57 protein-coding genes (1 of these 57 cut by a window edge) are annotated in these 56,722 nt (G+C 58.2%); 36 read left to right on the top strand and 21 right to left on the bottom strand.

The features are described from left to right. Window positions 1-601, top strand: partial view of a 5-guanidino-2-oxopentanoate decarboxylase gene (locus ACTG3T_RS12820; protein ID WP_439102673.1) — the 3' end only. The gene continues 1,034 nt to the left of window position 1, outside the view; only the last 601 of its 1,635 coding nucleotides appear in the window; its start codon lies beyond the left edge, outside the window; it ends in the stop codon at window positions 599-601. Between the two features lie 29 nt (window positions 602-630). Beyond that, on the top strand, window positions 631-987 hold the full coding sequence (locus ACTG3T_RS12815; protein ID WP_439102672.1) for a hypothetical protein: 357 nt from the start codon (window positions 631-633) through the stop codon (window positions 985-987). On the opposite strand, the gene ACTG3T_RS12810 is transcribed toward ACTG3T_RS12815, so the two are convergent. Continuing rightward, window positions 953-1,801 (bottom strand): trypsin-like serine peptidase, encoded by an 849-nt coding sequence (locus ACTG3T_RS12810; protein ID WP_439102671.1) that lies wholly within the window; start codon window positions 1,799-1,801, stop codon window positions 953-955. The genes ACTG3T_RS12815 and ACTG3T_RS12810 overlap by 35 nt on opposite strands. Window positions 1,802-1,912: 111 nt before the next feature. Between ACTG3T_RS12810 and ACTG3T_RS12805 the strand changes: the two genes are divergently transcribed. Then, window positions 1,913-2,614 (top strand): OmpW/AlkL family protein, encoded by a 702-nt coding sequence (locus ACTG3T_RS12805; protein ID WP_439102670.1) that lies wholly within the window; start codon window positions 1,913-1,915, stop codon window positions 2,612-2,614. Window positions 2,615-2,766: 152 nt separating this feature from the next. After that, on the top strand, window positions 2,767-2,982 hold the full coding sequence (locus ACTG3T_RS12800; protein ID WP_439102669.1) for a hypothetical protein: 216 nt from the start codon (window positions 2,767-2,769) through the stop codon (window positions 2,980-2,982). Here the strand turns inward: ACTG3T_RS12800 and ACTG3T_RS12795 are convergent. The 13 genes from ACTG3T_RS12795 to ACTG3T_RS12735 form a co-directional block, all read right to left on the bottom strand. Beyond that, window positions 2,979-3,719 carry a sulfite exporter TauE/SafE family protein gene (locus tag ACTG3T_RS12795; protein ID WP_439102668.1) on the bottom strand — a complete coding sequence of 247 codons (741 nt, stop codon included), beginning with the start codon at window positions 3,717-3,719 and terminating at the stop codon, window positions 2,979-2,981. The two genes, ACTG3T_RS12800 and ACTG3T_RS12795, sit on opposite strands and share 4 nt — an antisense overlap. Beyond that, a complete protein-coding gene (gene ccoS / locus ACTG3T_RS12790; RefSeq protein ID WP_439102667.1) occupies window positions 3,712-3,906 on the bottom strand; it encodes a cbb3-type cytochrome oxidase assembly protein CcoS in 195 nt (64 codons plus the stop codon). Before ccoS ends, ACTG3T_RS12795 begins: the two co-directional genes overlap by 8 nt. Before the next feature lies 1 nt (window position 3,907). Continuing rightward, a complete protein-coding gene (locus ACTG3T_RS12785; RefSeq protein ID WP_439102666.1) occupies window positions 3,908-6,355 on the bottom strand; it encodes a heavy metal translocating P-type ATPase in 2,448 nt (815 codons plus the stop codon). Window positions 6,356-6,396: 41 nt separating this feature from the next. Continuing rightward, complete coding sequence (locus tag ACTG3T_RS12780; protein ID WP_439102665.1) at window positions 6,397-6,912, bottom strand: FixH family protein; 516 nt, start codon at window positions 6,910-6,912, stop codon at window positions 6,397-6,399. A gap of 45 nt (window positions 6,913-6,957) precedes the next feature. Next, window positions 6,958-8,367: a cytochrome c oxidase accessory protein CcoG gene (ccoG, locus tag ACTG3T_RS12775; protein ID WP_439102664.1), complete on the bottom strand. Its 1,410-nt coding sequence runs from the start codon at window positions 8,365-8,367 to the stop codon at window positions 6,958-6,960. A 128-nt stretch (window positions 8,368-8,495) separates the two neighbouring features. Beyond that, window positions 8,496-9,371, bottom strand: coding sequence for a cytochrome-c oxidase, cbb3-type subunit III (ccoP, locus tag ACTG3T_RS12770; RefSeq protein ID WP_439102663.1), 876 nt, complete (start codon window positions 9,369-9,371; stop codon window positions 8,496-8,498). Continuing rightward, window positions 9,368-9,544, bottom strand: coding sequence for a cbb3-type cytochrome oxidase subunit 3 (locus ACTG3T_RS12765; RefSeq protein WP_439102662.1), 177 nt, complete (start codon window positions 9,542-9,544; stop codon window positions 9,368-9,370). Before ACTG3T_RS12765 ends, ccoP begins: the two co-directional genes overlap by 4 nt. Before the next feature lie 4 nt (window positions 9,545-9,548). After that, window positions 9,549-10,160 carry a cytochrome-c oxidase, cbb3-type subunit II gene (gene ccoO, locus ACTG3T_RS12760; protein ID WP_439102661.1) on the bottom strand — a complete coding sequence of 204 codons (612 nt, stop codon included), beginning with the start codon at window positions 10,158-10,160 and terminating at the stop codon, window positions 9,549-9,551. An 11-nt stretch (window positions 10,161-10,171) separates the two neighbouring features. Continuing rightward, window positions 10,172-11,608, bottom strand: coding sequence for a cytochrome-c oxidase, cbb3-type subunit I (gene ccoN, locus ACTG3T_RS12755; RefSeq protein WP_439102660.1), 1,437 nt, complete (start codon window positions 11,606-11,608; stop codon window positions 10,172-10,174). 119 nt (window positions 11,609-11,727) lie between these two features. Beyond that, window positions 11,728-12,336, bottom strand: a complete 609-nt coding sequence (locus ACTG3T_RS12750; protein WP_439102659.1) for a Yip1 family protein — start codon at window positions 12,334-12,336, stop codon at window positions 11,728-11,730. Window positions 12,337-12,515: 179 nt separating this feature from the next. Further along, complete coding sequence (gene fnr, locus ACTG3T_RS12745) at window positions 12,516-13,268, bottom strand: fumarate/nitrate reduction transcriptional regulator Fnr (RefSeq protein ID WP_439102658.1); 753 nt, start codon at window positions 13,266-13,268, stop codon at window positions 12,516-12,518. A gap of 85 nt (window positions 13,269-13,353) precedes the next feature. Then, complete coding sequence (gene hemN, locus ACTG3T_RS12740) at window positions 13,354-14,784, bottom strand: oxygen-independent coproporphyrinogen III oxidase (protein ID WP_439102657.1); 1,431 nt, start codon at window positions 14,782-14,784, stop codon at window positions 13,354-13,356. Window positions 14,785-14,887: 103 nt separating this feature from the next. Further along, window positions 14,888-18,862, bottom strand: coding sequence for a DUF1631 family protein (locus ACTG3T_RS12735; protein ID WP_439102656.1), 3,975 nt, complete (start codon window positions 18,860-18,862; stop codon window positions 14,888-14,890). Between the two features lie 212 nt (window positions 18,863-19,074). Between ACTG3T_RS12735 and ung the strand changes: the two genes are divergently transcribed. Continuing rightward, window positions 19,075-19,755, top strand: coding sequence for a uracil-DNA glycosylase (ung, locus tag ACTG3T_RS12730; RefSeq protein ID WP_439102655.1), 681 nt, complete (start codon window positions 19,075-19,077; stop codon window positions 19,753-19,755). A 52-nt stretch (window positions 19,756-19,807) separates the two neighbouring features. On the opposite strand, the gene ygfZ is transcribed toward ung, so the two are convergent. Next, a complete protein-coding gene (ygfZ, locus tag ACTG3T_RS12725; RefSeq protein ID WP_439102654.1) occupies window positions 19,808-20,863 on the bottom strand; it encodes a CAF17-like 4Fe-4S cluster assembly/insertion protein YgfZ in 1,056 nt (351 codons plus the stop codon). On the opposite strand from ygfZ, the gene ACTG3T_RS12720 reads away from it, so the two are divergent. After that, window positions 20,862-21,122, top strand: a complete 261-nt coding sequence (locus ACTG3T_RS12720; protein WP_439102653.1) for a succinate dehydrogenase assembly factor 2 — start codon at window positions 20,862-20,864, stop codon at window positions 21,120-21,122. The two genes, ygfZ and ACTG3T_RS12720, sit on opposite strands and share 2 nt — an antisense overlap. Then, window positions 21,091-21,549 (top strand): hypothetical protein, encoded by a 459-nt coding sequence (locus tag ACTG3T_RS12715; RefSeq protein WP_439102652.1) that lies wholly within the window; start codon window positions 21,091-21,093, stop codon window positions 21,547-21,549. The genes ACTG3T_RS12720 and ACTG3T_RS12715 overlap by 32 nt, the downstream gene beginning before the upstream one ends. A gap of 21 nt (window positions 21,550-21,570) precedes the next feature. Here the strand turns inward: ACTG3T_RS12715 and nadB are convergent, their stop codons facing one another. After that, window positions 21,571-23,169, bottom strand: coding sequence for an L-aspartate oxidase (gene nadB / locus ACTG3T_RS12710; RefSeq protein ID WP_439102651.1), 1,599 nt, complete (start codon window positions 23,167-23,169; stop codon window positions 21,571-21,573). 222 nt (window positions 23,170-23,391) lie between these two features. On the opposite strand from nadB, the gene rpoE reads away from it, so the two are divergent. From rpoE to adk, 15 genes are all read left to right on the top strand, one after another. Then, entirely contained in the window at window positions 23,392-23,973 is a 582-nt protein-coding gene (gene rpoE / locus ACTG3T_RS12705; protein WP_439102650.1) for an RNA polymerase sigma factor RpoE, read from the top strand. A 39-nt stretch (window positions 23,974-24,012) separates the two neighbouring features. Further along, window positions 24,013-24,624 carry a sigma-E factor negative regulatory protein gene (locus tag ACTG3T_RS12700; protein WP_439102649.1) on the top strand — a complete coding sequence of 204 codons (612 nt, stop codon included), beginning with the start codon at window positions 24,013-24,015 and terminating at the stop codon, window positions 24,622-24,624. Then, a complete protein-coding gene (locus ACTG3T_RS12695) occupies window positions 24,614-25,621 on the top strand; it encodes a MucB/RseB C-terminal domain-containing protein (RefSeq protein ID WP_439102648.1) in 1,008 nt (335 codons plus the stop codon). The genes ACTG3T_RS12700 and ACTG3T_RS12695 overlap by 11 nt, the downstream gene beginning before the upstream one ends. A gap of 36 nt (window positions 25,622-25,657) precedes the next feature. Further along, complete coding sequence (locus ACTG3T_RS12690; protein ID WP_439102647.1) at window positions 25,658-26,125, top strand: SoxR reducing system RseC family protein; 468 nt, start codon at window positions 25,658-25,660, stop codon at window positions 26,123-26,125. 73 nt (window positions 26,126-26,198) lie between these two features. Continuing rightward, window positions 26,199-27,620, top strand: coding sequence for a Do family serine endopeptidase (locus ACTG3T_RS12685; RefSeq protein WP_439102646.1), 1,422 nt, complete (start codon window positions 26,199-26,201; stop codon window positions 27,618-27,620). A gap of 143 nt (window positions 27,621-27,763) precedes the next feature. Then, on the top strand, window positions 27,764-29,560 hold the full coding sequence (gene lepA, locus ACTG3T_RS12680; protein ID WP_439102645.1) for a translation elongation factor 4: 1,797 nt from the start codon (window positions 27,764-27,766) through the stop codon (window positions 29,558-29,560). A gap of 33 nt (window positions 29,561-29,593) precedes the next feature. After that, on the top strand, window positions 29,594-30,433 hold the full coding sequence (gene lepB, locus ACTG3T_RS12675) for a signal peptidase I (RefSeq protein WP_439102644.1): 840 nt from the start codon (window positions 29,594-29,596) through the stop codon (window positions 30,431-30,433). 36 nt (window positions 30,434-30,469) lie between these two features. Continuing rightward, entirely contained in the window at window positions 30,470-30,859 is a 390-nt protein-coding gene (locus tag ACTG3T_RS12670) for a DUF4845 domain-containing protein (protein WP_439102643.1), read from the top strand. Beyond that, window positions 30,859-31,533: a ribonuclease III gene (rnc, locus tag ACTG3T_RS12665; protein WP_439102642.1), complete on the top strand. Its 675-nt coding sequence runs from the start codon at window positions 30,859-30,861 to the stop codon at window positions 31,531-31,533. The genes ACTG3T_RS12670 and rnc overlap by 1 nt, the downstream gene beginning before the upstream one ends. Continuing rightward, window positions 31,530-32,429, top strand: coding sequence for a GTPase Era (gene era / locus ACTG3T_RS12660; RefSeq protein ID WP_439102641.1), 900 nt, complete (start codon window positions 31,530-31,532; stop codon window positions 32,427-32,429). Before rnc ends, era begins: the two co-directional genes overlap by 4 nt. A 21-nt stretch (window positions 32,430-32,450) precedes the next feature. Beyond that, window positions 32,451-33,230 carry a DNA repair protein RecO gene (gene recO, locus ACTG3T_RS12655; RefSeq protein ID WP_439102640.1) on the top strand — a complete coding sequence of 260 codons (780 nt, stop codon included), beginning with the start codon at window positions 32,451-32,453 and terminating at the stop codon, window positions 33,228-33,230. A gap of 55 nt (window positions 33,231-33,285) precedes the next feature. Continuing rightward, window positions 33,286-34,182 carry a cysteine synthase CysM gene (cysM, locus tag ACTG3T_RS12650; RefSeq protein WP_439102639.1) on the top strand — a complete coding sequence of 299 codons (897 nt, stop codon included), beginning with the start codon at window positions 33,286-33,288 and terminating at the stop codon, window positions 34,180-34,182. A gap of 4 nt (window positions 34,183-34,186) precedes the next feature. After that, window positions 34,187-36,421, top strand: coding sequence for a GTP diphosphokinase (relA, locus tag ACTG3T_RS12645; RefSeq protein ID WP_439102638.1), 2,235 nt, complete (start codon window positions 34,187-34,189; stop codon window positions 36,419-36,421). 42 nt (window positions 36,422-36,463) lie between these two features. Continuing rightward, window positions 36,464-37,297: a nucleoside triphosphate pyrophosphohydrolase gene (gene mazG / locus ACTG3T_RS12640; protein WP_439102637.1), complete on the top strand. Its 834-nt coding sequence runs from the start codon at window positions 36,464-36,466 to the stop codon at window positions 37,295-37,297. Between the two features lie 121 nt (window positions 37,298-37,418). Further along, complete coding sequence (gene adk, locus ACTG3T_RS12635) at window positions 37,419-38,066, top strand: adenylate kinase (RefSeq protein ID WP_439102636.1); 648 nt, start codon at window positions 37,419-37,421, stop codon at window positions 38,064-38,066. 10 nt (window positions 38,067-38,076) lie between these two features. On the opposite strand, the gene ACTG3T_RS12630 is transcribed toward adk, so the two are convergent. After that, on the bottom strand, window positions 38,077-38,730 hold the full coding sequence (locus tag ACTG3T_RS12630) for a molybdenum cofactor guanylyltransferase (protein WP_439102635.1): 654 nt from the start codon (window positions 38,728-38,730) through the stop codon (window positions 38,077-38,079). Window positions 38,731-38,747: 17 nt separating this feature from the next. On the opposite strand from ACTG3T_RS12630, the gene tsaB reads away from it, so the two are divergent. From tsaB to trpS, 5 genes are read left to right on the top strand one after another with little or no spacing between them, the layout of a single operon-like run. Further along, window positions 38,748-39,467 (top strand): tRNA (adenosine(37)-N6)-threonylcarbamoyltransferase complex dimerization subunit type 1 TsaB, encoded by a 720-nt coding sequence (gene tsaB / locus ACTG3T_RS12625; protein WP_439102634.1) that lies wholly within the window; start codon window positions 38,748-38,750, stop codon window positions 39,465-39,467. Next, entirely contained in the window at window positions 39,464-40,264 is an 801-nt protein-coding gene (locus ACTG3T_RS12620) for an undecaprenyl-diphosphate phosphatase (protein WP_439102633.1), read from the top strand. The genes tsaB and ACTG3T_RS12620 overlap by 4 nt, the downstream gene beginning before the upstream one ends. Window positions 40,265-40,284: 20 nt before the next feature. Beyond that, window positions 40,285-41,181, top strand: coding sequence for an NAD(P)-dependent oxidoreductase (locus tag ACTG3T_RS12615; protein WP_439102632.1), 897 nt, complete (start codon window positions 40,285-40,287; stop codon window positions 41,179-41,181). Next, window positions 41,181-42,476 carry a M18 family aminopeptidase gene (locus ACTG3T_RS12610; protein WP_439102631.1) on the top strand — a complete coding sequence of 432 codons (1,296 nt, stop codon included), beginning with the start codon at window positions 41,181-41,183 and terminating at the stop codon, window positions 42,474-42,476. Before ACTG3T_RS12615 ends, ACTG3T_RS12610 begins: the two co-directional genes overlap by 1 nt. A gap of 49 nt (window positions 42,477-42,525) precedes the next feature. After that, entirely contained in the window at window positions 42,526-43,533 is a 1,008-nt protein-coding gene (trpS, locus tag ACTG3T_RS12605) for a tryptophan--tRNA ligase (RefSeq protein ID WP_439102630.1), read from the top strand. An 8-nt stretch (window positions 43,534-43,541) separates the two neighbouring features. Here the strand turns inward: trpS and ACTG3T_RS12600 are convergent, their stop codons facing one another. Next, the gene (locus ACTG3T_RS12600) at window positions 43,542-45,632 is read right to left on the bottom strand and encodes a TonB-dependent receptor (protein ID WP_439102629.1); all 2,091 of its coding nucleotides are present in this window, start codon (window positions 45,630-45,632) and stop codon (window positions 43,542-43,544) included. 189 nt (window positions 45,633-45,821) lie between these two features. Between ACTG3T_RS12600 and udk the strand changes: the two genes are divergently transcribed. From udk to ACTG3T_RS12560, 8 genes are all read left to right on the top strand, one after another. Beyond that, entirely contained in the window at window positions 45,822-46,493 is a 672-nt protein-coding gene (udk, locus tag ACTG3T_RS12595; protein WP_439102628.1) for a uridine kinase, read from the top strand. Next, window positions 46,490-47,722 carry a NupC/NupG family nucleoside CNT transporter gene (locus ACTG3T_RS12590; RefSeq protein WP_439102627.1) on the top strand — a complete coding sequence of 411 codons (1,233 nt, stop codon included), beginning with the start codon at window positions 46,490-46,492 and terminating at the stop codon, window positions 47,720-47,722. Before udk ends, ACTG3T_RS12590 begins: the two co-directional genes overlap by 4 nt. A 79-nt stretch (window positions 47,723-47,801) precedes the next feature. Continuing rightward, window positions 47,802-48,899 carry a phosphoribosylaminoimidazolesuccinocarboxamide synthase gene (gene purC / locus ACTG3T_RS12585; RefSeq protein WP_439102626.1) on the top strand — a complete coding sequence of 366 codons (1,098 nt, stop codon included), beginning with the start codon at window positions 47,802-47,804 and terminating at the stop codon, window positions 48,897-48,899. 3 nt (window positions 48,900-48,902) lie between these two features. Continuing rightward, window positions 48,903-49,655 carry a sulfite exporter TauE/SafE family protein gene (locus ACTG3T_RS12580; RefSeq protein WP_439102625.1) on the top strand — a complete coding sequence of 251 codons (753 nt, stop codon included), beginning with the start codon at window positions 48,903-48,905 and terminating at the stop codon, window positions 49,653-49,655. A gap of 102 nt (window positions 49,656-49,757) precedes the next feature. Further along, complete coding sequence (locus ACTG3T_RS12575) at window positions 49,758-50,177, top strand: TIGR01244 family sulfur transferase (protein ID WP_439102624.1); 420 nt, start codon at window positions 49,758-49,760, stop codon at window positions 50,175-50,177. Window positions 50,178-50,238: 61 nt separating this feature from the next. After that, entirely contained in the window at window positions 50,239-51,570 is a 1,332-nt protein-coding gene (locus ACTG3T_RS12570; protein ID WP_439102623.1) for an amidohydrolase, read from the top strand. Further along, a complete protein-coding gene (locus tag ACTG3T_RS12565) occupies window positions 51,567-52,286 on the top strand; it encodes an NUDIX hydrolase (protein WP_439102622.1) in 720 nt (239 codons plus the stop codon). Before ACTG3T_RS12570 ends, ACTG3T_RS12565 begins: the two co-directional genes overlap by 4 nt. A 4-nt stretch (window positions 52,287-52,290) precedes the next feature. Then, entirely contained in the window at window positions 52,291-52,992 is a 702-nt protein-coding gene (locus ACTG3T_RS12560; protein ID WP_439102621.1) for a cytochrome b/b6 domain-containing protein, read from the top strand. A gap of 104 nt (window positions 52,993-53,096) precedes the next feature. On the opposite strand, the gene ACTG3T_RS12555 is transcribed toward ACTG3T_RS12560, so the two are convergent. From ACTG3T_RS12555 to ACTG3T_RS12545, 3 genes are all read right to left on the bottom strand, one after another. Next, window positions 53,097-53,597, bottom strand: coding sequence for a c-type cytochrome (locus ACTG3T_RS12555; RefSeq protein ID WP_439102620.1), 501 nt, complete (start codon window positions 53,595-53,597; stop codon window positions 53,097-53,099). A gap of 100 nt (window positions 53,598-53,697) precedes the next feature. Then, complete coding sequence (locus ACTG3T_RS12550; protein ID WP_439102691.1) at window positions 53,698-54,687, bottom strand: NmrA family NAD(P)-binding protein; 990 nt, start codon at window positions 54,685-54,687, stop codon at window positions 53,698-53,700. Between the two features lie 3 nt (window positions 54,688-54,690). Beyond that, on the bottom strand, window positions 54,691-55,839 hold the full coding sequence (locus tag ACTG3T_RS12545; protein ID WP_439102619.1) for an acyl-CoA dehydrogenase family protein: 1,149 nt from the start codon (window positions 55,837-55,839) through the stop codon (window positions 54,691-54,693). A 178-nt stretch (window positions 55,840-56,017) separates the two neighbouring features. On the opposite strand from ACTG3T_RS12545, the gene ACTG3T_RS12540 reads away from it, so the two are divergent. Further along, the coding region (locus ACTG3T_RS12540) for an aldehyde dehydrogenase family protein (RefSeq protein WP_439102618.1) at window positions 56,018-56,722 on the top strand (705 nt) is incomplete at its 3' end.

Below are 56,722 nucleotides of genomic sequence, written 5' to 3'. Positions count from 1 at the left end.
CGTCGCCGCCACCCGGGCAGCAATGGTGACAGAGCAGCATTGGAATACGGAGATACAGGCGTTTTTTGACAACCTTCAGGCGTCTCTTCCGGGGCTCTGCCTCGTGGGTGACAGCACGCTGCCCACCTACTACGCCGTGTGGCAATACGAGGCCAGCGCAGAGCGCCGGTACTTTCATTCCGCCACGGGCGGCGGCACTCTCGGTTATGCATTACCTGCTGCTATGGGGGCTCGTAGGGCACTGCCTGACGACGTGCCGGTTGTTGCGCTTATGGGCGACGGTGCCGCGCAGTTTACCTTCATGGAGCTTGCGTCCGCGGTGCAGGAGAAGCTGCCGGTGATCCTGCTGCTTTGGAACAACAACGGCTACCGGGAGATACGCGAAGGGATGCTGGCTGACGACATCAAACCCATTGGCGTGGATATCGACGCCCCGGATTTTGTTGCCGCCGCCGGCGCCCTGGGTTGCTTCGCTCAAAGGGTGGAGACCCCGGGCGCTCTAAAGGATGCCCTCAAGGCTGCGTTGGAGGGCCAGAGACCCGCTGTTCTGGAGTTGCCCGAGGCCTCTTTTCTCAGTGGCCCTGTGGATAGCTGGTATTAATACCCGCGCTCTCTTGACGGAGGTTGATCATGTTCAGGAATGACGATGGTGATGAGGACGAGCGTGTGGCCACCTCAGCTGCCCTGCGACACGTGCTTGTCTTTCAGCTCAAACTGGCCGCCGATGCGCTTCGGGATTTTTTATTGAGTCCCCTTAGCCTCATCGCTTTTATTATTGACGCTGTCACCAGACCCAAGGTCGAACACAGTCTTTATCTTCGCCTCATGCTTCTGGGCCGGCGTTCAGACCGGATGATCAACCTGTTTGACGACCACGCCGACAGTGGAGAACTCACCATTGATCGTGCCGTGGATGAAGTGGAGGAAATGCTCCGGCCAACGCAGGCCGATGTTAAGGAAGACGACCGCGCTCCAGGTGAGCGCTAATTCTGGCGCGAAATCGCTTCAGGGGAACATAGATACTTTGTGACTCCCCATCGCCGCGAGATATGACGCCCAGATAGCGGATCTTTTGTCCGGCTTGAAATACCGCCCCACCGGAGGCGCCCTTTTGCAGGACGCAATTGCTTTTTGTGTCCCGGTCATCCCTGCCAGTGATGCGACAGTTGCGCGCGGTCTCCAGCACTTTCCTTTGGCTGGAGGCGCGGCGCGGATATCCCGCCATGAGCAAGGTGTCTGCGGCTTCTTTTTCCTCCATTTCCTCCCGTTCCTCCATAGCAAGGACCGCGGGATGGGGCAGGGGAGCATTAAGACTCAGAAGGGCCCAGTCGCTGTACATGCTGCCACCACTGGTAATGAGGTTGGCGGTACGGATCTCTCCCATGGCCGTCTCGAAGGTCAGCGCCTTGCTCGTATCGCGATAAAACTCCATGCAGTGCCATGCGCTGACGATGAACCTTGAGCTTTTGGATCGTTCATCGTCCGTGATCAACGTCGCCGAGCAGTCTTCATCGTAGTGCCTGGCATAACCGTTCTCAAAGCGCTGCCCGGGCACATGGAGCTGTCCGACGCTCGCGAGCGCGGTGCCGTAGCGCTCAGAGGCGTTCACGAAGTCGGCCCGCAGAACCGCTGTGACGATGAAGAGCACGGCGGCCAGAGTGAGGTGAAGTTTGATCAGCAGTGTCTCGGTGATAAAGGGTGCAAGGATGAGTTTCTTTCGGGGGTACTCTCGAGGGTACTCCCGGGTGTTCTGAGCGTTCTCCAGACGCTCGGAAAATCGCAGGTTTTGATAACTATACACCGCAAGTCACGAAACTTGACCGATATCAATGCTTGGCGTTACGAGCGCTCTTATGATGCATGCATAGGGTGCCCCAAGGGCATTTATTTTAGGGAAAGGAGTGACATCATTATGAAGAAACAGCTTGTTCTCGCCGTTGCGGCCGGGTTGGGTATTGCTTGTATGGGCGCACAGGCCTACGAGCAGGGCGACATTATTATCCGCGGCGGTGTTGCTACGGTGGCCCCTTCGGGTGACAGTGATCCCATCGAGCTTCCAACGGATCCCGTGACGGTGTTACCGGGCGGTGTAGATGTTGATAACGGTACTGCCATCAGCCTCATGGGAGTCTGGATGATGTCCGATAACTGGGGTGTGGAGCTTCTTGCGGCCACGCCTTTTGAGCATGACATCGACCTGGCGGACTTACCGGTAGCAGCAGGCTCCACCAAGCACTTACCCCCCACAGTGAGCATTCAGTGGTATCCCCGTGGTGGCATGGATGGCTGGCAGCCCTACCTGGGTCTGGGTGTGAACTACACGACGTTCTTTAATGAAAAAGTTGATGGTGAACTTGGTGCGGTTTTGGGTGATCTATTGGACGTGACTTCCGCACAACTGTCTCTCGAAGACTCTGTCGGACTTGCTGCTCAAGCGGGTGTCGACATCCCTCTGAACGACAAGTGGGCGCTGAACCTAGGCGTCTGGTACATCGATATTGGTACGACGGCGGACATCGACGTTACTACCGGTGGTGGTGCCAATGCCAGGGTGAGTTTTGATGTTGATATCGATCCCTGGGTTTACAACGTCGGTGTCGCCTACAAATTTTAAAGCTTTTAATGAGGTGGCGCTCTTAGCGTCATCCCCCTGTGATTCCCCGCTCACGAGCGGGGTTTTTTTTGCCTGACCGCCCGGGAAACCGACGCGCATTTCATGATAGCGTCAAGTTTTGTGTTCACCCGCGGGGAGGGCTGGGAGTTGCCATGAACCTTGCTTTACTGGGACTGACAATATTCGTGGTGGTGCTGGTCCTTGGCACCACGTTCTGGCTGATTGGGTTGCTGGTGCCGCTTCATAAAAAACAAAAGATGCGCAAGGCCGAAGCACTCCGGCAGCAGGCGGTACAAAGGGAGACGCAGAGCAAAGAACAGAGTAAAGAACAGGGGCGCCCCCCGGCGCAAAAGGAACCCCAGGGCTAGTGCTGTGAATGATCCATGGGCGGCCGGTGTGCGGGGACGCCGTCTTGCTGCTCCTGCGGATCGGCGGCAATGGGACGGTTCAGGTGGCTCCCATGGTTAAAAGTCATCATTAGTGACCACAGGCCCGACACAATCAGAAATACCGCGATAATGAGCTTGAGGCCTCGACGTCGAAGGAGGGCCTGAATTCTCGCCGCCCCAAAACTGGTGGTGAGCATCGCGGGAAGCGTTCCTACACCGAAGGCCAGCATCAGGAGCCCGGAGCGTGCCATATCCTGTGCTGTCGCAGACCAGGCCAGGGCGCTGTAAATCAGGCCGCAGGGCATCAGACCCCAGCACAAACCCAGCAGATAGCCCTGAGACCAGTGCCGCACGGGGAGCAGCTGTGACGACAGTTTTTGCACGGGTCTCCAGAGTTTCGCACCCACGCTCTCGAGTTTGGACATACCGCGCCACCAGTCGGCAATGGACAGTCCCATGCCGATGAGCAACAGGGCTGCCAGATAGCGGAGCACCATGGTCCACTGGGCCAGGTTAATGCTCCCGGCGATGGCGCCAAGGAGGGCTCCGAGAAGGGCGTAACTGCTCAGACGCCCTGCGTGATAGGCAAAGGTCGTGGCAGGACCGCCCTTGCCCCCGAGGTTGATGGCGGCGGCGATACCGCCGCACATACCAAGACAGTGTCCTGCTCCCGCAAGACCGATACCCAGGGCGGCCAGCATATCGTTGCTAATCATTGTTTTTGTCGCCGCCGTGGTCGTTGCTGCCCGGCGCGCCGCCTTCGCTGTCTTCATCAGCGAGAATTCGCCAGCCTTCCTTGTCCAGGTCATCGTACTGGCCACTGTCGATCGCCCAGAGCAGAAGGCGAACGACAAGGATGGCAAAGACAATTGCGACGGGAATGAGTAGGTACAGGCTTTCCATACTAGACGTCTCTCTGGGCCGATGCGCGACGCAGCCTGGTGGCGTTGCCCACGACCAGCAGGGAGCTTAAGGACATACCCACGGCCGCAGCCCAGGGAGGCACCCAGCCCATGGCTGCCAGGGGAATGCCCATGGCGTTGTAACCCAGTGCCCAACAGAAATTCTGAATAATGATCCGCCGTGTGCGCCGCGCGGCTTGCACAAGTTGGGTTATTTGCGTGAGATCACCACTCATGATGACAAAGTCAGCCTGAGCTTTCGCAAGGTCGGTGGCGCCGGCAACGGCGATGGACACGTCCGCACGTTTCAGAACCGGCGCATCGTTAAGACCATCACCCACCATAAGCACGGTGGCCCCCGTGTCCTGCAGTGTGGTCAGTCGCGCAAGTTTGTCCTCGGGCGATAAACCGGTGGCTATCCGCTCAAACTCCAGGGTAGCACCCAGCTGTGTCGCGCGCTGAGAGGCATCGCCGGTCAGTAGCTCGGTGGCGACGCCTGCGCTCCTCAGATTCTGGAGCACGGAATATGCTTCCTCATGAATGTCATCGGTCAGCCCCAGCCAGGCTATGGGCTGATCTTTTTCGCACAGCGCGACCCAGTACAGCGCTTCCTCGGGTTCGGCGGGAAGCTCCGGCGCAATCTCCCGGCAGAATCGCAAGGAACCCAGGCGTAGCGGTCGTCCCTCATAGCTGCCCTCCAGCCCCTTTCCGGCCCGGTAGCTCACCGCCTGCACATTACTCTGGGTATCCATGGCGCTAAATGCGCTTGCCAGGGGGTGATTGGAGTGGCGCTGCATGGCAGCAGCTATGGACCTGATGGTGTTTTCATCCCACTGCTCGCTCAGGGAGTTCACTCTCGTCAGTGCAAAAGCACCGTTCGTGAGAGTGCCGGTCTTATCAAACAGAGCAACATCGAGCTTCGCCAGAGATTCCAGGGCATTTTCGCCGTTAACAATCACAGCTCTGCGGCGGAGGAAGCGGGTGGCATTGGCGAGGCTCGCCGGGGTCGCCAGGGACAGTGCGCAGGGGCAGCTGATCACCAGTACTGAGAGGGCGATCCACAATGCTCTATCCGGATCAATTGCCCACCAGGCTAATGCGGTAAGGGATGCGATGATCAAAACCGCAGCGATGAACTGTGAAGCAATGCGATCAGCAAGCGTGGCGATTGCGGGTTTGCCCTGTTGCGCCTGATCAATGGAACGTTGCAGAGCGGCCAGGCGGGTATCTGCATAGCTACCCGTAGCCTTAAGCTCCAGCGATTCCTCAAGATTCACGGTGCCTGCATAAATTCTGTCGCCAACGCCTATGGGGCGGGGCAGGGCTTCGCCGCTGAAACTGTCTTCGCGTACGCTGCCGGCTCCCCGCTCAACGATGCCATCAATGGGTAGGGTGTCGCCGGCGCGGACCAATACGCGCGCTCCCGCTGACAGCGTGCGCCGGGGGACGGTCATCCACTGCTCATTTTTCCAGATTTGCACTGCATCGGGGAGCGTCTGCTCCGCGTCCTGCCAGTCCATGGCATCCCGGTAGCGGAGACGTTTTTCCAGAAACCTTGCAAGGAGCAGCAGAAACGTGAACATCACAACGGAATCAAAATACACATCTCCCGAGCCACTTAAGGTGGCAAAGGCGCTGGCGCAGTAAGCCAGGCCGATGGCAAGAGCTACCGGCAGGTCCATGACCAACGCCCCGAATTGCAGATGACGCCAGGCACTCTCGAAGAATCCCCTGGCGGAGTAGGCCACCACGAAGCTCGTTACGAGCAGGCTGAACAAGCGCATGAGTTGCTGATAGTCCGCACTGATGCCCTGAATGTCGCCCGCGTGGAGTGCAACGGCGAACATACCCACTTGCATCATGCCGATACCGGCCACAGCCAGCCGCCGGAGATCGGTACGGTATTCCTCTCTGGCCTGGTCCTGCCGGAGACTGCTTTGCCAAGGTTGCACCCGATAGCCGAGACTCGCAACCCGGCTAAACAGCTCGCTCATGGACAGCTGGGCTGTGTCGAAGGCGACGTCCAGACGGTTCTGCCCGAGATTCAACGTTGCCCGCTGCACACCGGGGAGCCGCAGGAGGGTCGTTTCAATAAGCCAGGTACAGGCCGCGCAGCTTACGCCGCCAATAAGCAACCTCGCATTGCTGATTCCTGATGCGTCCCTGCTGGAGAACTGTGCAGCGAGGGCAGGGTCATCATAGATATCGAATTCGGGCCTTCGGGAAGCCAGGTCTGGAGAGGGGCGGTCATTGAACGCTGTGCGCTGATCATAAAACTGCTCCAGTCCGCTTTCGGCGATCATGCTCGCCACCGCACGGCAGCCCGGGCAACACATGTTGCGGGCCTCCCCGGCGATATCGATGCGAAAGTCAGCACCCAGGGGCACGTCCTCGCCGCAGTGAAAGCAGGTCACGGTGCTGGCTGCCTCGAGGGGCTGGGCGCTATTCAAGATCGCTCGGCCCCTGTTTTCAGTAAAAGCTGAGACATCGCTCAGGGCAAGCTGTTGCCAGTAACGGCTATGAAGTCTGTGGCACTGAGGGACCCGTCGACGCGCCAGGCGTTGTCCGGGGCCTCCAGTATCCAATGCCAGTTCGGCGAAAGATCAGCGGGGATGTCGCTCTGGTATAGACCGGGAGCGACCGCAGCCAGGGCGACCTTAAAGTCGCGGTCTGCCTCCAGTGGATGGGAGAAGCGCAAATTGAGATCCCCGGGTGCTATGGCACCGACCAGACGCACCTGCGCCCGACGGCCGAGCACCTTGATCTCTGCGGCGATACCAAGCTCCTCGGCAGCGGCCTGCTTACCCAGCTCTTTGTTAATAGCCAGACCGTCTTTGTAATACTCGTCCACTACAAGATCGTCCGAGTAGCGATTGGCGATGTAGAGCGTGCTTAGCCCTGCAATCACCACGGATCCCGGCAGTGCGATTAGAAACCAGGGCCAGAACTGGCGGTACCAGGGTTCCGTATCTTCACGCCGGGGCGTATGTTTATTGCCCTTAGTCATGTCTGTAAGTCCCGTTGCTGCAGGGGTGATGAGATAAGTTTGCCACTATAGCGGTTTCATGAATCGCGATTCAGTGCTCGCCCGCAGGGAGGGCATATCCTCGGCAACAACTTCAAAGGTAAAGCTTGTACTGGGGGCGCTTAGGTCGGCCGATTTGGCTGCCACCCGCAAGGTCACCTCTCGATCCTCGCTGGCATCCAGGGAATAGCGCGTACTGCCTTTAATTGTAGCCCCCTCGAGACCGTCCAGACTGAGGAGATACTCATGGGGTGAGCCGTCCATGTTCACGATGTGCAACCGATAGATGTTCTCGACGCCACCGTTCGCTGTCTCCACGTAAAGGTTGTTTCGATCCCTTATCACCGTCAGTTCCAGCGGAATGCGCGACGCAATGTTATAGCTGAAAACACCCACCATGAGGGTGAGCATAACCGTGTAGCCGATAATGCGTGGACGGAGCCAATGGGTTTTGCCTCCCTCAAGCTCGCGCTCGCTGGTGTAGCGGACCAGTCCGGGCTCGTAGCCCATCTTGCGCATCACCGAGTCGCAGGCATCGATGCACAATGCGCAGCCGATACATTCGTACTGCAAGCCGTCGCGTATATCGATTCCCGTGGGGCAGACCTGAACGCAAAGATCACAATCAATGCAGTCGCCAAGGCCTGCCTCATGGTGATCAAGGGATTTTTTACGTGAACCTCTTGGATCGCCACGCTTTGCATCGTAAGAAACAATTAGCGTGTCCGCATCAAACATGACTGATTGAAAGCGCGCATAGGGGCACATGTACTTGCAGACTTGCTCGCGCATCCACCCTGCATTTATATAGGTGGCGAGGGTAAAAAACACAGTCCAGAGTAATTGCCAGCTGCCCGTAGAGAAAGTGGCTAATTCGTAAGTGAGTTCTCTAACCGGATGAAAATACCCAACAAAGGTCATGCCGGTGAGAAAGGCTATGAAAAGCCACCCACCGTGTTTCGTTACTTTTTTCAGGGTTTTTTTGAGGGACCAGGGCTGTTTGTCGAGCTTGATACGCTGATTCCGTGTGCCTTCGACTTTTTGCTCCACCCACATGAACATGCTTGTCCATACGGTTTGAGGGCAGCTGTAGCCGCACCAGACCCTCCCCGCAGACACAGTGATGGCAAAAAGAGAAAAGGCTGAAATGATCAACAGAAAGGCAAGGAGAGAAAAATCCTGGGGCCAGAAAGTCAGCCCAAAGATATGAAACTCGCGCTCGGGTAGGTCAAACCACACGGCCTGGCGGCCGTTGATACTGATCCATGGGATGCAGTAGTAGCCCAGAAGCATAGGCCAGCCGGTAAACATCCGGAGCCGCTGATAGAAACCTTCGATTTTACGCGTGTAAATCTTCTCGCGCTTTTGGTAGAGGTCGAGCTCAGCGACCTCCGAGGGTGCGATCTCCTGCACGTTAATGAGATCAGGGTCAGACATACTTTTTCACCACTACTGATGCACAGTGGCCACTCCCGTGGCGTTAGTCCCTGGCGTTCTGAATCCGATCGCCAGGGCGGTTGCCTTCGGTAATTATTTTTATGCGGTATCTATTTCGCAGGGTCTCGTTACTTGTTCAGTCCGTAGATGTAGGCAGTAACAAGATGGATTTTGTCCTCGCTGAGGGTATTACCAAACGCCGGCATCTGGCCGTTGCGTCCGATGCGCAGGCTGTGGGCTATCTGCTCTTCGTTGCCGCCGTAAAGCCATATGCCATTGGTCAGGTTAGGCGCTCCCATTGCGATGTTGCCCTTGGCCTCAGGACCGTGGCAGGCAATGCAGTAGGTCTGATAATGCTGTTCTCCCGCGGCCACCAGCGTCTCATCCGCGTCACGGCTGTTCAGAGAGAGGACGTAGGCCGTAGTCTCTACGATACCTTGCTCACCTAATATGCTTTCCCAGGGAGGCATCGCAGCCTGACGGCCATTTACCAGAGTGTGCTTGATCGCCTCCGGGGATCCACCATACAGCCAATCATCATCTGTGAGGTTCGGGAAGCCGAGTGCACCCGCCGCGTCCAGACCATGACATTGGGAACAGTTGTTGCCATAGATACGCATGCCCATCTTGCGCACCTTCGGGTCCTGATAGATGTCTTCAATGGACATGGCAAGATACTTGTCTCGCATCGCCCGGAATTTTTCATCAGCGACCGCAACTTCCTGTTCATGCTGAGTAACGGAACTCCACCCCAGAACACCGGGGAAGTTGCCCATTCCGGGGTAGGCCACGAGGTATCCGATACCCCAGACGATGGTGATAACGAACATGGCGAACCACCAGCCGGGAAGGGGGTTGTCCCATTCTTCAATGCCATCGTAGACATGCCCGGTAGTCTTCTCGTCTATCGCGTTTCGTTTGCGATTGGCAAACAACAGCCAGGTCACCAGGATGAGGGTGACGCTTGTGAGTACGATTACCCAGCCACTCCAAAAACTAGTCATTGTTGGTTTCCTTTTTGTCTGCCGGTTTGCCCAAGATCGTCATCTTCAAAAGGGAGGTTGGCGGCCTCTTCAAAATCCTTTTTGGGCTTACTGCTGTAGGCCCAGATCACAAGTCCGATAAAGGCGATCAGCAAAAATGCCGTACTGATGCCCCTTAAGTCATTAATATCCATCTGCTTAGCGCCGCGTTTGGATCAGCGTGCCCAGTTGTTGCAAATAGGCCACCAAAGCGTCGATTTCTTTTTTGCCGGCTACTGCACTGGCAGCGGCGGCGATATCTTCTTCACTGTAAGGGACCCCAAGCATCTTGAGCGTGCTCATTTTTGCCGGCGTGTCTTCTGCGTTAATGTCGTTTTTGAACAGCCAGGGAAAAGCCGGCATGTTGGATTCGGGCACCACGTCCCGGGGGTTGTAAAGGTGTGCCCGGTGCCAGGCGTCGGAGTAGCGCTTACCAACCCGTGCCAGGTCCGGGCCCGTGCGTTTGGAGCCAAACAGGAACGGATGATCGTAGACCGATTCTCCTGCTACGGAGTAGTGCCCGTAGCGCTCTGTCTCCGCACGGAGGGGACGGATCATCTGGGAATGACAGGTATTGCAGCCCTCGCGGATGTAGATATCGCGACCCTCGAGCTCGAGGGCGGAGTACGGTTCCAGCCCGGCGATAGGTTCCGCCATCTTTTTGGAAAAGATCATGGGCACGAGCTCAACCAGGGTACCGAAGCTGATCGCTACGATGACCAGGATAATCAGTAAGGGAACGCTTTTTTCGATTTTCTCGTGAGATGACATGGGTTCGCTCCTTAAGCCGTGGCCGCAGCAGGCGCCGCTGCCGGCGATTCTTTGCGAATGGTCATGAATACGTTGTAGGCCATGATCAGCATGCCTCCCAGGAAGATAGCGCCTCCGAGTACCCTCACGATCCAGCCGGGGTAGCTCGCCACCACCGACTCAACAAAGGCGTAGGTCAGGGTGCCGTCCTGGTTGTAGGCGCGCCACATGAGGCCCTGCATGATGCCGTTTACCCAGAGCGCAGCGATGTAAAGCACGGTGCCAATGGTGGACATCCAGAAGTGCACATTGATCAGGTCGGTGCTGTACATCTGCTCCTTGCCGTAGAGTTTGGGTATCAGGTGGTAGAGGCAGCCAATGGAGATCATTGCCACCCAACCCAGGGCACCGGAATGCACGTGGCCGATGGTCCAGTCCGTGTAGTGAGACAGGGAATTCACTGTCTTGATGGACATCATGGGGCCTTCAAAGGTTGACATGCCATAGAAAGACAGGCTTACCACCATGAAGCGCAGAATGGGGTCGTGGCGAAGCTTATGCCACGCGCCCGAAAGCGTCATGATGCCGTTAATCATGCCTCCCCAGGAGGGTGCGAGGAGGATCAGACTCATGACCATGCCCAGGCTCTGGGCCCAGTCCGGGAGTGTGGTGTAGTGCAAGTGGTGTGGTCCGGCCCAGATATACACGGACACAAGAGCCCAGAAGTGCACGATGGACAGGCGGTAGGAGTAGACGGGACGCTCAGCCTGCTTGGGCACGAAGTAATACATCATGCCCAGGAAGCCGGCGGTAAGGAAAAAGCCCACGGCGTTGTGGCCATACCACCATTGCACCATGGCATCGACAGTACCCGCGTAGGCTGAATAGGACTTGAGCGTCATGCCGACCGGTAGAGCGGCACTGTTGAGAAGATGCAGCACTGCCACGGTGATAATAAAGGCGCCAAAAAACCAGTTGGCAACATAAATATGGCTGGTTTTCCGTTTCACCAGGGTGCCGAAAAACACGATGGCATAGGAAACCCAAACAACGGTAATGAGAATATCGATGGGCCATTCCAGTTCTGCGTACTCTTTACTGGTGGTGTAGCCAAGGGGGAGGGTGATTGCCGCCAGGACAATAACGGCCTGCCAGCCCCAGAAAGTAAACGCGGCGAGTTTGTCGGAGATCAGGCGAGCCTGGGTGGTGCGCTGCACAACGTAATAGGACGTAGCGAAAAGAGCACAGCCGCCAAAGGCAAAGATCACCGCGTTGGTGTGCAGGGGTCGGAGACGCCCGAAGCTTGTCCAGGGAAGCCCGAGGTTCAGGGCTGGCCAGACCAGCTCGGCGGCGATGTACACCCCCACAAGCATGCCCACGATGCCCCAGACCACTGTCATGATCGCGAATTGCCGTACCACCTTATAGTTGTAGACAGGATGCTCCAGTGCTGCGTTTAGTTCGCTCATGGTTGTTACCCGTAATTCCTGTTAATTCGTGAGAGCCTGTTTGCTGTTGCTGCGAGTGAAACCTTGATGTCTCACTGAGCCGCGGATGCTGCCCGCGGCTTTACTTATAGCGCTTTTTACTAACCGTCGGTAAAGGCCGGAGCCGCCCCGTAATCCCAGGCCAAAATAGACACGACCATGATGGATACCAGCAGAACCAGTCCGATCGCCAGTATGGCGCTGGAAAAAAGAAAGCCCCGTTCCTGGGGAATATCCATGACAATTGGGATGCCGAGATACATGAGATATACCGCCCAGCTGATGGCGACAACGCCGATGAGAAGGTCTGCCCAGAGAAGGGGGTAAAACCCGACAAGGCCCAGAATAAACAGCGGCGTTGCCGTAAGACCGGCGATAACGATGCCTTTGGCAATAGTGGAGTGTGCGGCGCCGTAGGTGCTGGACATCCAGTGGATGGCGTAGCCGATGGCCGCAACGCTGGCGACCATCACACAGTAGAAAAGAACGTTTACCTGCAGGGCGCTGGCGTCAGTGAGTTTGATGACCTCGTTGTAGCTACCTACGGTCCAGCCTACGTGACCCGTTCCCCAATACCAGGCAATGGCCGGCAGGAGCGCAAATACGAAGGGATAGATCACCAGAAGGTTTTGGGAGCTCTCTGGCAAGTCTGCGATGGCCTGCCATTGTTGGCGTGGCTTGAATAGCAGTCCAAAGGTGTGCTGGATCATTCTCGTTATCCCCCGATGAGAAATCTGACAGGCGGCATTTTAATGCAGTCGCTGCCGCTTTTGTTGACCTGCATCAATAAGCGATGCAAGAACGTTCATTAAATCTGACCCAGGGACGATGAATCACCGTCGCTGCAAGAATCTGGTTGTCAGGGTCCTAATCCGGCCTCCTGGTGGGCCTAACGGGCGTCTGCGACTTCTTGCAGCGCCTTGATATCAAGAATCTCAATTTCCTTATTTTCCACCGCGAGTACCTTGAGTTTCTGAAGACGGCTGAACACTCGGCTTACCGTTTCAACGGTGAGACCCAGGTAATTACCAATATCCACCCGCGACATGCTGAGGCGGAACCGGGTGGCACTCAACTGGCGCCGGGAATTACGGGTGGACACGCTGAGGATGAGCGCTGCGACACGCTCGTCCGCTGAACTCTTCGACAGCAGGGTAATCAGTTGCTGGTCCTCGGTGATTTCCCGGCTCATAATCTGAAAGAAGTGCCGCTGCAGTTGCGGCATGCTGGCACTGAGTTTTTCCAGGGAGTTGAAAGGGATTTCACACACCGACGCGGTCTCCAGGGCTTTGGCTGACGACGCATAGCTGTTGTTGCTGATGCCATCCATCCCAAGAAGCTCACCGGGGAAGTAAAAACCTGTTACCTGTTCCCGGCCGTCGTCCGTCGTCCGATAGGCTTTTATAGTGCCGGAGCGCACGGCAAACACGGATTCAAAATCATCACTTTCGCGGTAGAGGTGCTGGCCCTTCTGGAGCGGCTTACTGCGCTGAACAATACGGTCTAGCTCATCGATTTCCGTCGTCTCAAGAGAGAAGGGTAGACAGATGGAGCTGAGGCGACAGTTGTTGCAGTTGACCTGATAGTCGTGTGTACAGGATTTAGCCTGCGGGTTTTCTATATCGATTAACTGCGTGTTCACTGCTGTGTTTTCCCGTACCGGCTATGGGCAAAAAGGTATCGACCCACTGCACAGCTGTCAACTAAACTTTACATTGCTCAGTGAGTCAAACTGTGGCTGAAAACTTGGCTTTACCGCTGCGGCTGTGGTGCTCGAGATACTCATCAAAGGGCATACAGAGGTTCCTGAGGAAGGGGCGACCTGCGGGTGTCACGCGAAGAGTGCCGGCATCAAATTCCAACAAGCGGTCATCAAAAGCCTCCGTCAGTTCGTCCAAAGCGTCAGCGAAGTGGCTGTGAAAGTCGATACCGAATTCCCGTTCTACCTCGGTGATATCCAGGCTGAGATCACAGATAAGCGACATGATCACCCGGTGACGAAGCTTGTCCTCGCTGTTGATCCTGTAGCCTTTGGTTATGGGTAGCTGCCCATCATCCAGCATTTGATAATACTCGGGAAGATCGCGGGCGTTTTGCAGATAGAAGTCGCCGATCTGGCTGATAGACGAGACTCCCAGCCCCAGGAGGTCGTCGGCCAGCTGCAGCGAGTAACCCTGAAAATTCCGTTGCAGACGGGATTCACCCTGTGCACGGGCCAGTTCGTCTTCCGGGAGAACGTAGTGATCCATGCCAATGTACCGATAGCCAGCGTCCTGCAAGGTCGCACTGATCATCTGCGCAAGGAGAAGCTTCTCCTCGGGCTCCGGGAGCGTGTGTCGATCAATGGAGCGCTGGGGCAAAAAGCGCTCGGGCAGGTGAGCGTAGTTGTAGCAGGCGATGCGGTCCGGACGCAGGCTGATGACCTTGCGTAGGGTCTCTGCCATGCTCACATGGTCCTGATAGGGCAGGCCGTAGATAAGATCAAAGCTCAGGGAGCGGAAACCGTGGGCCCGTGTCGCCTCCACCAGCTCTGCCACCTGGGCGTAGGGCTGAATGCGATTTACGGCTTTTTGTACCTGCTCGTCAAAGTCCTGAACGCCAAGGCTGATACGGTTGAAACCCACGCCCTTGAGCAGTGCAATGGTTGATGACGAAACCGTGCGCGGATCGATTTCAATGGAGTATTCACGGTAGCCCTTGTCCAATAGTCGGAAGCGGTTTGCAAGGCTGTGCATGAGCTCGGTGATTTCGCCGTCGTTGAGATAGGTCGGCGTGCCTCCACCCCAATGCATCTGGGTAATAGGGCGATCCTTCCCAACTATCTGGCTCTGCATCTCGAGCTCTTTAGCAAGTTGTGACAGGTAGCGTGCCGCAACACCTTCCTTGCGCGTGACAACCTTGTTGCAACCGCAGTAGTAGCAGATGTCATGGCAGAAGGGCAGGTGTACATAGAGTGACAGCGGATCGCCATGATGTTCTCGGCGCCCCTGCCAGTTGCGGTACCTCGTCAGATCGAACTCTTCCGAAAACTGCGGTGCGGTGGGGTAGGATGTGTAGCGCGGGCCGCTGGTGGCATATTTACGCGCCATGCTCATGCCGGCCTCCCATTCGCTGGGTAGGCGACGGGTTTGCTCGCTGCTGCCGATTATCTGGTTCATGATCAAAAACAGGCCTGTCTGTAAATTAAGATCAACAGGCTAGCAGCACCCTCCAGGATGCATCTTGATCCACATCAACTTAGGGGCCTGGCCGAAAAACTTGTCAGGTCTCTAGGTCCGCAAGTTCCTCGGTGATCTCGTGCAGCTCCCGGGGCATGCCGATTCCCCAGCCCTGAAGATAATCGATCCCAATTTCGCGCAGTGCGGGCACGATTTCCAGGTCCTCCACACACTCGGCGACGGTCTTCTGTCCCAGGAAATGCGCCAGGTCATTAATAGACTTGGTCATCGCGTAATCGGTTTCATTGCGATGAATGTCGGTGATGAAGGTGCCGTCGATCTTGACGTAATCTACCGGCAACTCTTTGAGGTACTTGTGACTGGCAAGTCCGGTCCCGAAATCATCCAGGGAAAATTTACAGCCGATGTTTTTCAGCGTGCGGACAAAATCCGCCGCCAGGGGCAGATTGTCGATGGCGCCGGTCTCGGTTATTTCAAAGCACAGTCTGCTGGTGCCCACGCCGTGCTCCGAAATTTGCTCGAGCACATAGTCAAGGAAATCAATGTCCATGATGCTGGTGCCCGAGAGATTGATGGAGAGCTCGGGAACTTCTTTTTGCGCATCCATGAGATGCGAAATCCAAGAGAATGCTTCCTTGAGCACCCAGCGGTCCACGAGAGTCACGTAGCCAAAGCGCTCCGCCGACATGATGAAATCCTGGGGCGACTGTAGTTCGCCGTCGTCGTCGCGGAGCGACAGCAGGATTTCGTAGTGATGCTTGGCGCCTTCCCGCCCGTCTACGGCGCTTTGGACGATCGGCTGGGCACGGAGCACCAGACTGTCCGTTGACATGGCATCATCGAGGCGCTTGCGGGAGGAGGCCCGTTCAAGCTTGTAGTTCATGACCTCTTCCTGATCGATGTCGTACACCATGACCTGGTCTTTACCCTGGCTCTTGGCCATGCTGAGGGCCTGCCGCGCCTGCTCCGTAATGGACGCGGGGCTTTCGCTGGTTTGCAAAACGCTGGCGATTCCAATGGATACGGTAAACGACACGCTTTCACCACTGATGGAGAGGCTGCTTGCAGCAATATCTACGCGTATTTTGTCGGCGATACGTCGCGCCTCATCGGTGTCGCGGTAGGTGAGGATGATGCCGAACTGGTCTCCGTCGATGCGGGCGGTGAGCGCACGACGATCATTCATCTGACTGAGGAGATGACCAAACTCGTTAAGCACCTCATCACCAATGGTGTCGTCAAACACATCATTAACCAGGGCAAAGTTGTCAATGTCCAGCAGCAGGAAAGCGTGCTCACTGCCACGCGCATGGGAGTGCCGCAGGGTGCGCTGCAGCTGCTGCATGAGTGAGTCGCCCTTGATCAACTGGGTGATGCTGTCACAGTTTCTGTCAAAGCTAAGTGTTTTCTGTGCCTCTTCAAGGGTGCCGTACATGCTCTGCTCGAGCACCGACATCTCGTCCACGGGTGTGGATGTCTGTGCTCCCCGGCTAAGCTGACGCGCCAGCTGGATAGCGCTCATTTCCGCGATCTTTTGTCCGCGTTCGTTGACAAAGGCAAACTGATCGCGGTCTTTGCTCATCCATACGAGGCGCATCTCTCGCTGCCGGCCGTCCTTTGCCTGATAACGCAACTTTGCCCCCGGCTCCAGGGCCTCCACGCGCTTGAGCCAGCGTCGCAGACGCGGCAGCTGCGCTACGCGCTCGGGGTCGGGGCGCCCGGCGGCTGCAACCTGTGGCTGGTAGCTGGTGGTGTCCGCGGGTGCCTTACCCGTGATTACCGCGTTGATTCTGCGAAGAGCCGCCTCGTGGGCCACGGAACCGGGGTTTGAGGCATTCAGCCGTCGGTTAAGCGCCTGAAGACGGTGTTGCATATCTTTGATTTCGAGGCTGGGAAGCTCTCCCTCGCCGGACGCACGGACATCCGTGACCATAGTCTGCAGCAGTGACTCCTCTTCCTGCCAGGCGATGCTGTCTTCACCCTCGCGCAGGGCGATTTGTACGAGCGCCTGACGCCAGCCCCCATCGAGGAGATCTACGAGCGCCCGGGGTGCGCTGTCCCGATCCAGATGCCGGTCTAGGAGGTTTTCGACACTCCGCTGTGCCCGTGTCAGCCGCTCCTGACCCTGGAGGCCGCTGACAACACGCTCGACGTTTCTGTCCAGGGAGCGGTTCTGCTGGGCCAGGAGTGTATTCAGGTCTCCCTGTGCCTCCGAGAATACGGTGCTGTCATCGCTGTAATCCCTGGCAACGCGCTCGACGATCTCCGCCACCTTTGTCTGAAATGAGCGGTTGAGCGTGTTGTCCGCACTGGCCAGCTTGGAAATCTTGTCCAGCAGCTGGTGTGCCGGGTGGTCCGGCTGGGCAAAAAACCGGGGTTCGTGAAGGGATAGCCGTGCCAGAGGGACCCGCAGTTGTGCCAGGCTGGGTGCCATGTCGTCACTGACTTCGAAATTGCGATTCAAGGTATCGAAGACCGCGTCCACGAAACTCAGGTGATTGGCGCCGTCCCGCTCCAGCGCGACATCGTCACCCAGACCGCCATGCTCCTTTAGGAGCGTTTCGAGGGGCTGCAGCTCTCCCAGGGACTGGGCGGGGGGCTGGGATGCCTGTAACGAAAGTAGCGCGTTGAGCAGCTGCTGTTGATCGAGGGTCGCCTGAGGTACGGCAGCGCTGTCCTGTGCCGGCACCGAGTCCTCCCCGGCGCTGTCGACCGTCGCCTTGGTGTCGCTCGGGGTGGTCGCCGTGATGCTGCCGCTTTCCGATCGCTCACGGTTCGTATCAAGGGCGCTGATGACTGCGTCATACATGGCATCATGTTTATTGCCGCCGGTTTCGGAAGTGCCACCGGTTTCGGAGGTGCCGGCTGCGCTGATAGCGTCACCCGTGGGCGAAGTATCACTGTCGTCCCTGAACCCACCCCCTGCTGCTGATTCACTGGGGCTATCATTGCCTGCTGAGGCATCAGGTTTTGCTGCATCCGCAGGGTCGCTTTGTGCCGATGAGGTCTCCCGGGATGCATCGTTTTCCACGGCTGGCTTGGTGCGCACGGTAGACTTGATAATGCGCTTTTCCACGGGATTTAGCAGCGATCCATTTTCCCGGATGTCTTCTTCCAGCCCGGGTTCGATGTCCGCGTTGGTAAAAATACGGTTGAGCTCGGGATAAAGCTTTCCCATCTGTGGCGCGTAGGCGTTCTGAAATGCTTTCAGGCTATCCTGGATGACCACTGGGCTATCGGTTATGGGCTCGAGGGCATCCATAAACGCCTGCAAAACATAAGCCGGGTGAAACGGCGTCCGTGCCCGTCGCGGCTCCCGGTCGCTGACCAGCGCCGTGCGAATGGTCAGGCACTCGAGTTCTACCCGGTGCGCTTCGATGAGGTTATTGACGATTTTATCCACCGCCAGTTTTTGGTCCATCTCATCCAGTGCAACAAGATTCAGGCTGCGTGCCGACGCAGCCTCCAGATCCGCAAAAGTTTGTCCTGCGCTTTCTTTTTCCAGTGTCTCCGTGCTCGCGGTGAGGGCATTGGAAAAATCCTCGAGAAAATCCTCATTGTTGCGCTTCAATACGTTGAGCGCATCATAGTGAGCATGCTGACCGGAGATGCCGTAACGCGAGGAGGTTGAGAGATCAAAAAGGCGGTCGCCGAGTTCCACGAGAAAACGCTTCATGGCCTGCAATAGTTGCGAGTGCCCTACCGTCAGCATCTCGTTAACAAGACGCTCCGCTTCCTCGGCGTCCGGGAGCCAGACGATGGCATCGGGGTCCATCACTTCCAGGACCCTATCGGGGAGATCATCATCCGGGTTGATGAGTACCTCCCGGACGTTAACGGTTTCGATGCTTCCACCGATGCTGATCTGCGCTTCATCGTCGTCCGGTAAGCCGGCAATGACCAGGTGGACGGGAAGTCCCTCAGGCGGCAGAGGAGAAATAGCCTGCTTGGGCTTGAGCAAAAGGGAGCCGGAATTAGTGATTTCGGCGATGCCGGCAACGCGAAGGCCATCGGGTAACCGAAGATAGGCGGGTAACGCGGCCTTGTTATCACTCATAAAGTTCGCAATCTCGTTAAGCGAGGCAAGCGCGAGGTCGCGCGGCTGCACCTCTGCCTGAGTAGTCAGGCAGATTAATCAGGCAGAGTATACGGAAGAAGCTGTCGACTCTGAAGCACAGTAAGGGTTTCCCTGAGGGCTTTAGGTCGCCTCCAGGGGAACCCTTAAGCTAACCTCAACACACAGAAAACTGGAGTTAGGCGTGAACCAAGATGTTTGAATATTCCGTCCCTGACGAATGGTGTGCACTTTTGAGAAGTGACTTTGAATCTGACTACATGCGGAGCTTATGCGCTTTTCTTGAGGAGCGACGAAGCACTGGTGTTGCAGTGTTTCCGCCTTCTCATCAGGTGTTTGGTGCCTTCGCAAACATGTCCCCCGAAGATGTGCACGTTGTGATCCTCGGACAGGACCCTTACCACAAGCGCGGGCAGGCCCACGGGCTGAGTTTTTCGGTGACGCGTGGCACGCCGATACCGCCCTCGCTGCGGAATATTTTTAAGGAGCTGCATGAGGATCTGGGAATAACCGCTCCCTCCCACGGATGTCTTGAAGCCTGGGCGAAGCAGGGCGTGTTGTTGCTCAACAGCGTGCTCACCGTTGAGGAGGGACGCCCGGGTTCCCATGCGGGAAAAGGTTGGGAGCTGTTCACCGATGCAGTGATATCGCGGCTGGCCAATGGGCCGGAGCCTGTAGTGTTTCTTCTCTGGGGAGGCCACGCGCAAAAGAAAGGCGCTTTTATCGATGCGCAAAGGCACTGTGTGCTTACAGCTCCCCATCCATCTCCCCTGAGCGCCTACCGGGGTTTTTTTGGCTGCGGGCATTTCACAAAGGCCAATGCGTTCCTCCGCGCACACGGCCGCGACGCCATAAACTGGTCAGTAGACGCTTAATGCTCCATCCGATACGAGCGTTACCCCGCGCTTGGAGGGGGCATCGGGGTATCTACGAGTCCTGGCGCTCCGGGGTCACCGCGTCAAGGCGATCGCCCGTGTCTAAATAAAGCGTTTGCTGCAAGTGGTCGCTGAGCACTTCCCCGGCGATGAGCGGGTGGCTACCGCGCATGGATACACAACGAAGGCAGCTGCCCACGACCTGTCCTGAGTCGCTGTGCAGAGGTGTATCGCGTGCTATCTGTTTCAACGTCTTCGGGCCTTCGAGAACCTGCAGGCGTTTTTTACTGCGACCCTTATAGTGCAGCCGGGCGACGATTTCCTGGCCGGTGTAGCAACCCTTGTCAAAGGCCACCAGACCGCTGAGGTCGTAATTCAATGCCTGGGGTGTGAAGCACTCAAGGTCATTCAGCTCCAGAGCGTAATGGCCGGCTCGAAGTGTCGCCAGCTCCCAGGATAACGGGGCGTTTGCCGAGGCGTTCCCGCTCGCTGCGGGGGACACTGTCTCTTGGGCCGCGAGTGCCCGGGCGCTGTTGTCGTCGATGGCAATTAACTCGCCGTGGCAGGCACTCCGCCTGATAAACAGTGCTCCCTCGCGGGAGGCCACAGGCAGGGAGCCAGGACCTGACGCGTCTCTGACATCATCCCCACTATCATCTACATCGAAGTTCTCACCGCCCAAAGCAAAGATAGAATGCTCGGATGCCTCCAGCTCAACGCTGATGCGGGAGAATTGCGCGTAGCGTTCAAGGGTCCTGGCGATGGTGGGTGCGAGGGAGCGACGGAGTCGCAGTATCAGATGCGAATCACTGATGTACACCACCGTAAGATCACTGAGTACACGACCTTTTACGTTACACAGCGCACCCATGATCGCTCGCTCGGGGCTCAATTGGCGTGTGTCGCAGGTCAACTGCCCCTGGAGAAACTCCGGAACTTTATTGCCGCGAAGATGAATCATGGCTTCCGCGGGGAGAAAACAGGCAAAACGGTCCAAAATACCTCCTGATTGCTCATCGAGCTTGCTTTGGATACTGCTGCGGGGAATCATAACCCGTGCCGCGACTCGGCTATACTCCCGCGCATCGAAAAAGCGGGTGTTTTCCATGGACGAGGAACATAAACGAATGCGCTGGGCGAGTCGCCGGGGCATGCTTGAGTTGGACCTTATACTTGAACCCTACGTGCGACTGCACTACTCGCACCTTGACGGAGCGGGGCGGGATCGTTACCGGGCACTCATGAGCTGCCAGGATCAGGAGCTTTTTGATTGGTTTTTGCGCAAGCATGTGCCCGAGGACGGGGAGCACGCACAAATGGTGAAGGCCATTCTCGATGCGCGACGGTCTGAGGATACGCCTTTGTAACTCCCAACGCCTGCAGGCCCTGCAGTGTGCGTCCCTGGGGCTGTGTCTGGCCTGTGTCATTACCGGGGTTGTGGGCAGCCATAGCAGCATGATGCCGGCCGCCCTGGGGTTGTTGCTCCTGGCATGGTCCTTCTCTCGAGTGAATCCGCGGGGTCTGACCCTGTACCGAGGGACGCTGGGAGAGCCTGGAGCACCGTGGTCCTGTATTTATCCGGGAGATCCATGCGCTCAGCTTTGTACCGTGAAAAGCCACGGCAACCTGGCGTCTGTGCTCTGGCTGGAAATCCATTGGAGCCCCGCGCGTAAGAAGCCAGGGGGCTATCGTACGCTGGTTGTTTTTCCTGATGCTGTGTCCTTCGAGCACTGGCGACTCCTGCGCCGGGAGCTTCGCCTGGAACATCACGCGCGGGATTTTTCCGCACGCTAAAAGAAACTTCGCTGAGTCAGTTTATCGTGGGCGGTAATTTTCGGGAGCAAGGATGGTGTCTCTAGGGTCTGGCAGCAGCTCAGGATAATCGAGAGTGAAATGCAGGCCGCGGCTCTCTCTTCGTTCCATGGCGCAGCGAATCATCAGCTCTGCCACCATGGCCAGATTACGCAATTCCAGGAGGTCGTTGGTAACCTTGTAGTTGCTGTAGTACTCGGCGATTTCCCCCTGGAGCAGTTCGGCGCGCCGCAGGGCCCGCTGGAGACGCTTATTGGTGCGCACAATGCCAACGTAATCCCACATGAAACGGCGGAGCTCATGCCAGTTGTGAGAGATTACTACGTCCTCGTCGGAATTGGTCACCTGGCTTTCATCCCAGGGGGGCGGGCTTTCATCGCTATTTGTTTGCACTCCCTCGCCATCAATGTGTTTTGCTGCGGCCTGGGCATAGACCAGGCATTCGAGGAGAGAGTTGCTCGCCATGCGATTGGCACCGTGTAACCCGGTAAAAGAGCACTCCCCGATGGCGTAGAGACCGTCTACGTCGGTGCATCCACGAGCATCCACCATGATCCCGCCGCAGGTGTAATGGGCGGCAGGCACCACCGGAATCCGGTCTTTGGTAATGTCGATACCGAATTCGAGGCAGCGCTCATAAATAGTTGGAAAGTGCTGGCGGACAAACTCCGGTTCTTGATGGGAGATATCCAGGTAGACGCAGTCAGCGCCCAGTCGCTTCATCTCATGGTCGATGGCCCGGGCCACGATGTCCCGGGGCGCAAGCTCCGCGCGCTTGTCAAAGGCGGGCATAAACCGCTCTCCGTTCGGCAGTGACAGATGGGCACCTTCTCCGCGTAGCGCTTCGGTAATGAGAAAAGATTTTGCGTCCGGATGGTAAAGACAGGTGGGATGAAACTGGTTGAACTCCAGGTTGGCGACGCGACAACCGGCCCGCCAGGCCATCGCGATACCATCTCCACTCGCGCCGTCGGGGTTACTTGTATAGAGATACGCTTTACTGGCGCCGCCGCTCGCGAGCACCACGGCGCCGGCTTCAAAGAGATCGACGCGATCTTCTTTCTCATCCAGCACATAGATGCCTTTGCAGCGTCCATCCCGAACAACCAGATCCACCGCAACCCGTCCCGGCAATAAATCGATGTTGTCCGCCTGACGGGCGCGCTCTTCGAGTACTTCGCCAATGGCGCCACCGGTGCGGTCGGCAGCATGAACTATTCTTCGGTGGCTATGGCCGCCTTCCTGGGCGAGGTGATATTCCGGAGACTGAGTTGCATCCCTATCTTCCCGGAGGTCAAAGTCAACACCCAGGGAGGCGAGCCAAGCTACGGTTTCCCGGCTGTGGGAAACAGTCAATTCCACCGCATCCCGGTGGCACAGGCCGGCGCCGGCGCGGAGCGTGTCTTCCACATGGGCATCGACGCTGTCCCTCGCGTGGAGCACTGCGGCCATACCGCCCTGAGCCCAGTAGGTGGAGCTTTGTTTGACATCGCCCTTGGAAAGTACTGCGATGCGATACTCTCCGGGAAGTCGCAGTGCGAGGGCGAGACCTGCGGCGCCGCGTCCAATGATCACGACGTCGTGGCGATAATGCGTGCTCATTGCGCGCAGATAATCCTTATCAACAATTTGGAATGACGGGTATCATGCCCGTTTTATTGCCCTGTCGGTACACCTTTGAGGATGCTGTGCAGGCTCGCTTGATAAAACGCAGGGCAAGCGTGAATAGTTCACAGGGAACTGCAGTGCGCTGCGGGTGTCTATAACTGGCAGGTGAGGCAGCATGCGGTTGCTGACGCCGTGCATCATGGAGGAGTGCGACGTTTGACCGCTTCGGTCACAGATAAGCAGTTGGTTGTGCGGGTTCAGAGGGGCGACAAAGGCGCCTTTGATCTGCTGGTCATCAAGTACCAGCAAAAAATCATGAGCCTGATTAGCCGCTACGTGAATGATTCGGATGAAGTGCAGGATGTTGCACAGGAAGCTTTTATCAAGGCGTATCGTGCGCTCCCCAACTTTCGGGGCGACAGTGCTTTCTACACTTGGCTCTACCGCATTGCGATCAACACTGCTAAAAACCACCTGGTGTCTCGGTCAAGGAGACCGCCGGGGTCGGATGTGGATGTGGGTGATGCGCAGTATCTGGAGGCGGGTGACGCTCTTCGCGACGGGGAAACTCCTGAAAATGCGCTTTTCGGGGAAGAACTGCGGACCAGGGTGCATGCGGCGCTTGACGATTTGCCAGATGATTTGAGAACAGCGGTAACTTTACGGGAATTTGATGGTCTCAGTTACGAAGAGATCGCGGCAGTGATGGAGTGCCCCGTGGGAACGGTGCGTTCGAGAATCTTCAGAGCCCGCGAAGCGATCGACAAAATTGTGCAGCAGCAGATGGATGGTCAGTAATTTTGCCAGTAGTAGCTATGAACAATAGGGATAGTCAGCATGCGTAACGCCGAAAGCAACAGTCCGGAAACCACCGCGGCGGAAACCTTATCAGCGCTTGCGGACAACGAGGCTCAGGAGCTTGAGCTCCGGCGGGTGCTTCGAAACCTGGATAGCTCCCCCGAATTGCGAGCCCGATGGTATCGCCTGCACGTGGCGCGAACTGCCATGAAGGGTGAGACGGTGCGCCCCGCAGCGGACTTCGCTGTGTCCGTGCGACGCGCAATCGAGGCGGAGCCTGCTCTGGAGCAAAGCAACGCGGGTAACTGGCGTCGTGCCCTGGGTAGTTTTGCCGTGGCCGCTTCTGTGGCGATGGTGGTTGTCATGGGCGGACAGCAATTGGCGGCAACCTCGTCAAATAATGACAGCGATACTGTAGCCCGGGTGGCTCCTCTTCCCGTAGGGGTAGTGAACACCACCGGTGCAGTGCCCGTGCAAGCAAGCTATGGCACCCGGGCCGTGCCCACGCTGAAACCTGCGGACCGCACTGCCTACCGTGAACTTGCGCGGCAGCGCCTGCGCCGCTATAGCCAAGAGCACGCTGAGCATGCCTCTCTCAATACCCCACACGGCATGCTTCCCTTCGCACGGGTGCCGGTGATTGAGCAGTAAGCAAATGGTGGGTTTCGCAGTGAATGACTCGAGTCTCCAGCGCATCTTTAAAGAAAGCAGTCGCTTGTTACAGGGATTGTTCGCGGCACTCAGCGGCGTGCTGCTGAGTCTGACCGCGACCTTCGTTGCGGCGCAACCACAGTGTGATGCCCTGGATCCCTCCGTAGCGCGGCTTCTTCAGGCGATGTCCAGCAATGCCCAGCGGGTGAACTACAGTGGGGTAGTGACGCTGCAGCGAGGCAACGACATGCAGATTATGGAGCTCTCTCACAGTGTCAACGATGGCCAGTCCTCGGAGGAGCTGTCGCGGCTTACCGGTCAGGACGCGTTGGTGGAGCGAACGGGCCATCCCACAGAATGCATGCACCCCGGGCATCAGCTGTTGCGGTCGACCGACGCCAGCGACGGCGCTTTTTGCGGTCTCACTTCGGTGTATCGCTTCAGAGTACAGCCCGGTGACAGGATCGCAGGTCGTGCGTCTTTGCGTCTCCGCGTTGAGCCCAAAGATATGTACCGCTTCGGACACGTCCTTGAGCTGGATAAGGACACCGCCCTTATTTTGAAATCATCCACTTTTGCCGCAGACCAGAGCGTGTTGGAGCAGTTTCAGTTCGCCAGTCTCGTCATGGCGCCACGCCAGCCGACAGACGCGGTGGTGGAGCACGAGGCAAGCCATCCGCACCCCCGGGAGTCGGAGTACTTGCGCCGGGGTATAGCCTGGGATCTCGCATGGCTGCCCGAGGGGTTTATGCCCACAGATTCTGTGCCCATGGAATCCCAGAGAAAAAGCTATACCGATGGTCTGGCATCATTCTCCGTATTTCTCGAGCCTCTGGGAGCGGCCATCAAACCGGGGGAGGGGGTGGAGCGCCAGGGCAGTACCGTCGCCTATACCCGCGGCACGCTTCTGGACAGGCGTCCGGTGCTGGTAACGGTTTTGGGTGAGATCCCCACCAACACAGCGCGCATGCTCGCTGACTCTGTGCGTCTTCAATGAAGGCGGTCCGTTCCACGGCGTTGTTGAGCCGAAATCATGCTCACTGAAAGCGCGCGCGTCGTCGCGGTAGAAGGCAGCGCCGTGTGGGTGGAAACGCTGCGACAATCAAGCTGCGGTAGCTGTGCTGCCCGTTCCGGTTGCGGTCACGGGATGCTTAACAGCGCCCGCGCGGGTGTATCGAAGGGGCTGTTGAAGGCTGCTTTGCCCGCTGATAAATCAATTGTGGTCAGTCTTCATGACACGGTGGAAATCTCCGTGCCGGAGCAGGGGTTTCTTCGAGCGGCGTGGCTGCTTTACGCGATGCCCCTGCTGACCATGCTTACCGCTGCGGGCTTCGCCGATCAGCTTTGGGCGTCGTCCGGGCTGACCCAGGCTGCCATGGATTTTCGGGTCACCATCGCGGCGGCCTCCGGTCTGGCTGCGGGGCTCCTGTTGTTGCGAGTCCTGAGTCGGCGCATGAGTGCCGACCCTGGTCTGCAACCCCGGGTGACGGGTGTCAGCTGATCCAAATCGCCGCGCACCGCGAATCTTGGATACAAACTTTTCTGGATCGAATTCTTTTATGTGGGAGACATTTATGAGCTATCGTTTGGGAGCTGCACGAATCACCGTGTTGACCGCCGCAGTGCTCGCGCTGTTGTTATCAGCGATACCCGGTCAGGCAGCAGAGCTACCTGACTTTCGGGGGATCGTTACGGAGCAGTCGCCAGCGGTGGTAAAAATCATCGTGGAGGCGAGCAGCCGCGGCCCGTCTCAGATTGACGAGCAGGAGATCCCCGAGTTCCTCCGTCGCTACTTCCAAATGCCCAATCCACCCCAGGGCCCTCAGCAGGAGCGTATGGCGACGGGGTCCGGGTTTATTATCTCCGACGATGGCTTTGTGGTGACCAACCACCACGTTGTGGAAGATGCGGACCTTGTTACGGTGCGGCTGTCAGATCGTCGAGAGTACGAAGCGGAAGTTGTCGGTCTTGACCCCCGTTCGGACCTCGCGCTGCTTCGCATTGATGCCGAGGACCTGCCTTACCTTGTGCTGGGCGCGGATGACGCGCTGGACGTGGGCGAATGGGTGCTTGCCATCGGCTCTCCCTTTGGCCTGGACTATTCGGTCACTGCCGGAATTGTGAGTGCCAAGGGACGCAGCCTGCCCACACGCAGTCGCGAGAACTATGTGCCTTTTATTCAGACCGACGTCGCTATCAATCCGGGGAACTCCGGCGGTCCCCTGTTCAACCTCGACGGCGAAGTGGTGGGTGTGAACTCGCAGATTTTTACCACCCGTGCCGGCGGATCCATTGGTCTTTCTTTTGCGATCCCCGTCAATGTCGTGCGTAACGTCGTCAGTCAGTTGAAAGAAGATGGCACCGTTATCCGCGGTTGGCTGGGCGTTACCATACAGAACGTGGATCGTAATCTTGGCGAGTCCTTTGGGCTGGATCGGCCCCGCGGAGCGTTGATTTCCCAGATTGCCAACGACGGGCCCGCCAGTAACGCGGGTCTGGAGCCCGGCGACATCATCATAGAGTTCGATGGTGAGTCCATCGAAACCTCCGCAGACCTCCCTCACGTGGTGGGACTCATTGCACCGGGCACTGAGGTTGAGGTACTCATTGTCAGAGATCGCAAACAGAAAACTATCGAGGTAGAGGTCGGTGGCCTCGACGCAGATGACAGCGTGGATCAGGCTTACCGCAACGGTGCGGCCGATGGGGAACGCGGCGGTCGACTCGGTATTGTTGTAGAGGAAGCGCCAGAGGAGGTGCTGTCACGCTGGGAACTTGCCGGCGGTGTAGTGGTGCGCACCATCGAGCCCGGTTCTCCCGCCGAAGAGGCGGGTTTGCAGCCCGGTGACGTGATCACTGCGGTGGGAGCCACGCCGGTGCAGTCCCTGGAAGACTTCAGTGAGATCATCGGTGGGCTGGATGATGGTGCGTCCGTGCCGCTACGTTTGATCCGACGCGGGTCTCCGATGTTCATCGGGCTTCGCCTTGAAGGCTGACTCAGTCAGGCAGTGTCCAGGTTCCGAGCCCGGCAATTTGCCTGGTTCGTAGCGGCGACCGCCGCACTGGGCTACAATGCCGCGCTTTTTACCGGGGTCTCCGCAGGAGGCCCCGGATTTCGCCGTTCTAGTGAGCACACCCCTTGAGTGACCTTGATCACATACGTAATTTTTCCATCATTGCCCATATTGACCATGGGAAATCGACGCTGGCCGATCGCTTTATTCAGCACTGCGAGGGGCTGAGCTCCCGCGAAATGCAGGCTCAGGTCCTGGATTCCATGGATATCGAGCGAGAAAGGGGCATCACCATCAAGGCTCAGAGCGTGACCCTTGATTATCATGCCAGGAACGGTGAGACCTACCAGCTGAACTTCATCGACACTCCCGGACACGTCGACTTCTCTTATGAAGTATCCCGTTCCCTGGAGGCCTGCGAAGGCGCGCTCTTAGTGGTAGATGCGGGGCAGGGGGTTGAAGCGCAATCCGTCGCCAACTGTTACACCGCTATCGAACTGGGTCTTGAAGTACTCCCCATACTCAACAAAATGGATCTGCCCCAGGCGGATCCGGATCGCGTTCGGCTGGAAATTGAAGAGATTATCGGTATCGATGCCACAGACGCCTGCTTGGTGTCCGCGAAATCCGGCCTGGGTATCGAAGATGCCCTGGAATACCTCGTGGATCACATTCCACCCCCGGAGGGTGATCGTGAGGCGCCGCTCCAGGCGCTGATCATCGACAGCTGGTTTGATAACTATCTCGGCGTCGTGTCGCTGGTGCGGGTAAAGCAGGGTGTATTGACGCGCCGGGATCGCATCATTACGAAATCCACGGGCAAACAGCACCAGGTGGACGGGGTGGGCATATTCACACCTAAACGGGAGCCCCGGGAGTGCCTTCAGGCAGGCGAGGTGGGCTACGTCGTCGCCGGTATCAAGGAGATTCTCGGCGCGCCCGTGGGCGACACCCTGGTGCACGCCAAGATGCCCGATGTGCCGTCCCTGCCGGGCTTTAAAATGGTAAAACCTCAGGTCTATGCGGGGATCTTTACCGTGTCTACCGATGATTACGAGGACTTCCGCGAAGCCCTGGCCAAGCTGACCCTCAATGACGCGTCCCTGTTTTATGAACCCGAGACATCCGATGCCCTGGGCTTCGGTTTTCGCTGCGGTTTTCTGGGCATGCTTCACATGGAGATTATTCAGGAGCGGCTCGAGCGGGAATACGACCTCGACCTCATCACTACCGCGCCCACGGTGGTGTACGAGGTGCTCACCAAACGCGGTGAAACCCTGCGCGTGGACAATCCGTCGGCGCTACCCGACATGGGTGATGTGGATGAAATGCGCGAGCCCATTGCCCGCTGCAATATTCTGGTGCCGCAGGACTATCTGGGCAATGTCATTACCCTGTGCGTGGAAAAACGGGGAGAGCAGAAGGATATGCAGTTCCTTGGCTCCCAGGTATCTCTGACCTACGATATCCCCATGGCCGACGTAGTCCTCGATTTCTTTGATCGTCTGAAATCTGTCAGTCGCGGCTATGCCTCCCTTGATTACAGCTTCGATCGTTTTGAGACGGCCACATTGTCGCGACTGGATGTACTGATAAACGGTGACCGTGTGGACGCCCTGGCCCTCATCGTGCATCGCGATCAGGTGGAGTACCGTGGGCGGCAGCTCACAGAAAAAATGAAAGAGCTGATTCCCCGTCAGATGTTCGACGTGGCCATTCAGGCGGCGGTGGGCGGAAAGATCGTTGCACGACAGACTGTGAAGGCACTGCGTAAAAATGTGACGGCTAAATGCTACGGTGGCGATGTGAGCCGCAAGCGTAAACTGTTGGAGAAGCAGAAAGCCGGTAAGAAACGCATGAAGCAGGTGGGACGTGTGGAAATACCGCAGTCAGCTTTTCTTGCAGTGCTAAAAGTCGATTGATTTTGGGTTTGGTCGCTATCAACAGGAGCGCCTATGTCGCTTGATTTCCCCCTCATTTTATTGGTTTTGGTGTTTGGTACCGGCCTCATCTGGCTCGCGGACCGCATCCTCTGGGCGCCGGGCAGGCAGAAAAGCCTGGACGCGCTGTGCGAGCAGTTTCCCCAGTGGAACCAGGAGGGGTCTGCGGATGCCCGGCAATTTGCAGCCTCGGCCGAGACTCTACCGCGGGAATCCACCATCGTGGAGTATTCCCGATCCTTCTTTCCGGTACTTGCAGTGGTATTTGTGCTGCGCAGCTTTATCGCGGAGCCCTTTCAGATTCCCTCCTCTTCTATGGTTCCGACCCTCGAGGTGGGTGACTACATTCTGGTCAATAAATTTATCTACGGTATCCGCCTGCCCGTGGTGAGGACCAAGGTGCTGTCTATCAGCGAGCCGGAGCGGGGTGATGTCATGGTGTTTTTTCCACCCCACCTCAACAAGACCTATTACATCAAGCGGGTTATCGGTCTTCCCGGTGACGTGGTGAGCTATCGCAACAAGCGCCTTTACGTCAATGGCGAGCCAATCCCCTTTGAGCCTTTAGCGGTGGTGCCGGACGGACGGTCACGCTACCAGATGGGGATGTCAGAGCTCGGCGGCAAAAGCCATCTGCAACAGATCAACCTCATGCGTCCGGGAAGGGATTTTACGGTCACCGTAAAGCCGGGACATTACTTCATGATGGGGGATAATCGCGACAACAGTTCTGACAGCCGCGTTTGGGGGCAGGTCAGCGAGCGCGATATAGTAGGTAAGGCTTTTGCTATCTGGATGCATTGGGACTCGCTGTTCAGCATCCCCAGTTTTGACCGCGTCGGTGGCATCGAATAGATTCCCCAGGGCGGTTGCCTTATCGAGGGCTCGGCTATGAAAACAAGCAACAGACAGCAAGGCATGAGCATGCTTGGCATGCTGATTATCGCCGCTATGGTGGGGTTCTTCGTGATGTCCGGCATTCGCATTGCGCCGGGTCTCATCGAGTATCAGACTGTTCGTGCTTTGGTTAGTGAGGCGGCGGAGAATTTCGATGACGAGCAGGACACCATTGCGGATATTCGCCGGCAGCTTTCCGGAAGCTTCAGCATGAATCAGATCAAATCCATTGGACCTCGTGATGTGAAGATCACCCGGGAAAGTGGCAAAGTGATGTTGAACGCCAACTACGAAGACCGCATTCCGCTTTTCTGGCGCTTCGATGCGGTCGTTAAATATGATGATCTGGTGTTCACCGCCGGTGAGCGTTACAGCGACGAGTGATGGACGCGCAGCAGTGGCTGGAGCGGCAGTTTGGCTGTCGGCTGAAAAACGACGCTTTATTGCACCAGGCCCTTTCTCATCGCAGTGTCGGGAGTCGTAACAATGAGCGTCTCGAATTTCTCGGCGACTCGGTGCTTGGCTACGTGGTAAGCGAAGAGCTTTACCAGCGCTTTCCCGACGCGGACGAGGGGCAGTTAAGCCGCCTGAGGGTGTCGCTGGTAAAAGGCAGCGCTCTTGCCGAGGTGGCGCGGGAATTGACTCTCGGAGAACAATTGCGCCTTGGGGTGGGCGAGCGTCACGGTGGCGGTCGCCGTCGCAATTCCATTCTGGCAGATTCCTTTGAAGCCATTTTGGGCGCCATTGTCCTCGACTCAGGTATTGAGGCCTGTCGCGCAGCGATTCTGAAGGTGTTCCACGCGCGCCTGGAGGGGTTGAAGTTGGAGCTTGCTCGCAAAGACCCCAAAACCCGGCTTCAGGAGTTACTTCAGGGCAGCGGGCGTCCTCTGCCGGAATACGTGCTTCGAAAAGCGACGGGGGAGGATCATGCCCGTATATTTACCGTCGCCTGTGAGCTTGCCGATGGTAAGGAAGTGGCGGAGGGCGTTGGTGACAGTCGACGCGCCGCTGAGCAGGCAGCAGCGAGCGCTGTTCTTGATCAACTGGGGGAGCCATGAATAAAGAAACTCGCTGCGGTTACGTGGCCATTGTGGGGCGGCCCAACGTTGGCAAGTCCACCTTGCTAAATCATCTTCTGGGGCAAAAGCTGTCCATCACTTCCCGTAAGCCTCAAACGACCCGGCACCAGGTACTGGGGATCAAGACCACAGACAGGGCACAGATGCTGTTCGTGGATACTCCGGGGATTCACGGCGGTGAAGGCCGGGCGCTGAACCGCTTTATGAATCGCACTGCCGGTGCAGCAGTCGCAGCGGTGGATATTGTGGTGATGGTAGTGGACCGGGGGGAGTGGCGTGACGATGATGAGCGCGTGTTGGGTAGCTGCCTCGCCAGTGGTGCCCCCTTACTGCTGGTGGTCAATAAGATAGACCTGGAAGACAATCCCAACGCCATTTTACCCAGTCTCGAATCCCTGGCGCAGCGCGCTGATTTTGCCGCGTTGATCCCCCTGTCCGCCCTTCGCGCCCGCAACCTGGAGGTACTGGAGACAGAGATCGTCCAGCGTTTACCCGGGGGACCGTTCCTTTTCGAGGAAGACGAACTCACGGACCGCAGCACACGTTTTCTCGTCGCTGAAATTGTGCGCGAAAAAATAACCCGGCAGCTGGGCGATGAGCTGCCTTACTCCACCACCGTGGAGATCGAGGAGTACGGTCATGAAAACGGAATTGTGCACATTTCTGCGGTGATACTGGTGGAGCGCAAAGGGCAAAAAGCGATTCTCATCGGCCAGAAAGGCAGCCGTTTGCGCCAGATTGGAACGGATGCCCGGCAGGATATCGAGCGTCTTGTTGATAACAAAGTGATGCTTAATCTTTGGGTGAAAGTCCGCTCGGGCTGGGCCGATGATGAACGTGCGCTGCGAAGTCTCGGTTATGACGATGGACGCTGAGCGCACGCACCGGTCCCCCTGATGCGTGTTCAGCTCCAGCCCTGCTATTTGCTTCATCGGCGACCTTTTCGCGATAACAGCGAGCTTCTTGATGTGCTTACGGTGGAACAGGGTCGTCTGGGGCTGGTTGCCCGGGGCCTGAGCCGTCGCCGCCGCGGTGGCCCCCTGGGAGCGGTACTCCAGCCGTTTCGTCCCCTGTTGTTGAGCTATCAGGGGAAGGGCGAGCTCCTTACACTCACCGGAGCCGAGTCCGGAGGGGCGCTGACGCCGCTCCATGGGGATGCTCTGCTCAGCGCTTTCTATCTCAATGAATTGCTGCTCCGGCTGCTCCAGCGTTTTGAAGAGCAGCCTGCCATATTCACGGCCTATGGCGCCGCCATCGGAGATCTGTCCGACGCCGCGAACAACGAGCGGGATCGAACAGCGCTGGAATCTGCACTGCGACGCTTTGAGTTTCGTCTCCTTGAAGAGCTCGGTTATGCCGTTAATCTCGACGTTGATGCTTCCCGGGGAACTCCCATTCGTGAGGATGGCTACTACTCGCTGGTATCGGAGTATGGACTGCGGGAGATTGCCCTGGGCGCGCAAGGAGGCGCAAGCAGTTTTACCGGTGCGCAGATTATCGCCATCGCAGAGGGGCGCTTTGACGGCGAAAACGGTCCGGCGGCGAAGAAAATGGTCAGAGTCCTGCTGCAGCCGCATCTGGGAAATACGCCCCTTCGCACCCGGAGCATGTTTGACACGGCGCGGCCGCAGCCGTCCCCGGACGGTGGCAATCGCGATGTCGCTGACATAAGGTGACGCCGGATTTGAGCGCTACTACACAGCGTTTTGCAGAACAGTTTTAGGAATTGCTATGCCCGATTATCCGACTATTGAGGCCTGCATCGGTGACACCCCACTGGTACGCCTGCAGCGCCTGCCGGGGGACACCAGCAATGTGCTACTGGCGAAGCTGGAGGGCGACAACCCCGCAGGCTCGGTGAAGGACCGCCCGGCAATGACCATGATTGCTGAAGCGGAGGCGCGCGGGGACATCACGCCCGGTGACACTATTATCGAGGCAACCAGTGGTAACACCGGTATTGCCCTGGCCATGGCCGCGGCGGTCCGCGGTTATCGCATGCGTCTGATTATGCCCGCCACGGCGAGCAGCGAGCGGAAACAGGCCATGCGGGCCTACGGCGCCGAGCTTATCGAAGTAAGCGGCGAGGAGGGCATGGAAGGGGCGCGAGATCTTGCCCATGCTATGCGGGATGCGGGGGAGGGTATTGTGCTTGATCAGTTTGCCAACCCCGATAATCCCCTTGCCCACTACCGGGGCACCGGCCCTGAGCTCTGGCGTCAGACTGATGGCCAGATCACCCACTTTGTGAGCTCTATGGGTACCACGGGAACGATTATGGGCTGCTCGGCCTACCTGAAAACTCAAAACCCTGATGTCGAGATTGTCGGATTACAGCCCACGGAGGGGGCCAGTATCCCCGGTATCCGGCGCTGGCCTCAGGCCTACCTTCCCAAAATTTTTGAGCCGGCCCGGGTGGATCGCGTGCTGGATATCAGTCAGGACGAGGCGGAAGTCACTATGCGGGCCCTGGCTCGCGAGGAAGGCATTTTTTGTGGGGTCTCCGCCGGAGGAGCCGTCGCAGGCGCTCTGCGGGTATCTGCACAAGTCGAGAACGCGACTATCGTGATGATCATCTGCGATCGCGGTGACCGCTATCTCTCCACCGGCGCTTTCGACAAGAGCTGAGGTCATGGTAAGAGTCCGGGAGCAAAGCTATTTTTCCAGTGATGGCGTCGCTGATGGTGAAGCCTGGCTTGCGCAGCTTCCCCAGGCAGCTGCGCTGTCTCAAAGCAGCACGGATCGGCTTCGCCGCGCTCTCGAAGTGCTCCATCAGGCATCTCAAACGCCGGCGATCGATACCCGGGACTGGCCCCGGAACCAGGATTGTGAATGGGCGGGCATCGAGTCTGCGCAGATTCTCGCGGAGCTGCGGGTCGGCGTCGATTGTCTTATCGCCGGTTTGCTTTATCGCGCGGTGCGCGAGCAGCGACTGGACCTGGACGAGGTGGAAAAAGACTTCGGCAAAAAGGTTACCAACCAGCTTCGCGGCGTCTTGCGTATGGCCGCCATCGCTGACCTGCGTAATCCCAGTGATACAGCAGTGCTGGGAGAGGCGGAGCGCCAGCGGGACAATATCCGCAAGATGCTGGTGGCGATCGTGGACGATGTGCAGGTGGCTCTCATCAAGCTCGCCGAACGCACCTGTGCAATCCGCGCGGTAAAAAGCGATAAGACCCGCCAGGAAATCGTCGCCCGGGACGTGTTTGATGTCTACGCCCCCCTGGCGCACCGTCTCGGTATCGGTCATCTCAAGTGGGAACTGGAGGATCTCTCTTTCCGTTATCTGTATAACGACTCCTACATGCGTATTGCTCGTCTCCTTGACGGCAAACGACTTGAGCGCGACCGATTCATTACGCGGGTGAGTGAGCAGTTGCGTGGGGTGCTCGGGGGCGCCGGCATAGAATTTGAGATCAGTGGGCGTTCCAAACACATCTACAGTATCTGGCGAAAAATGCAGCGCAAGGGCATTGGCTTCTCCCAGGTCTACGATATCCGTGCCCTGCGGATTCTGGTCCCGGAACTCAAGGACTGCTACGCGACGCTGGGCCTTGTGCACGGTCTGTGGCGGAACATTCCCAACGAATTTGACGACTACATTGCCAGCCCCAAGGAAAACGGTTACCGCTCGCTGCACACAGCCGTCATAGGCCCCGAAGGCAAAATTCTGGAAGTGCAGATCCGCACCCACGAAATGCACGAAGAAGCGGAGCTGGGTGTCTGCGCCCACTGGCGTTACAAGGGAACGGATACCCGGCCCGGTTCGGGCTCAAGCTATGATGAGAAGATCAACTGGCTTCGTCAGGTTCTGGATTGGCATGAAGAGAGCGGCGATGCGGTCAGCGTTGAGGAACAGCTGAAGTTCGATGTTGCCCAGGATCGGGTTTATGCCTTTACCCCCCGGGGAGATGTGGTCAACCTGGCCAGCGGCGCTACACCCCTGGATTTTGCCTATCACGTGCATACAGAGGTGGGGCATCGCTGCCGGGGAGCAAAGGTCAACGGACAGATTGTGCCCCTTACCCACAGCCTGCAAACGGGAGACCGGGTGGAAATACTCACCGGCCGTGAGAACCGTCCCCGGCGTGACTGGCTGCAGTCCGGGCTGGGGTATCTTCAGACGCCTCGCGCCCGGGCAAAGGTTCAGGCCTGGTTTAAAAGTCAGGCCCGGGAAGAAAACGTCGATGCGGGAAGGCAGCTTCTGGAGCGTGAGTTCCGGCGTCTGGCACTGACCAGTGTGGACTACAAGCGCATCGCGGTGCGTCTCAGTGTGCCCACAGTGGACGATATGTATGCCGCCGTGGGCGCCGGCGACCTCTCGGCGTCCCAGGTCGTCAACGCGGCGGAGACCCTCATCGGCAGCAAACCCCAGCCGGAATTGCGCGTCAGTCGGCCCACGGGTGGGCGCAAGCGCAATGCCGTTCAGGTGCAGGGGGTGGGCAATCTTTTGACCAATATCGCGGGCTGTTGCAAGCCGGTTCCCGGCGACGGGATTACCGGTTTTATCACGCAGGGGCGCGGGGTCAGCATTCACCGTGAGGACTGTCCTCGCGTACTGAAAATTTCCGAGCAGAACCCCGAGCGTGTGATTGATGTGGAGTGGGGCGGTACGCCCGATGAACGCTTCGAGGTGGATATCGCCATCGAGGCCTATGATCGCCAGGGACTGTTACGGGATGTCACATCCATGTTCGCCAACGCCCGCATCAATGTGCTCTCTATCCAAACGCAGACAAACCGCAAGGCGCATGCAGCCGCTATGCGTCTCACGGTCGAGGTTGGCGATCTGGGGTCCCTGGCCAAACTCCTGGAACGTCTCAACCGGCTCAAGAACGTGATCTCGGCCCGTCGCGTGAGCACCTGAGGCCGGCTTCTCCGCCGAGCGCTCTGAAACGGAGTAACAACCTTGAACGACTCGCACTATACCCTTACGAATCTGCTGCGCATCATGGAACGCCTGCGGGATCCGGAGCACGGCTGTCCCTGGGATGTGCAGCAGAGTTTTCAAAGCATCGTGCCCTCTACTCTCGAGGAGTGTTACGAGCTGGCGGCGGCGATTGAAGCCGGCGATTATCCCCATGTGGAAGACGAACTTGGTGACGTGCTGTTTCAGGTGGTGTTTTATGCGCGCCTCGGTCAGGAGCAGGGCCTCTTCAGCTTTGATTCCGTGGTTCATGGTCTGGCGGAGAAGCTGCTGCGCCGCCATCCTCACGTGTTCGCCGATGGTCAAATAGAGGGGGTCGTCAGCGAACGCGACAAACTCCAGGGGGGCAGTGCGCAGAGCACTGCCGCGGTCAAGGAGCAGTGGGAGGCGATCAAATCCAGGGAGCGGGCGTCGCGGGCCCAGTCGGGAGCCCTGGACGACGTGCCCCTCGCGCTGCCGGCGCTGCCCCGGGCACAAAAGCTGCAAAAACGTGCTTCACGGGTGGGCTTTGACTGGCCGGGGGTAGACCCGGTGCTGGATAAAGTCGATGAGGAGTTGCAGGAGTTGCGTGAGGCACTGGCGCAGAACGACAAAAGCGCCATGGAAGATGAGCTCGGCGACCTCCTGTTTACCGTGGTGAACCTGTCCCGCCATCTGAAGTTGGACGCCGAGGCGGCGCTCCGTCGTGCCAGCAGTAAGTTCGAGCGTCGTTTTTGCAACATGGAAGCGCGCTGTGCGGCTACTGGACAGGCTTTGGAGGCGTTGGACGGAGCGGCCATGGAACTCCTCTGGGAGCAGGCAAAAGCGTCGGAGTAGCGCACAGATCTTCGACTAAAGGCTGCTTGTTTCCCCCTGTTGCTGCCGGTATGGTGTCCGGCTCGGCGTGGGCAAGCCTGCGGGCCGAAGAATTACCCCTTTTAAAAAAACGAGGACGTCCATGCGATTGATTCTGCTCGGAGCTCCCGGTGCCGGTAAAGGCACTCAGGCTCAGTACATTACCGAAGCCTTTGGCATTCCTCAGATATCCACGGGCGATATGCTCAGGGCCGCGGTGAAGGCAGGCACGGAGATGGGTCTGAAGGCCAAAGCGATTATGGATACCGGCGGGCTGGTATCCGACGACATTATTATCGGCCTGGTGAAAGAGCGAATCGCGGAGCCCGATTGTGCCGGCGGTTGTCTTTTCGATGGCTTTCCGAGGACGATTCCCCAGGCCCAGGCTATGGTGGATGCCGGTGTGACCATCGATCACGTTATTGAAATCGCCGTGGACGACGAGGAAATTGTTAAGCGTCTCAGCGGTCGTCGGGTGCATCCGGGGTCAGGCCGTATCTATCACATCGAGCATAATCCTCCGAAGGTGGATGGTGTGGACGACGAGACCGGCGAAGCGCTGGTCCACCGCGACGATGATCTGGAAGAAACCGTGCGCAAGCGCCTGGCGGTGTACCAGGAGCAGACCCGCCCGCTGGTGGATTTTTACAGCAGCATGAGTGGTGAGGACGCGCCCGCATGCCACTTCATTGAAGGGGTAGGCAGCGTTCAGGAAATCCGTGCGAAGGTCGTGGCAGCGCTGGGCGGCTAGACCTTAGCACTCAGGGTCGCAGATCTTCGGCCCTGTTTACATTCAGAAATTCAGCCTCCAGCGCATTGCTAAACTCCAGCGTTGCAACCTTGTGCGTCGCGTACCAGCGGCGTACCGCATAATCACGGTTGTCGAGTTGCGCGCTTGCGCCGTCAAGTACAGACAGTCGCAGCGCCGCGCAGAGATAGTGTTTCTGTCCCCCGCAACTCGCGTAGACGATCTCCTTTTTTGGCTGGCTGTCTAGCGCCTCCAGGAGTCTTTTTGGCACCTCTGCGGTGAGTCGGGGCATATCGCAGGGGAGGAGAAGCAGGCGATCGTAGTTACCGTCCCGGGGCAACGCGGCAGCGAGGGCCTCTATGCCCGCAAGAGGGCCGGCGAGCTCCGGCCGCAGGTCCTTCAGGACCGTGCCCAGTCCGAGGTGCCGGTACTGTGCGAGGTTCCGGTTGGCGCTGATAAAGCGACGCTCACAAAGCGCCTCGAGGCTCTGAAGGGCGCGCGTGACCGCCATTTGCCCGTCTACGCTAAGCAGGCCTTTGTCTGAGCCTCCCATTCTCCGTCCAGCGCCTCCGCACAGCACCAGACCCACAACGCCGGACCCGGCACCGCGAAAGTTCGCAGCGCCGTCCGGAGATGGAGATTGTGTGGGATAATTCGCCTTCACCATGATTAGATCTTACTGACTTGTCCCGCCTTCTTGCCATTGATACCGCGACTGACGCCCTGAGCCTTGCGCTTTGGGACGGACAGGCGTGCCAATCCATACACCGTGTCATGCCGCGGCAGCATCAGCAAATGTTGTTCACGCTTCTGGATGAGCTCCTGGCGGGTCGAAAACTCGCAGAGCTTGAGCTCGATGCCATCGTCTACGGACGGGGCCCCGGTTCTTTTACCGGACTGCGGATTGCCGTCAGCGCGGCCCAGGGGTTGGCCTTCAGCCTGGGGACACCCGTTGTCGGAGTATCCAGCCTCGAGACCCAGCTGCGCAGCTTTCTGCGCCAGGAACCCTTCGAAGCTTCCGCGATGATTCTGAGTTGCATTGATGCACGTATCGGGCAAATCTACGGGCAGTGGTTTAGCTTTGATGGGGCAGAACTGCTGGCGCTGGGTGAGGCGTTCGTGGCGCCTCCCGAGGCAGTAGAGAGGCCGAGCCACGACTCTGCGAGGGAGCTTCCCTGGCTGGCGGTGGGCAGCGGTGCTGCCTTTGTGCATGAGATGTCACCGGTCCTGCAGGATCGCCTGACGCCCTGGCCGAAGGTGCTCCCCGAGGCTCAGGATATGCTGGAAACCGCAAGGCGGGCACTCGTAGCAGGGCAGGGGCAGGAACCCCTGTTGGCAGCCCCGGATTATGTGCAGACCCGCATCGGCTGGAAGACCCTGGCAGAGCAGGGCCGGAGCGCATGATTGAGTGGTGGCAGGCCGCCCTGCTGGCGCTGTTGCAGGGCCTCACGGAATTTTTACCCATTTCCAGCTCCGCGCACCTGCTGCTGCCATCAATGTTGCTGGGGTGGCCGGATCAAGGCCTCGTCTTTGATGTGGCGGTACACGTCGGCACACTCACCGCGGTAAGCCTTTATTTTTGGCGGGACCTCTGGGTGCTGGCTGAGGGGGGCTGGGATGCGCTGCGCGCAGGACAGATGAACGAGCACAGCCGGGAGATTCTGTATCTTGCGCTGGCAACGGTGCCAGCGGTGATCGTTGGTTTTGCGCTCAATGATGTGATGGATTCTTTGCGCAGCCTGCCGGTCATCGCAAGCACAACGATTCTTTTTGCCCTGCTGCTGGCCTATGCGGACCGTCGGGTGGGAACAGTTCCCAGTGATAATGTGGGAAACTGGCGCGTAGCTCTGATGATTGGCTGCGCCCAGGCCATTGCGCCGATTCCCGGAACGTCCCGCTCAGGGATAACAATAACCGCCGGACTCTTGCTGGGCCTGTCCAGGCACGCGGCGGCGCGCTTTTCTTTTCTCCTGTCTATTCCCATTATTCTCGGTGCGGCGCTGTTGAAGGTATCAGACCTCCTGGGCGCCGACACGGCTGTGGATCTACCCCTGGTGCTGCTGGGAACCGCCACCGCGGCGGTCAGTGCCTATGGCTGCATCGCGCTGTTTTTACGTCTTATCGAGGCAGTGGGCATGCTGCCCTTTGTTATCTACCGTCTGCTGCTGGGTGCCGTGTTGTGCCTCCTGTGGTGGACCTGAGTCAGGAGATTATTGCTTCCATGAAAGTGGCTTTTTTGGGTTTGGGCGTGATGGGGTTTCCCATGGCAGGGCATCTCGCAAAAGCGGGATACGAGGTTTGTGTCTACAACCGCACGGCGAGTAAAGCAGAGCTGTGGAGTAACACTTTTAGCGGCCGCATGGCACACACACCGGCGGAGGCAGCGCGTGGCGCCGACATCGTGGCTCTCTGTGTAGGCAACGATGATGACGTCCGTGAAGTCGTTAGTGACAGCGATGGCGTGTTTGACGGCATTGCCGCCGGCGCGGTGATCGTTGATCACACCACGGCTTCGGCGGCCCTGGCCCGGGAGCTTGCCACCCTGTCCACGGCCCGGGACGTCGGGTTTGTGGATGCGCCGGTAAGCGGCGGCCAGGCGGGTGCTGAAAATGGGGCACTTACGGTGATGGCCGGTGGGGCGCCGGATGCCTTTAAAAAGGCCCTGCCGGTGATGGAAAGCTATGCAAAGTGTGTGCGCCTGCTGGGCGCCAGCGGTGCAGGGCAACTGGCAAAGATGGTCAACCAGATTTGTATCGCCGGCGTGGTGCAGGGCCTGTCCGAGGCGCTGCTGTTCTCGGAGCACGCCGGTTTGGACTCGGCGGCCGTGATCGAGGTTATCAGCCAGGGTGCGGCACAGTCCTGGCAGATGGAAAATCGCTACAAGACCATGCTGGCCGGCGAGTATGAGCATGGTTTCGCGGTGGATTGGATGCGTAAGGACCTGTCCATTGTGCTCAGCGAGGCACAGCGTCTGGGTCTTGATCTACCCATAACCACTTTGGTGGATGGATTTTATGGTGATGTTCAGGCCATGGGCGGTGCCCGCTGGGATACCAGTAGCCTGCTTGCTCGCCTCATGGATCAGCACTCGGAAGTCAGCAGTAAGGATAAGCTTTAATGAGCAAGGAAGCGTTTAACGAGGGGCTGCTGGCGTTTTTGTCGGAGGCCACGACCCCATTTCACGCCGTGGAGGCTATGTCGCGACGGCTTCGCGAGGCTGGCTTTGCGCCCCTCGACGGGGACAACAAACCCTCGCCGGGCAGTGGTGGGGTGTTCTATGAGCAGGGGGGGAGCATTATTGCTTTGCGCCCCGGGAGCGGGCCTTTACTCGAAAGCGGAGTGCGCATGGTGGGAGCCCACACGGACAGCCCCTGTCTCATGGTGAAACCGCAGCCGGAGCAGCGCAGTATGGGCTACCTGCAGCTAGGCATTGAGGTCTATGGCGGTGCACTCTTAAACCCCTGGTTTGACCGTGATCTATCCCTCGCTGGCCGTGTGAGTTATCAGGACGAGAGCGGCGCTGTGGCAACGACCCTGGTGGATTTTCGGGACCCCATCGCCGTGGTCCCCAGTTTGGCGATTCATCTGGACCGGGAAGCGAATAAAAACCGCAGCGTGAATGCCCAGCTGCAGATGGCGCCATTGTTATCGCTGAATGATGACGAGTTTTGTCTCCGGGATTTTTTGCGATCCCATTTGCGTGAGCGTGATCTGCAGGTCACGGAGGTTCTCGATTACGAGCTGTGCTTTTACGATACGCAGCCGCCGGCGCAACTTGGCCTCAAGGGGGAGTTCATCGCATCAGCACGACTGGATAATCTGTTGTCCTGCTACACCGGGCTTCAGGCGCTGGTACAGTCCGACGGATCCCAGTGGTCGCTCCTGATCTGCAATGATCACGAGGAGGTGGGCTCCTGCTCCGCGTCCGGTGCCCAGGGCCCAATGTTGCAGCATTTTCTTCAGGGTTTACTCCCTGATGCGGGCAGGCTGCCCCTGCTGATGCAGCGGTCTATGATGATCTCTGCGGATAATGCCCACGCTGTGCACCCCAGCTATCCGGACAAACACGATGAGCAGCATGGTCCCATGCTGAACGGCGGTCCGGTGATCAAGGTTAATGCCAGTCAGCGCTACGCGACCTCCAGTGATGGGGCAGCGCTGTTTCGACTGCTCGCCCGACAGGAATCTGTGGAGGTGCAGAGTTTTGCCATGCGCGCGGACATGGCCTGCGGCAGTACCATCGGCCCCATCACGGCGGGGGAACTCGGGGTGACAACATTGGATATCGGTGTTCCCACCTTTGCCATGCACTCCATCCGCGAGCTTGCCGGGAGTGACGATGCCTGGGCGTTGCAACGGGTGTTGAGCGCTTATTACCGTCAACCGGTACCGCTTTTTGCAGGCCCGCGATGAACAGCATTAACCAGGGTCCCCGGACCGACGATTTTTTGAGGAGACAAGTATGAGCGTGCGACGCGTTCTCACGGGTATCACCACCACGGGCACCCCCCACCTGGGCAATTATGTGGGGGCCATTCGCCCGGCGATAGCGGCAGCGAAGTCCGACAACAACGAGTCTTTCTTTTTTCTGGCGGACTATCACGCCCTGATTAAATGCAGTGACCCGGAGCTGGTGCAGCGTTCGGCGCTGGAAATCGCCGCCACCTGGCTGGCTCTGGGGCTGGATACATCGCGCGCGGTTTTTTATCGGCAGTCGGACATTCCCGAGATCGCCGAGCTGACCTGGATTCTCAACTGCAGCGCTGCCAAGGGGCTCATGAATCGGGCCCATGCCTATAAAGCCGCCGTGCAGGCCAATGAAGAGAATGGCGATGACCCGGATTTTGCGGTCACCATGGGCTTGTTCAGTTATCCCGTGCTCATGGCCGCCGATATTCTGATGTTCCGCGCCCATGATATTCCCGTGGGCCGCGACCAGATTCAGCACGTGGAAATGGCGCGGGACATCGCGCAGCGCTTCAATCACAACTACGAGGAACTCTTCGTGCTGCCCGAGGCGCGGGTAGACGACGATGTTGCGGTGCTTCAGGGCCTGGACGGCCGGAAGATGAGCAAGAGCTATAACAACACGATTCCGCTTTTTGACAGCGAGAAACGCCTGAAAAAGGCGATCAACAAAATCAAAACAAACCTGTTGGAGCCCGGCGACCCGAAGGATACCGCTGATTCCACCGTGTTCCAGCTCTGGTGTGCCTTTGCGGACAAGGCGGCTATCGCATCCATGGAGCAGGCCTTTGCCGACGGCATTGCCTGGGGTGAGGCCAAGAAGCAGCTATTTGAATTGATTAATGAAGAACTTAGGGGGCCGCGAGAGGAGTACGAGCGGCTCATCGCTGACCCGGGCCATATCGAAGCGGTGCTGCGTCAGGGTGCCGATCGGGCGCGGGAGCAAAGTGTTCCCCTGATTAACAAGGTCCGCGCGGCGGTGGGTATCCGTCCCATGGCCTAGGAGCTGTTTTACTCCGGCCGGTAAGCAAACTCCAGGAAGACGCCGCGGGGCTGGCCCACAAAGTATCGATAGGAACCAAAGCCGAAGTCAGCGCGCTCGGCGTAGTCTTCGTCGAGCACATTGGTAACTCGCAGGGTGGTGCTGAAGTCCCTGTTCAGATCCATCGCCACACGCAGGTTAAGGAGCTCGTGACCTTCATATTCGTGCTGGTTATCGGGCTCCAGGTAATAGCTGCCCATATGTACCCACTCCAACTCTGCGCGCAGGTCACGGTTGTTCACCGTCAGGTCGCGACCAAAACGGGCGCTGCCAAAATGCCGGGGGGCGGTATCAATATCGTTGCCCTCAATATCCAGCCGGGAGCCCAGAAGATTAGCGGCGCTGTCATAGCGGTGCCGCGCCACATTACCATCGATGCCGGCGTACCAGCCTGACTGACCGGTCCAGTACACGCTAAATTCAACGCCCTCGTGGCGGGTCTTGGCGCCGCTCACATTTTGCCGGTCAGCGTCCTGAAAGATCACGTCCTCTTTGCGCATGCTGTAAATCGATGCGTCATAGCTGAGGGCGCCGAGATTGCCGCGCATCCCCAGGTCAACACTTGTGATGGTTTCACTGTCCAGCTCCGCGACTTCCTGTCCGGATTGGAGGCGATAGAGCTCGGCTGCCTGAGGCGGACGAAAGCCCTGGGCGCCTCGAAGGTAAACGCGATGGGAATCGCTCAGGGCATAGGTAAGTCCCAGGTTGACGCTGCCGTTGCTGAAATCGTCCTCACGATCCGCAGGACGGAAGAAACGACAGTTACTGGCCTCCGGTGCGCAGGCAGACCCGTCGGCCGTCTGGTTGTTGTAATCGTAGCTGTTTTCTTCGAGGCGCAGCCCTGCAGCGAGTCCCCAGCGAGATGTCAGCTGCCAGTTTCCCTGAGCGTAGAGTGCTGCCGAAAGCGCATCGACCTCGTAATCATAGTGAACGCCGATTGGCTGGTTGGGACTGAAGTCATCATCCTGCACTTCGCGCAGCCAGCCGCGGGTGGCATCGATATCCACACCGGTGCGCCAACTGAAGCCTTCATTGCTGTCGCTGAGTGCTACCCGCAGCCCCAGGCTTTCCTGGCCATTCTTCTCCGTTGCCTGCCACGGCAGGAAGTGCTGGAGGAACTCCATGGTGGTCCGTCGGACGTAGGGCGTGATACTCAGGTGCCCCAGGTTGGTGTCTCGCTGCCAGCGGCTGTAGGCCCGCAATGCAAAACTATCGCGATAGGCTTCGGGGTTCGGATTCACTGTCTTCAAATCGGGATCTTTGTAGGCCTCAAAGCCGGCGACAAACCCGGAAGTTTCCTGGTTCAGATTCGTCGCCTCCAGTGCGTTGGTGACTTCCCATTGCTCACCGATGAAATCGTGGCGTAAGGTCAACTTCTGTTGATCGAAGCCGGCATTGTCTTTGTAGCCGCCGTCGGCGACCCCATTAAAGTACGCGCCTAAGGCATGGTCACCGTGTCGTGCCCGAAACTCTCCCCGTACCCGGTAGTAATCGTCGGGGCCCGCCTCAACGGCATAGGCGTTTTCCGGGCCCTGGCGTGGGTCTGCGGTGAGCGTATTGATGACGCCGTGCACCGCGTTTGCTCCGTACACCGCGGTACCAGGCCCCCGGATGACCTCGATGGCGCCCGCTTGTTCGCTGTTGACATCAAACAGCTGGTTGACGTTACAGAAGCCCGGGGCGCGGAGGCTGATGCCATCCCAGGCGGTATAAAAGGCGCCGCAGCCCCCGCTGCCGGTGAGTACCGGGGAGCGAAGCGCCACCAGGCTCTCCTGGCCGTTTCCGCGGGATATCCAGGTGCCGGGTGCTCGTTGCATGATCTGGTTGATATGCACGGCACCGGTGAGCTTTAAGGCTTCATCGTCGATACGCGCCCAGGGCAAAGCGAGATTTAAGCCGACCTCCGGTTCCCTGCTGGCACTGACGATGACCTGTTCGATACGTGAGGCTGCCTGCTCGCTACTCTGAGCGGCGGTTTGCGCGGTCGCTGCCAGAATCCCAGCCAGAAGACCGGAGAGTGAGAAAAATGTTCGAGTGGTAACAAAGGGAGTGCGGGTCATGGATGTGTCCTTGAGCTTCGCGCCGCAGTGTAACGGAGGCCGGCTGTGGCCCCAAGTCGCCTTACCTGGGCTGGAGGGGGTCGTTGCCCATGGTGGAAATAGTCCGGCAAAGGGGCTGCGGAGACTTGGGGTGATCCTTCCCAGGGGATAAACTGCGTCTCCACCATCCCAGTGAAAGGCCCGCGTCCAGTGCAGCCCTTTGTTATTGCCATCGCCGGTCCTTCGGGTTCGGGTAAAAGCCTATTCGCCGAGACGCTATGCGAGGAGCTGCGGCGAGACGCACCCCTGCTGGACGTGGTTCTCATCAAGGAGGATGCCTACTACCGTGATCAGTCCCATATGTCTCTTCAGGAACGGGAGAGCGTTAACTACGATCATCCGGATGCCCTCGAGCAGGATTTGCTCGCCAGCCATCTAAAAACCCTCAGCGCAGGTCAGGCGGTGGATGTTCCTATCTACGATTACACGGTTCACAGTCGCACCGCCGAGACGACAAGAGTGACCCCCGCGTCGGTGATCATCGTAGAAGGTATTCTGCTGCTGACCCACGCCGCGCTTCGCGACGCCTGCCATATCAAGTTTTACATGGATACGCCCCTGGATATCTGCCTGCTTCGGCGCATGGCCCGGGATATCAAGGAGCGGGGACGGAGTCTGGATTCCGTGACTGCGCAGTACCGCGAATCCGTGCGACCCATGTATCACGAGTTCATCCGCCCCAGCGTACGCCATGCCGACATGGTGATTACCCGGGGAGGGCGTAACCGCGTTGCACTGGATATCGTGCGCAACATGCTCCTCTCGGTGTCGCAGCAGTCGCGGTCAGAGGGGGCAGAGTCGCAGGAGGACAGTAGCTCGTGAGCGGCGCCCTGACTGCGTTGCTCGCGGTGATGGCGATCATCGTTTTCCTGTCCATCGCCTGGGCGCTATCCCTGGATCGCCGTGGTGTGTCCTTGAGAACCGTGGGCGGGGCGTTTCTATTGCAGGTGGCCATTGGCGGTCTGGCGCTTTACGTGCCGGCGGGGCGGGCGGTGCTGGAGTCACTCTCCACCGGGGTGGCTCGCATTATCAGCTACGGCCAGGCGGGTATCGATTTCGTATTTGGCGATATTGGTCGCTACGAGGTGGGTTTCGTATTCGCGTTTCATGTCCTGCCGATCATTATTTTCTTTTCTTCCCTGGTGGCGGTGCTCTATCACATTGGGCTCATGGGGTGGATTATCCGTATTCTCGGTGGTGCCTTGCAGCGACTACTGGGCACCAGTCCCGCCGAGTCCATGTCAGCCACAGCCAATGTGTTCGTGAGTCAGACCGAGGCCCCGTTGGTGATCAAACCCTATATTGCGTCCATGACCCGTTCCGAGCTCTTTGCGGTGATGGTTGGGGGTATGGCGACCGTTGCCGGCTCCGTGCTCGCGGGGTATGTCGCCCTTGGTGTGGAGATGCGTTATCTCCTCGCGGCCAGCTTTATGGCGGCGCCGGGAGGCCTGCTCATGGCCAAGCTTCTGGTGCCCGAGCAGCAGTCCGTGTCCCGCGCTGAAGACGCCCTGGATTTAAGTATCGAGCGCAGTGTCAACGTGTTTGACGCTGCGGCCACGGGGGCCGGCAGCGGCCTCTCCCTGGCCGTGAATATCGGTGCCATGCTGCTGGCCTTTGTGGGACTTATCGCCCTGGTAAACGGCCTTCTCGCAGGGCTCGGTGGGCTGTTGGGATGGGAGGCGCTGTCACTGGAGTTGCTGCTGGGGAATCTGTTTCGGCCCATCGCATTTCTTCTTGGCGTGCCCTGGGATGAGGCCGCGGTGGCGGGCAATCTTATCGGCCAGAAGCTGGTGCTTAATGAGTTCGTGGCCTTCGGTTCCTATTACGAAGACAAGGCCATGCTCAGTGATCATTCTCAGGCCGTGGTGTCCTTTGCGCTCTGTGGTTTTGCGAATCTCTCGTCCATTGCGATTCTTATAGGGGGTCTTGGAACGCTTGCACCGGAGCGGCGGCCGCTCATTGCCCAGCTGGGCTTACGCGCTGTGCTGGGCGGGTTTTTGGCGAATCTTCTCAGCGCGGCCATTGCCAGCTTTTTTCTGGCTTTAGCCTGAGGCGTCGTTCAGTCATGCGTCTGTTTTTTTTCCCCATCAGCTTCTGTGATTGTTTTGCGATGCACCACCGGGACCCCCTATGAGCGCTTCTTCGGTTTTAACCGTCAGCGATGACCTGCCTCTGGCGGTTGCGCGACCCGTGCACAGCGGTAAAGTACGCTCGGTCTACTTTTTACGTCCGGACGATTCCCAGCGTCTGATTCGTGAGCGGGGCTATGCGATCGCGCCCCAGAGCGATCTAGCGATCATGGTGATTTCTGACCGGCTTTCCGCCTTCGACTGCCTTTGGCGCAGTGACAGCTTTGAGGGCGTGCCCGGTAAGGGCGCGGCATTGAATGCTATCGCAGCGCACTGGTTCTCGACCTTTGATGCAAACGCTTTGATGCCCCATCACTTGCTGGAGATGCCCCATCCCATGGTCTGGATCGTCCGGCAGGCCAGACCCGTCATGATGGAGGCGATTGCGCGGCGCTACATTACCGGATCCCTCTGGCGGGCCTACGCGCGGGGTGAGCGTGTGATCGGCGGGGTCACGCTCCCCGATGGACTCAAACAGTTTCAGCGCTTAAGCGAGCTGCTCTTCACGCCGTCGACCAAGGGTGTTGTCCGCGATGTGCCCGGAGTCGCAGAGACTGACGATGCGCCTCTTGCCCCCGCGGCCCTGCGAGAATATTACCGCGCCTTTTCTTTACAAAGTGAAGCGCAGCTGGATGCCTGCGTAAGTGCGTTACGATCCGGATTCGAGATTATTGAGGATAAGCTGTCCGCAAGCGGGGACTTGTTGGTCGACACAAAGTTTGAGTTTGGTATCGCGCCATCACTGTCGGGCGGCGAGGAGCTCATCTACATGGACGAGGTCGGCACCCCGGACTCGTCGCGCATCTGGCGACGAGAGGACTGGGAGCGCGGCGAGCCCAGGGAACACAGTAAGGAGCAGTTCCGTGAAGCGCTATTGTCCTGGGTGGATGACCGGGACATGCTTCTGGATGCGCGGCGTATGGAGGAGCGCAGCAGCTACGCTCAAAGCCACGCGGTCCCCGACGAATTTTTCCTGGACCTGTCGGAAACCTATACCGCGCAGGCGGAAGGTATTTTGGGTGCGCCCTTGCCAAGGATGGATCGGCCCCGCGAGGCCATGCTGGATCTGATGAACGAGCAGTTCGGCCTGGTACCTTAAGTCGTGGTGCCGCTGGATCCGCTTTTCGTGCTGGTGGGTGTGCCCGCCGCAATGCTTTACGGCGTGGCCAAGGGAGGCTTTGGCGGCGCCGTGGCTATTCTTGCCGTACCCCTCATGGCACTGGTAATGCCGCCTTCCCAGGCCGCCGCTATTTTGCTGCCGGTGCTGGTGGTTATGGATATGGTCGTTGTGTACAGCTACCGGGGCCAGTTTGATAGGCTGGCCCTGCGCTTGTTGATTCCCGGAGCCTTGCTGGGTCTGCTTGCAGGTTACCTGCTGGCAGATGCGGTTAACGATGCCATGATGCGCTTGCTTGTGGGTGTGGTGGCCCTGGCTTTTGGCCTGCAGAGTCTGCTGGGTTGGCTGTCGTCTCTGGGTAAAGAGCACAACCGTACAGCGGCCACGCTGATTGGTGCCCTGTCAGGATTTACCAGTTTCAGCATTCATGCGGGCGGTCCGCCCTTCGCCATGTATCTCCTTCCCAAGCGCCTGCCGCCGCTGATCTATGCAGGAACCGGGGGGCTTTTTTTCGCCCTTGTGAACCTGATCAAACTTCCTGCCTATTACGCTCTGGGACAATTCGGGACCGACAATCTCTGGTACTCGCTGGCACTGGTGCCCGTCGCCCCTGTAGGTGTCTTGCTTGGCCGTAAGCTTGTGCAAATGTCGAATCCCGAGGTGTATTACCGGATTATCTCGGCGTTTCTCGTGGTCGTGGGCATCAAGCTGATTTTTGATGGCTATCAGGGCTTTTAGCGCAGAGGCAACCCCTCTCGGTGACGCTTCGACTGTTGTGGCCGTAACGGGCGATATATACTTTCACCACACGTCGGCAAACAAAAAGAGTAGACCTATCCCATGCAGGACAATCTTCGTTACATAAAACTCACAGATACCCTGGCGGCGTCGCCGCAGATCCTCGCTGAAGATATGCCAGCGGTTTCCGCCGCCGGCTTCAAGGTCGTCATTAACAATCGTCCTGATGGAGAAGCTATGGGTCAGCCCACTTCTGAGGAATTGCGCCAGGCCGCGGAGGCCGCCGGCCTTGAGTACTACTATTACCCTCTAAACGCTTTTAACTATCCCGGTGACGACCTTGCCGCGATGGCAGAGCTGTTCGATGATCCCCGTGGTGTTTTTGCTTTTTGCCGCAGCGGCACCCGCTCGAGTAATCTCTGGATAAGCAGTCGGAGCGGGGAAGCACAGGAGAAGGCACGTCAGCACGCCCAGCAGCTGGGTTTCGATGTGTCTATGTCCATGTCTGCGTCCATGGGCTAGCGCCTGTTCCGGTGCTTTCCCGTCGTCGCACTGACAACTTCACGGTAACGGAGAATTTTTTATGAAGCAGCCCCTAAAACGACAGCTACTGTCCCTGAGTCTGGCAGTGGGCCTGGGGTATTCGCAGCTTTCCCATGCAGATGCCTTAAGTGATGCAATTGCTGAAGACTACGATAGCCACCTGGGGGAGCTGTTTGTCTATTTTCATCAGAATCCCGAGTTGTCCTTTCAGGAAACTAAAACTGCCGCACGTCTCGCCGCAGAGCTTCGGGACACGGGTTTTGAGGTGACTGAAAGTGTGGGCGGAACCGGGCTGGTCGCGATTTTAGAGAACGGTCCGGGTCCCCTGGTAATGATGCGGGCGGATATGGATGGACTCCCGGTGGAGGAGAAGAGCGGCCTGGATTATGCGTCCACGGCCAAGCAGACCGATCCCGATGGCAACGAAGTTTTTGTGATGCATGCCTGTGGTCACGATGTCCATATCACGAGTCTTGTGGGAACGGCGCGGCAGATGATGGCGCGTCGCGATGAGTGGTCGGGTACTCTGATGCTCATAGGACAGCCCGCAGAGGAGCGAATCTCCGGCGCCGAAGCCATGATGGACGACAAGCTTTGGGAGCGCTTTGGACAGCCGGATATGGCGATGGCTTTTCATGTGACGTCCTCTATTCCCACCGGCAAGCTGTCCGCGGCCATGGGCGCGGCGTACTCGGGAGGCGACACCGTTGAAATCATTGTTCACGGCGTGGGTGCTCACGGGGCCTCACCCCATACGGGGGTCGATCCGGTGGTCCTGGGTTCGCAGATCGTGCTGGCTTTGCAGACAGTAGTAAGCCGGACATTGCCACCGCGGGATGCGGGCGTGATCACCGTAGGCGCCTTTCATGCAGGCACCAAGAACAACATTATTTCAGACCGCGCTGTCCTCAAATTGACAGTACGCAACGACGATCCTGAAACCCGCGAGTTATTGCTGGATGGTATTCGTCGTGTGGCGGTCAATATGGGGCGTGTTGCCGGGCTGCCCGATGACAAGCTCCCCGAGGTCATGGTCTCCGATGAATCGGTTCCGGTGACCGCGAATGACCTCGCTATGACCGGGCGTCTTCGTGATGTATGGCAATCGCGTTTTGGCAGCGATGTGCTTTGGGATAAAAAACGTAAAGGTATGGGTTCTGAAGATTTTCCCTTTTTCACGACGGACCCCTACATTCCCAGCACCTACTTTGCTGTGGGTGGCACGCCGCCGGAGGCCTTCAGTGCGGCGGCAGCCGGTGGCGAACCCGTGCCATCGCATCACTCACCACTGTTTAAAATTGCACCGAAACCCGCGGTGACTCTCGGTGTGGAGGCCACCGTTGTGGGTCTCATGGAACTCATGGGCAAATGAGTGTCCCCATTCGGCCGGCCAGCACCGTTGTGCTGCTCCGCGACGGTGAGCAGGAACTGGAAGTGTTGATGGTTCGCAGGAATCGTGCCCTGGCCTTTGCGGGCGGTTTCTGGGTGTTTCCTGGTGGTGCGGTAGATGAAGCAGACCGTACCCGCGGCGGTGACGACCCTGATGAGGCTGCGCGCTATGCTGCAGCTCGGGAAGCCGAGGAGGAGGCGGGGGTGTCGCCGGATCCCGAATCCATGGTCTTGATCAGTCATTGGACGACGCCCGTGGGCGAGCGCAAACGGTTTTCTACCTGGATCTTTGCCGGTGAGGTGGCGCCGGATTCTGAGGTAGTCATCGATGGTAGTGAGATTCATGATTACCAGTGGATCGGCGTGAAGCAGGCCCTGGAGACACATAGAGCGGGGGAGTTGCCCATGATGCCGCCAACCTTCATTACGCTCTGCGCCGTGGCGCGCTACAACACTGCATCGGAGGCTCTTGCGGGAGAGCGGGAAACGCCCTGTCCCCGGGTGCTGCCGCTGTTGGTGCCTCTGAAAAATAAGGGTGAAGGTGAGGGTGGTTTTGCAACCCTCTATCCGGGTGATGCCGCCTACGAAACTGGTGACCTGGAAGTCGAAGGTCCGCGGCACCGTGCGTTTTTGTCCAACGCCAGCTGGCAGTACCAGTACGTCGACGTCACCGAGCCCCCCTTGTACCCTCAGGATTAGCGCCGTGCCCTCTGTTCGAACGCAGAACCATAGAGATACCCCATCGCCAGACTATGTGCTCTGGGACCTGCCGGTACGCCTTATTCACTGGCTCATATTTTTGCTCCTTCCTGCCAGTTGGTGGACAGCAGAGGAGGGGTATCAGGAAGTGCATCAGTGGCTGGGGCTTACGCTCCTGGTCGCGGTCGTTACTCGCTTATGCTGGGGGCTCGTAGGCTCCCCCCAGTCCCGGTTCCGTGACTTTTTGCGGGGTCCTTCAACGGTGGTGGCGTACTTTCGCGGGGCTCCCAGCGCAACGCCGGGACACAATCCTGCGGGCGGATGGTCTGCCATGCTCCTGTGGGTATTGCTCCTGGCGCAGGCGCTGACGGGAACGGTTAACTCTGATGATGTGCTGTATACCGGCCCTTTCTACTATGTGTTTGATAGCGGTGTGAGCGATTCCCTCGCTGCCTATCATGAGACGATTTTTAATGTGCTCCTGGGCTTCATAGCACTTCACGTGCTGTCAGTGATTTACTACGAGCGCTTACGGAAACAGCGTCTTCTGAAGCCCATGGTGGTGGGTAAGGCGGAAGGTCGCAAGGGTACCGGTCCGGCGCAGCCGGCCTACAAAGCGCTGATTATCGCAGTGCTGGTTGGGGGAATGCTTTTCGCGCTTCTCGAGCTGGCTCCCGCGCCCCCCGCCTCGGAATACTACTGGTAGCGAAGGCTTTCATTGCCCTTGCACCAATTTCTTAGTACATGCCCCGCGGTAGGGAGAGGCTGTGGGAAGAGCGCCCAAGATCGGGCGCTCGCGATCAGCCTGACTCAGTACAGGTAGTCCTTCGCCTTGTATTCGTCGTGACAGGCTTTACAGGCTCCACCGGTGTCCTTGATGGCGCCACCGATTGCTCCCCGGTCCCCAGTCTTGGCTGCGGCAAGGAGGTCTTCAGATGCGGACTGGAGCGCCGCATACTTTTCGAGAAAATCGTCGGTGTTCTCCCAGATCTCCGGCTTGGCTCTCGTTGTGCCTTTATCGGAGCCGGGGCCAAAGGCCCGTGCAACATCAACGCTGGCGACCGCCGCAAAATCCTCGGCCAGGGCGAGCATTTTGTCGTCATCCCAGGGCATATCGCCCTTAACCATCGCCGCCATGGGGCCAAAATTCATGGCAATCAGCGTAAAATAGGACTGACGATAGGATTGCATCGCTTCTTCTTTTACAAGGTGCGACAGGGCCAGGGGCGCTGCGCTTAGCGTGATAACAGCGAGGCCCGTGGCCAGCAATTTTTTAGGGACGAGATTCTTAGAAACAATATTTTTCGACATGGAACTTCTCCTGGGCGATGTCAGTAATAACTACGTACCGGTTTAATAGAACCTTAATGAGAGCGCTTCTGCAAGGGCAGCAATGGCTCACTCGCAGGCGTCAGCGGAATACCGCCTGATCTCCAAGGGATTGATCCGTCGCGCCGGCGAGCTGTGCGCGGTAACTGTCTTCAAGGGTAATGGTGCCAAATTCCGGTGTCGCCTCAGCGTCGTAGGCCCCCTCGTCCTCATTCCAGTGGAGCATGGACTCGGTGGCGTAGTAGTGGCCAATGCGAACAAACTCTGCCTTGTCAGCAATGGTTTTTGAAAACCGCCCCGGCAGGTCAAGGAGAGCGGCGATACCCTGAAGCAGCTTTGGGCTGACGCTTTTTGTGCGCAGAGGCTGCCCGGTAAGCCGTGATAGAAGCTGCGCCTGTTCCAGGGGTGACAGGGCGGGACCTGGACCTCCGATGGCCCGTACACCGTTCAAGTTATCTGATTCCAGGGTCAGCCGGATGAATTGCGCGAGGTCGGATTCCGCGATGGGTTTGCAGCGCGTCAGCGTCCCGTCGCCAAACATCAGAAAGGGTTTGCCACGACTCACCCGTTGGAGCTGGCCGCTGAGCGATTTAAAGAAGGCCGTGGCCCGCACGCTGCTGAAAGACAGCCCGGAGGCCGCCAGCTCCTCTTCGAAACGTAACTTGGCAAATTGAAAGGCCAGTTTCGGTTTTTGCACGCAGATCGCGGAGAGTAACGTGAAGTGTTGAACGTCTGTCTTCAGCGCCCATTGCAACAGATGATGATTGGCCAGATAGTCAACCTGGTGACTGTCAGCCACGCCGCCACTGCGACTGGCGATGCAGGAAACCAGGGCGCTTACGTGCCAGCCTTTGAGGGCACCGTCCAGACCATCGGGGTTCTGCAGATCTGTGGGGAGCAAATGAAGCGAGCCCGTTGCACATGTTGAGGCGAAAGCCCGCAGCCCCTCGGAGGCATCGCTGGACAGGTCGCGCACCGGACACACGAGAGCATAGTCGTTTGACAGCAACTCCCGGGCGACCCGGGTGCCGATGTAGCCGGTGGCGCCGGCGAGAAGAACCCTGTGCTTCAGGCTCTAGCGCCCCAGCATCGTGCGCGCAACCAGTTCGCGCATGATTTCTGATGAGCCACCGTAGATGCGCTGGATGCGGGCATCGGTGTAGAACCGGGAAATCGGGTACTCCACCGTATAACCGTAGCCACCAAAGAGCTGCAGGCAATCGTCAATGGTGCTGCACTGCATTTCACAGGAGGCCAGCTTGAGCATCGCCGCTTTATCAGCCGTCAATGCGTCCTGCGCGTATTCGTCAGCACACTGCTCGTAGAGCGCCCGGTTCAGACCGATCTGGGTTTTGACGTCAGCCAGCTTGAAGCGCGTGTTCTGAAATTCGCCAATGCTTTGACCGAAGGCCTTGCGTTCTTTTACGTAGTCCACGGTGATGTCCAACGCGCCTTCTGCTGCGCCCACAGCCTGGGCAGCAATACCCAGACGCTCCCGGGGCAGCTCCTCCATCATGATGACAAAGCCGCGGTTTTCCTCACCGAGGAGCGCGTTGGCGGGAAGGCGAACATCCTGGAAAAACAGCTGTGCCGTGTCTGAGGTGTGCTGACCGATTTTCTCGATCTTGCGGCTTTTTTCGAAGCCGGGAAGAGTGGTATCTACCAGGAAGAGCGAAGTCCCTTTCGCTCCCTTGCCGGGGTCGGTGATCGCAGCCACTACAACGATGTCAGCATGGATGCCGTTGGTGATAAAGATTTTGGATCCATTAAGTATCCATTCATCGCCGTCACGAACCGCGCTGGTGCGAATGCCCTGCACATCAGATCCTGCACCGGGCTCTGTCATCGCCAGGGCGCCGAAGGCTTCGCCGCTGACCATCTTGGGCAACCACTGTTGCTTCTGCTCGTCAGTGCCATGGCGACTGATGTAAGGCGCCACGATGTTTGAGTGTATGCCGTAGCCTGTGGCAATACCGCCAAAGCCCATGCGCGACAACTCTTCGATGAGCATCAAGGTGACGTGGGGCGCGGTGCCGGCGCCGCCATAGGCCTCGTCAACATCGGGGCAGAGGAGGCCAGCGGCACCCAAGGTGTTCCAAAACTCCCGGGGCACGAGATGATTTTCTTCCCAGGTTTCGAAGTGAGGCCCGATTTCCTGTTCGAAGGCGCGGCGCGCCATATCGCGAAAAAGGGTCATTTCATCGCTGGCGATGTCCATGTTCATGGTGCTGTTCCTCAAAAACGGTGTTATTAACCGCACATATTGTGGTGGATACCCCCGGTGTGTGCAAGGAACAGGGTCTGGCGAATCCCACACCCAAGAGGTGCTTTTTCTGAGACGCTGCGGTGCTAAACTCCTGTCTCGGATTTTTGAGCACCATCACAATAACGGAGTAAATCCTATGCGCGAACATCTTAAGTTTTACATCAACGGCGAGTGGGTTGACCCCGCAGTACCGAAGCCCTTCGACGTGATCGATCCGGCGCACGAAACCGTCTGCGCCCGCATCTCTCTGGGGTCGGAGGCGGATGTAGATCGCGCCGTGGCGGCGGCAAAAGCGGCTTTTGCGACTTACGGTATGAGCAGCCGAGAGGAGCGCATCGCGCTGTTGGAGCGCTGCATAGAAGTCTATCAATCGCGCTATCACGATATTGCCGAGGCGATTCGAACCGAAATGGGCGCGCCCAAAGGTCTGGCAGAGACGGCGCAGGCACACACGGGAATGGGACATATGCAGCAAGCGCTGGATGTCCTGCGCAATTACGATTTTGAAGAGGACCTGGGGCCGCACCGTGTTATCAAGGAGCCTATTGGTGTCTGCGGCATGATCACACCGTGGAACTGGCCCATTAATCAGATTGCCTGCAAGGTGGCGCCAGCGCTGGCGGTGGGTTGTACCATCGTACTCAAGCCCAGCGAAATTGCGCCCCTGTCCGCACAGATATGGGCAGAGGTCATGCACGAGGCAGGCGTGCCCGCGGGCGTGTTTAACCTGGTGAACGGTGATGGACCTACCGTGGGTGCGGCATTGTCCAGGCACCCCGATGTGGACATGATGTCCTTCACCGGTTCCACGCGAGCGGGAACTCAGGTCGCCATGAATGCC

Source organism: Congregibacter sp. (genome assembly GCF_965660375.1).
GTDB lineage: Bacteria > Pseudomonadota > Gammaproteobacteria > Pseudomonadales > Halieaceae > Congregibacter.
This window is presented reverse-complemented; position numbering and strand designations above follow the sequence as displayed.

Excerpts from the sequence above, each read along its gene's own strand:
- ccoP (WP_439102663.1), bottom strand. The coding sequence starts at position 9,371 with ATGACTAGTTTTTGGAGTGGCTGGGTAATCGTACTCACAAGCGTCACC.
- ACTG3T_RS12545 (WP_439102619.1), bottom strand. The coding sequence starts at position 55,839 with ATGAACATGGACATCGCCAGCGATGAAATGACCCTTTTTCGCGATATG.
- ACTG3T_RS12765 (WP_439102662.1), bottom strand. The coding sequence starts at position 9,544 with ATGGATATTAATGACTTAAGGGGCATCAGTACGGCATTTTTGCTGATC.
- ACTG3T_RS12805 (WP_439102670.1), top strand. The coding sequence starts at position 1,913 with ATGAAGAAACAGCTTGTTCTCGCCGTTGCGGCCGGGTTGGGTATTGCT.
- nadB (WP_439102651.1), bottom strand. The coding sequence starts at position 23,169 with ATGAGCACGCATTATCGCCACGACGTCGTGATCATTGGACGCGGCGCC.
- ACTG3T_RS12750 (WP_439102659.1), bottom strand. The coding sequence starts at position 12,336 with ATGATCCAGCACACCTTTGGACTGCTATTCAAGCCACGCCAACAATGG.
- ACTG3T_RS12795 (WP_439102668.1), bottom strand. The coding sequence starts at position 3,719 with ATGATTAGCAACGATATGCTGGCCGCCCTGGGTATCGGTCTTGCGGGA.
- purC (WP_439102626.1), top strand. The coding sequence starts at position 47,802 with ATGAGCGCTTCTTCGGTTTTAACCGTCAGCGATGACCTGCCTCTGGCG.
- ACTG3T_RS12570 (WP_439102623.1), top strand. The coding sequence starts at position 50,239 with ATGAAGCAGCCCCTAAAACGACAGCTACTGTCCCTGAGTCTGGCAGTG.
- ccoS (WP_439102667.1), bottom strand. The coding sequence starts at position 3,906 with ATGGAAAGCCTGTACCTACTCATTCCCGTCGCAATTGTCTTTGCCATC.
- recO (WP_439102640.1), top strand. The coding sequence starts at position 32,451 with ATGCGTGTTCAGCTCCAGCCCTGCTATTTGCTTCATCGGCGACCTTTT.
- ccoG (WP_439102664.1), bottom strand. The coding sequence starts at position 8,367 with ATGTCTGACCCTGATCTCATTAACGTGCAGGAGATCGCACCCTCGGAG.
- ACTG3T_RS12630 (WP_439102635.1), bottom strand. The coding sequence starts at position 38,730 with ATGGTGAAGGCGAATTATCCCACACAATCTCCATCTCCGGACGGCGCT.
- hemN (WP_439102657.1), bottom strand. The coding sequence starts at position 14,784 with ATGAACCAGATAATCGGCAGCAGCGAGCAAACCCGTCGCCTACCCAGC.
- ung (WP_439102655.1), top strand. The coding sequence starts at position 19,075 with ATGTTTGAATATTCCGTCCCTGACGAATGGTGTGCACTTTTGAGAAGT.
- ACTG3T_RS12690 (WP_439102647.1), top strand. The coding sequence starts at position 25,658 with ATGCTCACTGAAAGCGCGCGCGTCGTCGCGGTAGAAGGCAGCGCCGTG.
- ACTG3T_RS12700 (WP_439102649.1), top strand. The coding sequence starts at position 24,013 with ATGCGTAACGCCGAAAGCAACAGTCCGGAAACCACCGCGGCGGAAACC.
- ACTG3T_RS12800 (WP_439102669.1), top strand. The coding sequence starts at position 2,767 with ATGAACCTTGCTTTACTGGGACTGACAATATTCGTGGTGGTGCTGGTC.
- ACTG3T_RS12565 (WP_439102622.1), top strand. The coding sequence starts at position 51,567 with ATGAGTGTCCCCATTCGGCCGGCCAGCACCGTTGTGCTGCTCCGCGAC.
- lepB (WP_439102644.1), top strand. The coding sequence starts at position 29,594 with ATGTCGCTTGATTTCCCCCTCATTTTATTGGTTTTGGTGTTTGGTACC.
- ygfZ (WP_439102654.1), bottom strand. The coding sequence starts at position 20,863 with ATGGAAAACACCCGCTTTTTCGATGCGCGGGAGTATAGCCGAGTCGCG.
- ACTG3T_RS12720 (WP_439102653.1), top strand. The coding sequence starts at position 20,862 with ATGGACGAGGAACATAAACGAATGCGCTGGGCGAGTCGCCGGGGCATG.
- ACTG3T_RS12670 (WP_439102643.1), top strand. The coding sequence starts at position 30,470 with ATGAAAACAAGCAACAGACAGCAAGGCATGAGCATGCTTGGCATGCTG.
- ACTG3T_RS12815 (WP_439102672.1), top strand. The coding sequence starts at position 631 with ATGTTCAGGAATGACGATGGTGATGAGGACGAGCGTGTGGCCACCTCA.
- era (WP_439102641.1), top strand. The coding sequence starts at position 31,530 with ATGAATAAAGAAACTCGCTGCGGTTACGTGGCCATTGTGGGGCGGCCC.
- ACTG3T_RS12735 (WP_439102656.1), bottom strand. The coding sequence starts at position 18,862 with ATGAGTGATAACAAGGCCGCGTTACCCGCCTATCTTCGGTTACCCGAT.
- ACTG3T_RS12575 (WP_439102624.1), top strand. The coding sequence starts at position 49,758 with ATGCAGGACAATCTTCGTTACATAAAACTCACAGATACCCTGGCGGCG.
- ccoN (WP_439102660.1), bottom strand. The coding sequence starts at position 11,608 with ATGAGCGAACTAAACGCAGCACTGGAGCATCCTGTCTACAACTATAAG.
- ACTG3T_RS12555 (WP_439102620.1), bottom strand. The coding sequence starts at position 53,597 with ATGTCGAAAAATATTGTTTCTAAGAATCTCGTCCCTAAAAAATTGCTG.
- trpS (WP_439102630.1), top strand. The coding sequence starts at position 42,526 with ATGAGCGTGCGACGCGTTCTCACGGGTATCACCACCACGGGCACCCCC.
- relA (WP_439102638.1), top strand. The coding sequence starts at position 34,187 with ATGGTAAGAGTCCGGGAGCAAAGCTATTTTTCCAGTGATGGCGTCGCT.
- ACTG3T_RS12600 (WP_439102629.1), bottom strand. The coding sequence starts at position 45,632 with ATGACCCGCACTCCCTTTGTTACCACTCGAACATTTTTCTCACTCTCC.
- adk (WP_439102636.1), top strand. The coding sequence starts at position 37,419 with ATGCGATTGATTCTGCTCGGAGCTCCCGGTGCCGGTAAAGGCACTCAG.
- ACTG3T_RS12620 (WP_439102633.1), top strand. The coding sequence starts at position 39,464 with ATGATTGAGTGGTGGCAGGCCGCCCTGCTGGCGCTGTTGCAGGGCCTC.
- ACTG3T_RS12715 (WP_439102652.1), top strand. The coding sequence starts at position 21,091 with ATGCGCGACGGTCTGAGGATACGCCTTTGTAACTCCCAACGCCTGCAG.
- ACTG3T_RS12615 (WP_439102632.1), top strand. The coding sequence starts at position 40,285 with ATGAAAGTGGCTTTTTTGGGTTTGGGCGTGATGGGGTTTCCCATGGCA.
- ACTG3T_RS12610 (WP_439102631.1), top strand. The coding sequence starts at position 41,181 with ATGAGCAAGGAAGCGTTTAACGAGGGGCTGCTGGCGTTTTTGTCGGAG.
- rnc (WP_439102642.1), top strand. The coding sequence starts at position 30,859 with ATGGACGCGCAGCAGTGGCTGGAGCGGCAGTTTGGCTGTCGGCTGAAA.
- ACTG3T_RS12685 (WP_439102646.1), top strand. The coding sequence starts at position 26,199 with ATGAGCTATCGTTTGGGAGCTGCACGAATCACCGTGTTGACCGCCGCA.
- ACTG3T_RS12780 (WP_439102665.1), bottom strand. The coding sequence starts at position 6,912 with ATGACTAAGGGCAATAAACATACGCCCCGGCGTGAAGATACGGAACCC.
- cysM (WP_439102639.1), top strand. The coding sequence starts at position 33,286 with ATGCCCGATTATCCGACTATTGAGGCCTGCATCGGTGACACCCCACTG.
- ccoO (WP_439102661.1), bottom strand. The coding sequence starts at position 10,160 with ATGTCATCTCACGAGAAAATCGAAAAAAGCGTTCCCTTACTGATTATC.